The organism is Prochlorococcus marinus XMU1412, assembly GCF_017696315.1.
In the GTDB taxonomy this organism is placed as follows: Bacteria; Cyanobacteriota; Cyanobacteriia; order PCC-6307; family Cyanobiaceae; genus Prochlorococcus_A; species Prochlorococcus_A marinus_AF.
Map to the genome: position 1 here is coordinate 79,125 of NZ_JAAORJ010000004.1, position 57,671 is coordinate 136,795.

60 protein-coding genes, 1 tRNA gene and 1 pseudogene (1 of these 62 only partly in view) are annotated in these 57,671 nt (G+C 29.1%); 39 read left to right on the forward strand and 23 right to left on the reverse strand.

Annotated elements, in window-relative coordinates:
• The 4 genes from HA152_RS06905 to HA152_RS06920 form a co-directional block, all read right to left on the reverse strand.
• Positions 1 to 209: glycine--tRNA ligase subunit alpha (locus HA152_RS06905; RefSeq protein ID WP_209134904.1), on the reverse strand; the 209-nt coding region annotated here is incomplete at its 3' end.
• 152 nt (positions 210 to 361) lie between these two features.
• Entirely contained in the window at positions 362 to 748 is a 387-nt protein-coding gene (locus tag HA152_RS06910) for a DUF1824 family protein (protein ID WP_209134906.1), read from the reverse strand.
• A 21-nt stretch (positions 749 to 769) separates the two neighbouring features.
• Positions 770 to 1,102 (reverse strand): phenylpyruvate tautomerase MIF-related protein, encoded by a 333-nt coding sequence (locus HA152_RS06915; protein WP_209134908.1) that lies wholly within the window; start codon positions 1,100 to 1,102, stop codon positions 770 to 772.
• Positions 1,103 to 1,104: 2 nt separating this feature from the next.
• Positions 1,105 to 1,275: a hypothetical protein gene (locus HA152_RS06920; protein WP_209092066.1), complete on the reverse strand. Its 171-nt coding sequence runs from the start codon at positions 1,273 to 1,275 to the stop codon at positions 1,105 to 1,107.
• 152 nt (positions 1,276 to 1,427) lie between these two features.
• Here HA152_RS06920 and HA152_RS06925 point away from each other — a divergent pair, with 152 nt between their 5' ends.
• Both HA152_RS06925 and HA152_RS06930 read left to right on the forward strand, forming a co-directional pair.
• The gene (locus HA152_RS06925; protein ID WP_209134910.1) at positions 1,428 to 2,066 is read left to right on the forward strand and encodes a methyltransferase domain-containing protein; all 639 of its coding nucleotides are present in this window, start codon (positions 1,428 to 1,430) and stop codon (positions 2,064 to 2,066) included.
• 106 nt (positions 2,067 to 2,172) lie between these two features.
• Positions 2,173 to 2,418 carry a hypothetical protein gene (locus tag HA152_RS06930; RefSeq protein ID WP_002807817.1) on the forward strand — a complete coding sequence of 82 codons (246 nt, stop codon included), beginning with the start codon at positions 2,173 to 2,175 and terminating at the stop codon, positions 2,416 to 2,418.
• Positions 2,419 to 2,424: 6 nt separating this feature from the next.
• Here HA152_RS06930 and HA152_RS06935 read toward each other — a convergent pair whose 3' ends face one another.
• The 3 genes from HA152_RS06935 to fldA form a co-directional block, all read right to left on the reverse strand.
• Positions 2,425 to 3,078, reverse strand: a complete 654-nt coding sequence (locus HA152_RS06935) for a DUF3386 domain-containing protein (protein WP_209134912.1) — start codon at positions 3,076 to 3,078, stop codon at positions 2,425 to 2,427.
• 77 nt (positions 3,079 to 3,155) lie between these two features.
• Positions 3,156 to 4,214: a chlorophyll a/b binding light-harvesting protein gene (locus HA152_RS06940; protein ID WP_209134914.1), complete on the reverse strand. Its 1,059-nt coding sequence runs from the start codon at positions 4,212 to 4,214 to the stop codon at positions 3,156 to 3,158.
• A 143-nt stretch (positions 4,215 to 4,357) separates the two neighbouring features.
• On the reverse strand, positions 4,358 to 4,882 hold the full coding sequence (fldA, locus tag HA152_RS06945) for a flavodoxin FldA (protein ID WP_025891058.1): 525 nt from the start codon (positions 4,880 to 4,882) through the stop codon (positions 4,358 to 4,360).
• 140 nt (positions 4,883 to 5,022) lie between these two features.
• On the opposite strand from fldA, the gene HA152_RS06950 reads away from it, so the two are divergent.
• The 5 genes from HA152_RS06950 (at position 5,023) to HA152_RS06970 (ending at position 7,673) form a co-directional block, all read left to right on the forward strand.
• Positions 5,023 to 5,757 (forward strand): AhpC/TSA family protein, encoded by a 735-nt coding sequence (locus HA152_RS06950; RefSeq protein ID WP_209134916.1) that lies wholly within the window; start codon positions 5,023 to 5,025, stop codon positions 5,755 to 5,757.
• A gap of 15 nt (positions 5,758 to 5,772) precedes the next feature.
• Positions 5,773 to 6,030 (forward strand): SemiSWEET family sugar transporter, encoded by a 258-nt coding sequence (locus HA152_RS06955; RefSeq protein ID WP_209134924.1) that lies wholly within the window; start codon positions 5,773 to 5,775, stop codon positions 6,028 to 6,030.
• Positions 6,031 to 6,115: 85 nt separating this feature from the next.
• Positions 6,116 to 6,340, forward strand: coding sequence for a hypothetical protein (locus HA152_RS06960; RefSeq protein ID WP_209134926.1), 225 nt, complete (start codon positions 6,116 to 6,118; stop codon positions 6,338 to 6,340).
• A 205-nt stretch (positions 6,341 to 6,545) separates the two neighbouring features.
• Positions 6,546 to 7,331: an AEC family transporter gene (locus HA152_RS06965; protein WP_209134928.1), complete on the forward strand. Its 786-nt coding sequence runs from the start codon at positions 6,546 to 6,548 to the stop codon at positions 7,329 to 7,331.
• A 90-nt stretch (positions 7,332 to 7,421) separates the two neighbouring features.
• The gene (locus tag HA152_RS06970) at positions 7,422 to 7,673 is read left to right on the forward strand and encodes a CopG family transcriptional regulator (protein WP_209134930.1); all 252 of its coding nucleotides are present in this window, start codon (positions 7,422 to 7,424) and stop codon (positions 7,671 to 7,673) included.
• On the opposite strand, the gene HA152_RS06975 is transcribed toward HA152_RS06970, so the two are convergent.
• From HA152_RS06975 to HA152_RS06985, 3 genes are read right to left on the reverse strand one after another with little or no spacing between them, the layout of a single operon-like run.
• On the reverse strand, positions 7,670 to 9,475 hold the full coding sequence (locus HA152_RS06975) for an ArnT family glycosyltransferase (protein WP_209134932.1): 1,806 nt from the start codon (positions 9,473 to 9,475) through the stop codon (positions 7,670 to 7,672). The two genes, HA152_RS06970 and HA152_RS06975, sit on opposite strands and share 4 nt — an antisense overlap.
• A 6-nt stretch (positions 9,476 to 9,481) precedes the next feature.
• On the reverse strand, positions 9,482 to 10,558 hold the full coding sequence (locus tag HA152_RS06980) for a glycosyltransferase family 4 protein (RefSeq protein WP_209134934.1): 1,077 nt from the start codon (positions 10,556 to 10,558) through the stop codon (positions 9,482 to 9,484).
• A 28-nt stretch (positions 10,559 to 10,586) separates the two neighbouring features.
• Positions 10,587 to 11,528, reverse strand: a complete 942-nt coding sequence (locus HA152_RS06985; protein ID WP_209134936.1) for a DMT family transporter — start codon at positions 11,526 to 11,528, stop codon at positions 10,587 to 10,589.
• A 52-nt stretch (positions 11,529 to 11,580) separates the two neighbouring features.
• Here HA152_RS06985 and sppA point away from each other — a divergent pair, with 52 nt between their 5' ends.
• The 12 genes from sppA (at position 11,581) to HA152_RS07045 (ending at position 22,295) form a co-directional block, all read left to right on the forward strand.
• Complete coding sequence (gene sppA / locus HA152_RS06990; RefSeq protein WP_209134938.1) at positions 11,581 to 12,390, forward strand: signal peptide peptidase SppA; 810 nt, start codon at positions 11,581 to 11,583, stop codon at positions 12,388 to 12,390.
• A 6-nt stretch (positions 12,391 to 12,396) separates the two neighbouring features.
• Positions 12,397 to 12,780 carry a chorismate mutase gene (aroH, locus tag HA152_RS06995; RefSeq protein WP_209134940.1) on the forward strand — a complete coding sequence of 128 codons (384 nt, stop codon included), beginning with the start codon at positions 12,397 to 12,399 and terminating at the stop codon, positions 12,778 to 12,780.
• A gap of 70 nt (positions 12,781 to 12,850) precedes the next feature.
• A complete protein-coding gene (locus HA152_RS07000) occupies positions 12,851 to 13,429 on the forward strand; it encodes a DUF2808 domain-containing protein (protein ID WP_209134942.1) in 579 nt (192 codons plus the stop codon).
• Between the two features lie 30 nt (positions 13,430 to 13,459).
• Positions 13,460 to 13,597 carry a 50S ribosomal protein L34 gene (rpmH, locus tag HA152_RS07005; RefSeq protein ID WP_002808184.1) on the forward strand — a complete coding sequence of 46 codons (138 nt, stop codon included), beginning with the start codon at positions 13,460 to 13,462 and terminating at the stop codon, positions 13,595 to 13,597.
• A gap of 12 nt (positions 13,598 to 13,609) precedes the next feature.
• Positions 13,610 to 13,996, forward strand: coding sequence for a ribonuclease P protein component (gene rnpA / locus HA152_RS07010; RefSeq protein WP_209134944.1), 387 nt, complete (start codon positions 13,610 to 13,612; stop codon positions 13,994 to 13,996).
• Positions 13,993 to 14,406: a PH domain-containing protein gene (locus HA152_RS07015; protein WP_209134946.1), complete on the forward strand. Its 414-nt coding sequence runs from the start codon at positions 13,993 to 13,995 to the stop codon at positions 14,404 to 14,406. The genes rnpA and HA152_RS07015 overlap by 4 nt, the downstream gene beginning before the upstream one ends.
• A gap of 72 nt (positions 14,407 to 14,478) precedes the next feature.
• Positions 14,479 to 15,621 carry a membrane protein insertase YidC gene (gene yidC, locus HA152_RS07020; RefSeq protein WP_209134948.1) on the forward strand — a complete coding sequence of 381 codons (1,143 nt, stop codon included), beginning with the start codon at positions 14,479 to 14,481 and terminating at the stop codon, positions 15,619 to 15,621.
• A 15-nt stretch (positions 15,622 to 15,636) separates the two neighbouring features.
• Positions 15,637 to 17,103: an AAA family ATPase gene (locus HA152_RS07025; protein ID WP_209134950.1), complete on the forward strand. Its 1,467-nt coding sequence runs from the start codon at positions 15,637 to 15,639 to the stop codon at positions 17,101 to 17,103.
• 121 nt (positions 17,104 to 17,224) lie between these two features.
• Positions 17,225 to 18,502 carry a serine--tRNA ligase gene (serS, locus tag HA152_RS07030; protein ID WP_209134952.1) on the forward strand — a complete coding sequence of 426 codons (1,278 nt, stop codon included), beginning with the start codon at positions 17,225 to 17,227 and terminating at the stop codon, positions 18,500 to 18,502.
• Positions 18,503 to 18,511: 9 nt separating this feature from the next.
• The gene (gene rseP, locus HA152_RS07035; protein WP_209134960.1) at positions 18,512 to 19,591 is read left to right on the forward strand and encodes an RIP metalloprotease RseP; all 1,080 of its coding nucleotides are present in this window, start codon (positions 18,512 to 18,514) and stop codon (positions 19,589 to 19,591) included.
• Positions 19,592 to 19,653: 62 nt separating this feature from the next.
• On the forward strand, positions 19,654 to 19,956 hold the full coding sequence (rpsN, locus tag HA152_RS07040; protein WP_209134962.1) for a 30S ribosomal protein S14: 303 nt from the start codon (positions 19,654 to 19,656) through the stop codon (positions 19,954 to 19,956).
• Between the two features lie 173 nt (positions 19,957 to 20,129).
• Complete coding sequence (locus HA152_RS07045) at positions 20,130 to 22,295, forward strand: polyribonucleotide nucleotidyltransferase (RefSeq protein ID WP_209134971.1); 2,166 nt, start codon at positions 20,130 to 20,132, stop codon at positions 22,293 to 22,295.
• Between the two features lie 4 nt (positions 22,296 to 22,299).
• On the opposite strand, the gene HA152_RS07050 is transcribed toward HA152_RS07045, so the two are convergent.
• Positions 22,300 to 23,199, reverse strand: a complete 900-nt coding sequence (locus HA152_RS07050; protein WP_209134973.1) for a 3'(2'),5'-bisphosphate nucleotidase CysQ — start codon at positions 23,197 to 23,199, stop codon at positions 22,300 to 22,302.
• A 3-nt stretch (positions 23,200 to 23,202) separates the two neighbouring features.
• Between HA152_RS07050 and rsmI the strand changes: the two genes are divergently transcribed.
• Both rsmI and HA152_RS07060 read left to right on the forward strand, forming a co-directional pair.
• Positions 23,203 to 24,066, forward strand: coding sequence for a 16S rRNA (cytidine(1402)-2'-O)-methyltransferase (gene rsmI / locus HA152_RS07055; RefSeq protein ID WP_209134975.1), 864 nt, complete (start codon positions 23,203 to 23,205; stop codon positions 24,064 to 24,066).
• Positions 24,067 to 24,088: 22 nt separating this feature from the next.
• Positions 24,089 to 24,313, forward strand: a complete 225-nt coding sequence (locus HA152_RS07060; RefSeq protein ID WP_209134977.1) for a hypothetical protein — start codon at positions 24,089 to 24,091, stop codon at positions 24,311 to 24,313.
• Between the two features lies 1 nt (position 24,314).
• On the opposite strand, the gene HA152_RS07065 is transcribed toward HA152_RS07060, so the two are convergent.
• Positions 24,315 to 25,019 carry a hypothetical protein gene (locus HA152_RS07065; protein WP_245211230.1) on the reverse strand — a complete coding sequence of 235 codons (705 nt, stop codon included), beginning with the start codon at positions 25,017 to 25,019 and terminating at the stop codon, positions 24,315 to 24,317.
• Between the two features lie 224 nt (positions 25,020 to 25,243).
• Complete coding sequence (locus HA152_RS07070; RefSeq protein WP_209134979.1) at positions 25,244 to 26,770, reverse strand: hypothetical protein; 1,527 nt, start codon at positions 26,768 to 26,770, stop codon at positions 25,244 to 25,246.
• A gap of 243 nt (positions 26,771 to 27,013) precedes the next feature.
• Here HA152_RS07070 and HA152_RS07075 point away from each other — a divergent pair.
• The 16 genes and pseudogenes from HA152_RS07075 (at position 27,014) to HA152_RS07150 (ending at position 43,595) form a co-directional block, all read left to right on the forward strand.
• A tRNA-Arg gene (locus tag HA152_RS07075) sits at positions 27,014 to 27,087 on the forward strand.
• Positions 27,088 to 27,184: 97 nt separating this feature from the next.
• A complete protein-coding gene (locus HA152_RS07080) occupies positions 27,185 to 28,459 on the forward strand; it encodes an O-antigen ligase family protein (RefSeq protein WP_209134981.1) in 1,275 nt (424 codons plus the stop codon).
• Between the two features lie 108 nt (positions 28,460 to 28,567).
• A complete protein-coding gene (locus tag HA152_RS07085; protein WP_209134983.1) occupies positions 28,568 to 29,569 on the forward strand; it encodes a GDP-L-fucose synthase family protein in 1,002 nt (333 codons plus the stop codon).
• 9 nt (positions 29,570 to 29,578) lie between these two features.
• Positions 29,579 to 30,907: an exopolysaccharide biosynthesis polyprenyl glycosylphosphotransferase gene (locus HA152_RS07090; RefSeq protein WP_209134993.1), complete on the forward strand. Its 1,329-nt coding sequence runs from the start codon at positions 29,579 to 29,581 to the stop codon at positions 30,905 to 30,907.
• Between the two features lie 53 nt (positions 30,908 to 30,960).
• Positions 30,961 to 32,010: a GDP-mannose 4,6-dehydratase gene (gmd, locus tag HA152_RS07095; protein ID WP_209134995.1), complete on the forward strand. Its 1,050-nt coding sequence runs from the start codon at positions 30,961 to 30,963 to the stop codon at positions 32,008 to 32,010.
• A 78-nt stretch (positions 32,011 to 32,088) separates the two neighbouring features.
• Positions 32,089 to 33,006 (forward strand): GDP-L-fucose synthase family protein, encoded by a 918-nt coding sequence (locus tag HA152_RS07100; protein WP_209134997.1) that lies wholly within the window; start codon positions 32,089 to 32,091, stop codon positions 33,004 to 33,006.
• A gap of 2 nt (positions 33,007 to 33,008) precedes the next feature.
• Positions 33,009 to 34,187: a DegT/DnrJ/EryC1/StrS family aminotransferase gene (locus HA152_RS07105; protein WP_209134999.1), complete on the forward strand. Its 1,179-nt coding sequence runs from the start codon at positions 33,009 to 33,011 to the stop codon at positions 34,185 to 34,187.
• Complete coding sequence (locus HA152_RS07110) at positions 34,187 to 34,984, forward strand: glycosyltransferase (protein WP_209135001.1); 798 nt, start codon at positions 34,187 to 34,189, stop codon at positions 34,982 to 34,984. The genes HA152_RS07105 and HA152_RS07110 overlap by 1 nt, the downstream gene beginning before the upstream one ends.
• Positions 34,984 to 35,853 (forward strand): glycosyltransferase family 2 protein, encoded by an 870-nt coding sequence (locus HA152_RS07115; RefSeq protein ID WP_209135002.1) that lies wholly within the window; start codon positions 34,984 to 34,986, stop codon positions 35,851 to 35,853. Before HA152_RS07110 ends, HA152_RS07115 begins: the two co-directional genes overlap by 1 nt.
• Positions 35,850 to 37,517 carry an ATP-binding cassette domain-containing protein gene (locus HA152_RS07120; RefSeq protein WP_209135004.1) on the forward strand — a complete coding sequence of 556 codons (1,668 nt, stop codon included), beginning with the start codon at positions 35,850 to 35,852 and terminating at the stop codon, positions 37,515 to 37,517. Before HA152_RS07115 ends, HA152_RS07120 begins: the two co-directional genes overlap by 4 nt.
• Positions 37,518 to 37,524: 7 nt before the next feature.
• Positions 37,525 to 39,285 (forward strand): asparagine synthase (glutamine-hydrolyzing), encoded by a 1,761-nt coding sequence (asnB, locus tag HA152_RS07125; protein WP_209135006.1) that lies wholly within the window; start codon positions 37,525 to 37,527, stop codon positions 39,283 to 39,285.
• Positions 39,282 to 40,082 (forward strand): glycosyltransferase family 2 protein, encoded by an 801-nt coding sequence (locus HA152_RS07130; RefSeq protein ID WP_209135008.1) that lies wholly within the window; start codon positions 39,282 to 39,284, stop codon positions 40,080 to 40,082. Before asnB ends, HA152_RS07130 begins: the two co-directional genes overlap by 4 nt.
• Positions 40,072 to 40,872: a hypothetical protein gene (locus HA152_RS07135; protein ID WP_209135010.1), complete on the forward strand. Its 801-nt coding sequence runs from the start codon at positions 40,072 to 40,074 to the stop codon at positions 40,870 to 40,872. Before HA152_RS07130 ends, HA152_RS07135 begins: the two co-directional genes overlap by 11 nt.
• A 1-nt stretch (position 40,873) precedes the next feature.
• Complete coding sequence (locus HA152_RS07140) at positions 40,874 to 41,842, forward strand: hypothetical protein (RefSeq protein ID WP_209135012.1); 969 nt, start codon at positions 40,874 to 40,876, stop codon at positions 41,840 to 41,842.
• Positions 41,842 to 42,621, forward strand: a pseudogene (locus HA152_RS07145) (alpha-1,2-fucosyltransferase); the annotation flags it as partial. The gene HA152_RS07140 and the pseudogene HA152_RS07145, both read left to right, overlap by 1 nt.
• A gap of 119 nt (positions 42,622 to 42,740) precedes the next feature.
• The gene (locus tag HA152_RS07150; RefSeq protein ID WP_209135015.1) at positions 42,741 to 43,595 is read left to right on the forward strand and encodes a hypothetical protein; all 855 of its coding nucleotides are present in this window, start codon (positions 42,741 to 42,743) and stop codon (positions 43,593 to 43,595) included.
• A gap of 44 nt (positions 43,596 to 43,639) precedes the next feature.
• Here the strand turns inward: HA152_RS07150 and HA152_RS07155 are convergent, their stop codons facing one another.
• Both HA152_RS07155 and galE read right to left on the reverse strand, forming a co-directional pair.
• Positions 43,640 to 45,076, reverse strand: a complete 1,437-nt coding sequence (locus HA152_RS07155) for a mannose-1-phosphate guanylyltransferase/mannose-6-phosphate isomerase (RefSeq protein WP_209135016.1) — start codon at positions 45,074 to 45,076, stop codon at positions 43,640 to 43,642.
• Between the two features lie 111 nt (positions 45,077 to 45,187).
• A complete protein-coding gene (gene galE, locus HA152_RS07160) occupies positions 45,188 to 46,240 on the reverse strand; it encodes a UDP-glucose 4-epimerase GalE (protein WP_209135017.1) in 1,053 nt (350 codons plus the stop codon).
• A 142-nt stretch (positions 46,241 to 46,382) separates the two neighbouring features.
• Between galE and HA152_RS07165 the strand changes: the two genes are divergently transcribed.
• Both HA152_RS07165 and HA152_RS07170 read left to right on the forward strand, forming a co-directional pair.
• The gene (locus HA152_RS07165) at positions 46,383 to 47,306 is read left to right on the forward strand and encodes a UDP-glucuronic acid decarboxylase family protein (RefSeq protein WP_209135018.1); all 924 of its coding nucleotides are present in this window, start codon (positions 46,383 to 46,385) and stop codon (positions 47,304 to 47,306) included.
• A gap of 205 nt (positions 47,307 to 47,511) precedes the next feature.
• On the forward strand, positions 47,512 to 48,939 hold the full coding sequence (locus HA152_RS07170) for a nucleotide sugar dehydrogenase (RefSeq protein ID WP_209135020.1): 1,428 nt from the start codon (positions 47,512 to 47,514) through the stop codon (positions 48,937 to 48,939).
• Between the two features lie 15 nt (positions 48,940 to 48,954).
• Here the strand turns inward: HA152_RS07170 and HA152_RS07175 are convergent, their stop codons facing one another.
• The 8 genes from HA152_RS07175 to rfbF all read right to left on the reverse strand — a co-directional run.
• Positions 48,955 to 50,157: a DegT/DnrJ/EryC1/StrS family aminotransferase gene (locus HA152_RS07175; protein WP_209135022.1), complete on the reverse strand. Its 1,203-nt coding sequence runs from the start codon at positions 50,155 to 50,157 to the stop codon at positions 48,955 to 48,957.
• A 102-nt stretch (positions 50,158 to 50,259) separates the two neighbouring features.
• Positions 50,260 to 52,176: a polysaccharide biosynthesis protein gene (locus HA152_RS07180; protein ID WP_209135024.1), complete on the reverse strand. Its 1,917-nt coding sequence runs from the start codon at positions 52,174 to 52,176 to the stop codon at positions 50,260 to 50,262.
• Positions 52,177 to 52,271: 95 nt separating this feature from the next.
• Entirely contained in the window at positions 52,272 to 53,120 is an 849-nt protein-coding gene (locus HA152_RS07185) for a glycosyl transferase (RefSeq protein ID WP_209135025.1), read from the reverse strand.
• Between the two features lie 110 nt (positions 53,121 to 53,230).
• Positions 53,231 to 54,178, reverse strand: coding sequence for an NAD-dependent epimerase/dehydratase family protein (locus tag HA152_RS07190; protein ID WP_209135026.1), 948 nt, complete (start codon positions 54,176 to 54,178; stop codon positions 53,231 to 53,233).
• Between the two features lie 5 nt (positions 54,179 to 54,183).
• The gene (locus tag HA152_RS07195) at positions 54,184 to 55,305 is read right to left on the reverse strand and encodes a glycosyltransferase family 4 protein (RefSeq protein ID WP_209135027.1); all 1,122 of its coding nucleotides are present in this window, start codon (positions 55,303 to 55,305) and stop codon (positions 54,184 to 54,186) included.
• Between the two features lie 88 nt (positions 55,306 to 55,393).
• Positions 55,394 to 56,446, reverse strand: coding sequence for an SDR family NAD(P)-dependent oxidoreductase (locus tag HA152_RS07200; protein ID WP_209135028.1), 1,053 nt, complete (start codon positions 56,444 to 56,446; stop codon positions 55,394 to 55,396).
• Positions 56,447 to 56,455: 9 nt separating this feature from the next.
• Complete coding sequence (gene rfbG / locus HA152_RS07205) at positions 56,456 to 57,550, reverse strand: CDP-glucose 4,6-dehydratase (protein ID WP_245211231.1); 1,095 nt, start codon at positions 57,548 to 57,550, stop codon at positions 56,456 to 56,458.
• On the reverse strand, positions 57,550 to 57,671 hold the final stretch of the coding sequence (gene rfbF, locus HA152_RS07210) for a glucose-1-phosphate cytidylyltransferase (protein WP_209135029.1). The gene runs 649 nt beyond the window's last position; the window shows 122 of its 771 coding nt (coding positions 650–771); the start codon falls outside the window, past its right edge; it ends in the stop codon at positions 57,550 to 57,552. The genes rfbG and rfbF overlap by 1 nt, the downstream gene beginning before the upstream one ends.

Sequence of the window (57,671 nt, forward strand, 5' to 3'; positions counted from 1 at the left end):
CTATTTGGATTATCGCCAAAACGTCCATCTGTAGGTCTTCTACATGGCTCCGCGTATGCCACACTCCAAGGTTCTGGCCCAATAGCCCTTAAAAAAGTATGCGGATTCATTGTTCCAGCACCTTTTTCGGTATCATAAGGCTGCATAATTAAACAACCTTCTTCTGACCAAAAATTATTTAAGTTTTTAATTATATCCTGAAAAAACATTAAATTAAAATAGTGAAAAAACTTAGATCAATGCCAGTAGTCATAATAACAAAGCTTTAAAGTAAAGAATATTTTTAAATCTAAATTCTCAAAAATATCATCCGATAATAAGCTGTCATTGAATTAGATCCTTGAAAAAAATAAGGAATTAATTATGTAAACAAATCTAATGGCAATGGTCCAAAAGTATTAGATTCTTTGGTAATTTCGTCATACTGACATGTTATTAAAATTCCTTCTCCAAGACCATTTTCAGATCTAACAAAAACATTACCAGTTTTTTGATTAGCTTTTAAAAAAACACCTCCATCAGCATGAAGGGAACCTAGATTACCAAATTTAATTGAGGGATATTTCTCAGAAATTGACTGTAATGCTTCAATAGCTCTATTATCACTAAGAGCCATTATGCCTATCGTTATCCAATCGGCATTAAAAATATTTGCTTCTAGTTCCTCTAAAAGTTTTTTTTCTTGTCTATCACTTAATTGAGGGGCAGTTCTAAGATTATTTAAATCGACTAAACTATTTATTTCCATAAGCTTTATATCTAAAAATTCTTAACCAAATGTCCTTCCATTCCAAGCCCACAACGAGGCTGGTACATCCTCGAAAGAAATATAAATCCTATCTATTGGGATCCCCATTTTCTCATATACAAAATCTGATATTGGCTTTGCCATTTCTGAAGGATTTAGAGAACCTATTGATTTGATTTCTAAAAAGCAAGAAGGTGTTTCATCATCAAAATACATTTGACAATTATCATCTATTTTCGCCATAACAAAACTTCTTGATTTATTAGTTAAAGATGAAATAAGAATTGAAATTTCTTCGAGTAATTTAGCTTTTTCATTTACTTTTGCTGAAGTCGAAACATTAATATAAGGCATCTCTATGCAGCAAGATAATCTTTTTTAGAATCATTTTCTAGATAAACAGTTTTATTTTTTAAATTTCTTTTTGATGAAAGATATGCCATATCATATGAACTTATTCCGTTTTTATAAGGATTGAAAAGAGCATTTTTAGACCTGTTTTTTTTGCTCCTCTTGAACTCAATCATCATTATTAAATCATTAATTAATAATTTAACTTTTTTTGAAAAGATGTCTAGTTTTTTTGAGAATTTTTAATCTATTAATGAAAAAAAATTCCTAATACACAATTAGAATTTCTTTTTACTAGATTTGAAATGTTGATTCAAAATTAGTTGCTTTGGAAGTATTAAATAATTATCAAAGGGAAAAACTTGATGAGAGTAATGATGAAGAATTTTATTCTGATCCAAAATTTGTTTATCATCTAGATGCAAACTTCAGGCAAAATCTATCAGAATTATATGAAAGAGAAATTGACAATAATTCAACTGTCCTTGATTTAATGTCTAGTTGGGATAGTTATTTACCTAAAGGGAAAAGATATAAAAAAGTTATTGGACATGGTTTAAATAAACAAGAACTTGAACGAAATAAAATTTTTGATTCTTATTGGATACAAAATTTTAATTTAAGTCAACAAATTCCCCTAGATAAAGAAAGCGTTGATTATTGCTTGATGGTGGCCGCATGGCAATATTTACAATATCCAGAGAATTTAACGAAAGAAATTGCGAGAATATTGAACAGAAAGGGCAAGATTATTATTGCTTTTTCAAACAGAGCATTTTGGCATAAAGCTCCTAACATATGGACTTCATCTACTGAAGAAGAAAGGGTTAAATATGTAAGAAAAGTATTAATCTCAAACGGATTTAATGAGCCAAAAATTATCAAAAAGTTTACTGAACCAGCACTTAATATCTTTAATTTTTTAAATAAAGACCCATTTTATTGTTTAATCGCAACCAAAGAGTAAATTTTTAATCACATTGCATTAAACAATTCTATGATAAAGTCATCAACTATTTTTCATAGCCATATTTTTAAATTTTTACTAATATTGGGTAGTTAAAATTAATAATATGGGTTCTAAAAGAGAAAAATATCCTGAAAAATGTCCTTGGGATCTTGGCCCTAATCAACATTTAGCAAAAGAAGAGAACTGGACTTTAAGATTAGGAGAAGCAAATGTATGCTTTAGCAAAAATAAATTAGATAATAATTATTTTCATGTAATTAGTAATGAAAATGAGGAGCAAATTTTAGCTTTTAGAGCAAGACTCCTATATCAAAAACTACTTGATAAAGGGTTTAGATTGGTTGAATAAAAAAAACTAATTTAATAAGCATAGATCCTCAAAGACAAACTTTTGTGTTTCTTCTTCTTGATTTTGGTTTAAGTATTTTATTGTCCTCGAATTTAATATCCAATAATCGTTTTTACCCATATTTAGAAATTCATCCTCATATTCTAATTTTTGAGAATTTGTCTCAAGTGTATCTGGATCAATTTGTTGACTACTATATTTTTTACTAAGGGAACCTGTTCCTGTATCTAAAAATTCTTCTACAAAAATTTCTATTATAATTCCATGAATTTTTCTGTAGACCATATTAATACAGTTATTTTTAACTCTATATTTATCACCTTGATTCTTACCTGAAACACTCATTTCAATCCCACTTTCAGAATTTTTAAGTAAATTAAAATTATTGTCTGAGTGCACTGATTCAAATTCTCTCTTTACTCTATGTATACAAACTTCAAATAACTGAGAGGCAATACTTTTTACAACTTTCTCATCTTCTATTTTTTGAATATTTGGTTTAAAATCTTTATCTAACGCGAATTCACCTTTATAAATATTATTCTTATTCAAGAAAATACATTTACCTTGGTAACCATGAAAATCATTATTCCAGGTGTAACGATTTTCATAAGCCTTTTTAAAAATCTCCTTACAATTAATTTCTTTTAGATTATCCATTAATTTTTTGAAAACGTGAAATAATTCTACAAAAAAAAAACCTCCCTGTTAGAGGAGAGGTTTTTTATTAGATTAAATTAGTTTTGAGTAATTTTTGTATTTTCAATATTATCAAAAGCTTGACCAATTTTCTTAAAGTCAAATCCCATTGCTCTTAGTGCGTGCCAAAGATGACCTTGTAAGAAAAAGAAACCCAAATAAAAATGAGTATTAGCAAGCCAAGCTCTTGAGCTATATGCTCCTGAACCTAAATCTACTGTATCAGTAAAATAAGGGGCAAATTCAAATTGAAGCTTCAAAGGTTCTCCATATAGATCAACTGGATATATGGTCGTATTTGAAGCACACCAAAAAGCAGCAACAAAAGCCATGTAAGAGACGCCAACAACTGAGTATGACAAAATTGCCTCAGCACCAAGTAATCCTTTCCCTTTGAATTCTGTATATTCTCCAAATTGTTTAGTACAAATATGGAAAACACCTCCAATTATTTCTAGGAAAGCTAGGAAAGCATGTCCTCCCATAACGTCTTCCAGACTATCTATTTTTAAAAAATCAAATTGATGATTCCAGATAGCGGCAATATCTAAATTGTAAATAACTTGTCTTGTGGATCCTATTGCTGGATCGTAAATTCCATGAATACGAGCCCATTCAACGAACATAATTGCTCCAAGCCCAAGAAAGATTAAATGATGACCAAGAATAAAAGTTAGTTTATCTGGGTCATCCCATTCGAAATCAAATTTTTGTGGCTTACTATTTTGTGGGTAGTCTCCAAGATCACCTGCAAATTTATTGGAATGTAATAATCCCCCAGCACCCAATACTGCTGAAAAAATTAGATGTAATGTGCAAATTACAACAATTCCATATGGTTCTGTAATTACACCATTTTCAACGCCACCAATTCCAATACCAGCTAGGTGAGGCAAAACGATTGCTTTCTGTGCACCCATTGGAATACTGGCGTCGTAACGTGCCAATTCAAATAATCCAAAGGCTCCTGCCCAGAACATCATTAGGCCTGCATGGGCAGCATGGGCAGCTATGAATTTACCTGAACGGCCAACGACACCAGAATTCCCTGCGTACCAGTCATAGGTGACATCAGATTTTCCGTAAGTTTGTAACACTTGATTTAAGTAAACAGCAAATTGAGCATATTGCTTATCGCTATTTTTTTTACATGTTCTTTACAGATTTAATTACTTATGTAAAAAAAACATATTGTAAAAGAACAAATGTTACAAACTAGGGAAGTAATATCTGAGAAAGCTTACCCCAATGAAGGGATTTCACCCTTAAGCTGAGAAGCCCATGTTTCAAGACGGGAATCTGTCAAATCAGATTCACTATCCTCATCAAGAGGTAATCCACAAAAGCTTTCTCCAATAACACTTTTAGACTCATCAAATGTATAAGAAGATTTATCTACGTAACCGACCATCTCGGCGCCTGCTTTAGTGAAGTAGCTATGAAGTTCTTCCATTGCATCACAATAGTTTTCTGTATATGTAGAAGAATCTCCTAAACCAAAAATTGCAACTTTTTTTCCTGATAAACTTAGTTCACCAATATCCTCTAGGATTGAATCCCATGCAGTTCCAGATCTTTCCTCATCGGCACCAGTATTCCAAGTAGGTATCCCGCAGATAATTCCATCAAGACCTTCAAATTCCGAAAGATCATCCACATCAGATACATCTTTAGGTGCTTCTGCTGAAGAGATAAAGTTGTGAAGACGATCGGCTACGTCTTCAGTTTTTCCAGTTGTAGTTGCGTAATAAATTCCTACAGTCATAACTTCAAAATGTTTACATTAAAATAATAAAATCTAAAAACGTTAAATTAATTTCTTAAAAAACTATTTCATGTAAAATTTTATACTAATCAAGGTATGAAAATTTTTTTGAGAATAATTTATAAAACATTTAAACCATCGTGACTGACAAATTTCAAAATGATATTAAAAATCTTATTGAAGAATACAACTTTAATGGGCTTAAAAAATTTAAATTAATTGTTTTATTTGGTTTATTAGGAGATTTTGATAGCCTTGAATATGCAATAAATTTGAAAAATTTTATCGATAATAATCAAGATAAAAATTTAGATATTTTTGCAATTGCTATTGGCAACCAAAATGGGAAAGAGAAATTCTGTAACTTTACTGGCTTTCATAAAGAAAATTTAATAGTCGTTTCTAATAACCAAATTCATAAAAATCTCAAAGTCTCAAGAGGATTAGATATTGGATTAGGAGGTTGGATCAATATGCTTTTGATGTTATCAGGAATAAATTCTTTAAAAACAATCAAAGAAGTTATTAGGGGTTATCTCGGAGACCGGAAAGCAAAGCAAATCTATTCAGAATTTGACAAAATTGAAGTTTTAAAATTTATAAAATTTTCAGGTAATTCATTTAGACAGGTTTTCGGGGATGGTTATTTGAGACCATTCGAATTGGCAACATTTAGATTAAATAACATGAATGAAGTAATTCAAAACTGGAGTGATTATATTATTAAAGAAGAATACCTTCCTCAAAGAGGGGCTTCTCTTCTATTGAACAATAAAAATCAAATAATTTATAAATTTTTTTCAAATGATGTGCTTGGATATTCATCAAACATGAGGGATCCTTTAAAGTTTTTGACTGATTTAATTAAAGAGTAGTTTTAAAATATTTTTATGAATGTAGATATATTCGGATATTTTGCAGCGATTTTAACAACAGCGGCATTTCTACCTCAATTGATAAAAACTTTAAGAACAAAAAAGGCAGATGATGTTTCTTTGACAACATTAATAATGTTTATTATCGGTGTTTTGTCTTGGATTATTTACGGTTACAAAATTTCTTCTACACCAATATTGATAGCAAATTTGATTACCCTAATCTTAAATCTTTTGATATTAATCTCTAAAATATATTTTTCAAAATACTAAAATAGATAAAATAATTTTTTAAACGCAATTAACTTTATATTTATTACTTAATTCTTTATTAAAATAGAAGAAAATTTTTCTTATCTTGAAAACTTCAAAATGCTGGGTTTGGTTTAAAGGAAGCCTTAACAATGGTGGATATTGGAAAGAGGGTTTTACTTGTACTTTTGATGAGAAACCAGGAGTTTTAATAGAAAGTCCTGCTTACGTAACTTGTCGGGTTCCTACGTGGAGGATTTTGACTAAAGAACCAGAAAATATAAATAAATCTCCTCTAATACCTGATAAAGCAATCTGGAAAATAATTTAAATACCTAATTAATAATAAAAAACTTTTTGACTTTACTACGGCAAGTTAATATTGCTTTAATAAATATTTTTTTAATACTATCTACTCTCTTTTCATAAATATTATCCCTTTCTTAATCTTTGGTTTTCTTCTTGGGAAAAAAAATCCAAAGATTTCAAAATATATTGCGAGACCTCTAATAAGATTTGGAATTCCATTAAGTGTAATGGGTCTCCTATTGAAAGAAGGTATAGATATAAATCTAATTAAAAGTGCATCTTTAGCATTCTCCTTAATTGGATTTTTAATAATTGTGATAAACATAATCCCAATATTTAAAAAGAGGCTTCCAAATCACACATTGCAGCTGGCAGGCCTAATAGGTAATACATCATTTCTTGGAATACCCATTGCGATAGCTCTTCTACCTTCAACAACTATAAATTTCACTATAGGATTTGATTTAGGGACAACACTTTTCGCTTGGATATTTGGACCTTTTTTTCTTCAAGGAAAATCCAAAAATAATAATATTCCAAACATCAAAGGTTTATTTAATGCATTAATAAATAGTCCTGCATCAAGGGGGATTATTGGTGTACTTCTTGCCTATCTTTTCCAAATAAATGAAATTTTAGGCAATTACCTTTGGATTCCAGCAAGAATTGTTATTGCTTTAGCAATAATAATTGTGGGAACAAGACTTGGAATAATCACAACTCAAAACGAGAAGATTTTGGATCTAAATGAAGAAATTAAATTTTCAATTTTATTAAAGTTATTTATTCTTCCGTTTATTATTTTTTTAGTATGCAAATTCTTAAATTTTGACTTTTATCAATCATCTGCAGTAATTCTTCAGGCAGGAACTCCAACAGCAATATCCACAATATTAATGGCAGAGGCTTATGGTGTGAAACAAAAAATAGCTTCAAAAATTCTTTTTACCACAACTCTAATTTCAATAATTACAATTCCTCTATTAAAAATGTTCATGAATTTATTTATTTAAACAACCTTAATGGAAAAGCTAAAAAGCATGAATAATGAATAATGTAAAGATTATATCCTGATAACTAAATAATGTCTTAAGATTTAGGTTATGAAGTCAGCATCCCCTGAAAATGAATATATCCCTCTAGATCTAAGGATTTCTGTGAGGAGAGATACTCTAAGGCTTATCTCAGAAATGGCTCAAGATATGGGAATAAGCATTAATGAAGTTTTTAGTTTTTTAGCCGAAGATTCTGTCATCGATCTCGAATTAATGGAAGATTTGAATAGGATTAATATTCCAAGCAAGTGCAGCATCGATGATTTAAAAAATGCTCTTCTTAAAAAAAGACTTTGTTAAAATTTTTCAACTTTTCTATTTTCCCAGTTAGATTTATAACCACTATTCACTAAAAATCTAGAATACTTATTTAAATCACTTTTTCGAATTCGCCATAAATTATAAATCCCAAATTTGCCCAACTTTTGATGATTAATTTTTGACCATTGCTCTCGGCGGGTAGAGTATTCATCTATCACGACCAATAGAGATTTATATTCATAATCCGGTTGATCCTCATAATTCTCTCTTCTATCAGTTTTTAGTCTTTCTGACAGATTAATTAATCCCTCTTCAGTGTTTGCTTCATAAAAAACTATTTGTCTCGAATAATAATGTAATGAAGGTTTTCTTATCCCGATCATTGCTAAAGTTTCCCTTCCCTCACGAATATCTAAAATTAATTTTGAGATATTCCTTAAAGGTAATTGCCTTGAAGTATCTGCTAATTTTCTAATTGGCGACATCAAATAAGATTGCCCAATTAAAAGTAAAATTTGTAGATAAAGGAGGATATTTCTAGACTTTAAAGAAAATAAGATTATTGCAAGAAGGGTAAATGAAGAGAAGAACAATTTAGCTTTGAAAATAATCCCAGAGCTTATAAGTTCAGATGCAAGATTAGGCATTTCGGGATCATTAATAGAACTCAACCAAATATTTGAGAAAAAGAATGCTATTGAGAAGCCAAACAAAATTAAAATATTAAAGATCCAGAGAAATAAATAACTTTTATTTATTTTTTTTAAGCTTATAAAGCTATTACTTGTTAATAATGCTGCCGCAGGAATTGCTGGCAACCAATAGCTAGGTAGTTTCGTTGCAGAAAGGCTAAAGAATATTAAAACTGACGTTAACCAACATAGAGAATATTTATAAAGGGTTTCAGTGACATTGCAACTTTCTTTTGAACTTTTAAAGAAATCCTTAAAGGTTTTAAATATCCCATGATACAAAAAAGGAGTGAATGGTAATGAAGCCAATATCATTATGTAAAGAAAAAACCAGAATGGTTCTGAATGATTATTTACAACTGAGGTATATCTTTGAAAATTATGGTAACCAAAAAAATTATCCCAAAAAGGCTTTCCCTCTTTTAGAAGTTCTAAGACGTACCATGGAACACTAATTAGTATTGTTATTAATAAACCCTTCTTAGGGTTTATCTTACTAAGCAAAGTTTCCCAATCCTTTTGGGAAAACAAGAAAGTCGTAATAGTCAATAATGCCAAAACAAATGCAACAGGTCCTTTAACTAAAATTGCAAAACCTAAAAATAACCAAGCTGAAATACATTGATCATTATTTTCACTTGCCATTCTTCTCCAAAACAAAAGCAGGCTAATCCCTAAGGTTCCAGTTAAAAGGGCATCACTCACGGCGGTTCTACTCCAAATAATTATTAATGGAGAAAGAGCAAAGCCTAATGAGGCAACTATTGGAGTGAGGAAATGCCTATCACTCTTCTGTGGCCAACAAAACAACGTATCTCCAATCATCAACATTAAAAATAATGATGCCAAAGCTGAAGGGAGTCTTGCTGAGAGAGTCCCGAAACTATCCCAAATCTCATTATTCGGTAATGAGTAAAAAAAACCCATGAGCCAATATATTAGTGGAGGCTTATCAAAACGGAATATTCCATTGACTTTTGGAGTTAACCAATCACCTGATTCACTCATGGCACGCGCAGCAGCGGCAAATAAAGGGGGAGTTTCATCCACCAATCCTGTACTGCCTAAACCTAAGATAAATATAATGATCCCACAAACTAAAACTATCAATAAAGTTATAAGCCTTTTTTTTGAGTTAAAAAGAATCATTTAATATTATTTATATTCATGCATTACTTTATTAAGCCAGTTCACAACCTTGTTAGCAAATATATCTGCGGAGGCATTTTTTTCTACCCATTCTCTACATTTTTGACGCTTTATATTTTCAATAATCTCTACATAAGAAAGCATATTTTTTTTATCATCAGGATCAGCAAGATAACCTGTTTGGCCATGCTGAATAATTTCACTAGGTCCTCCTCTTTTATAAGCTACAACAGGTACCCCACAGGCTAAAGCTTCAACAATAACGTTCCCATATGCCTCATTCCATTTCGGAGTATTTAGCAACCCTCTGCATTTACCAAGTTCTTTTTGTAATTCATCGGTTGATAAAAACCCCATCCAATCTATAGCTCCTTGAGGGAATGATTTTTCTATCTTTGAGGCATACATCTCATCTTCTATAAATCCCCAAACTTTTAATTTTTCGCCAAGTTTATTTGCTACATAAACTGCATCCTCCAAACCTTTCTCCGGAGCGACTCTTCCAACCCATGCCAAGGGTCCCTTCACTGAATCTTGAAAAATATAATTATCCAAATTAAACCCATTCCCAATAATTGTTGGTTTTTTTATGAATGGATAATCATTAGCTTGCATTTTCGAATGAAAAGCAAAATTATTAGGATATTCAGTATATACCTTAGAGATTAAATTACTAATTACTGAACTTTCAGAACCCATACTAATAATATGTGCAATGGGTATCTCTAAATTTAAAGTCATCCATATAGGCAACCAATCATAGGACATGTTTAACAATACATCTGCATGTTTAGCAATATCTATTCCCTTTTCCAGCATTCCTGCTAAAAGAGAATTGTCTGGGATACTCACGGGAGAGTTATAATTTTGATGCTGCCAACTAATTTGTTCTTCACCTTCCACAAAATGTAATTTTGCTTTTACATTACTTTCATGTAACGTTGAATTTTTTGGAGCTACAACTTCAACAGAATGACCTAAAGAAATTAAACCTGAAACTAAAGAATTTAAAGTTAATTCAACTCCACCACCTTTACCACTCCCAATGAACCCTATTGGAGTACTAATCAAAACTATTCGCATTATTAGACTTTTTACAAAAAGAAACTAATTAAATAGTAGTATCAGAAAATTTATTTTCCCATAAACTCTTTCTCTGGCTTACAAAAAATACTGAGATAAGAACAAACACCACTCCTATCCACTGCACAGTAGTGAGTCTTTCATCTAACCAAACACCTCCACTGAGAAGAGCAAATACAGGTGTTAAAAATGCAAGAGTACTAAATCCAGTTATTTCTTTATTATTGGCAAAGTAGAAAAACAATCCATAAGCTATTGCTCCTCCAAAAATACTTGCAAATGTCATAAGTCCCCAATCAAATATTGACCAATCTGGAATTATTGTGAAATTTGATTTTAAGCAGTGCTTAATAATTAAGGGCAAGCTGCCTAAAACCATATGCCAACCTGTAACTGCCACTGGATCACTTTTAGTACAAGTGAATCTAATTAAAATTGTTCCTAATGCCATAGCGAGAGAAGCTGCAAGCATCCATAATTCTCCAAAGTTAAAAGCAACATCACTTATAGACTTATCAGACATCAGCCACCAATTCCCTAAAAATTCTTGTGGAACTCCTAAAAATACTATTCCTCCCAAGCCAAAAAGTAATCCTAACCATCCTATTGGATTAATTAAATTCCCAAAGATTGCCCTCGCTAAAATAGCTACCAAAAGCGGTTGAGAATCAATTAATACAGAACCTAAACCTGCTCCAGTTTTTTCAATACCATAAGTTAAAAACAACTGAAAAAAAGTGGCATCAACAATCGTAAAAACAAAAAACCATTTCAAATCGCATCTATAAATTTTTAAATCTCTTTTAAACAAATATGTTGTTATTAGAACAAGAATCCCTGCAGGAAGTAATCTTAAAGAAGCCACAAACTCTGGCCCAGCACTTGATACTAGAGGAGTCATTGCCGCCATTGAAGTACCCCAAAGTGCAAAAGGGAGTATCATTAAAAACCAATTTAGGATTGAATTCATTAGGTCTGCTGATAGTCTTTTTAAAGTAGTTTTATGTATTTACCTTAAAAGAATGATTTGGCCTTTTAGACGAAAGTCAAAAAAAAGAATAGCTCGTATAGTAATTGATGAGGCTATTACAAGTTCAACAAGAGTTTCAGTCCTTAAAGCTCTTCAACAAATTGAGGATAGAGAATTTCCTGCTTTAATCGTGAGAATTGATTCTCCAGGGGGTACAGTTGGGGATAGCCAAGAAATATACTCTGCTATTAAAAGGCTTAAAGATAAAGGTTGTAAAGTCATTGCTAGTTTTGGGAACATCTCAGCATCAGGAGGCGTTTACATTGGTGTTGCATCTGACAAAATAGTTGCTAATCCAGGCACAATTACAGGATCTATTGGTGTGATTATAAGAGGAAATAATTTATCTAAATTATTAGATAAAATCGGCATTAAATTTGAGACAGTTAAAAGCGGTGTATTTAAAGACATACTTTCTCCAGATAAACCTCTAAGTGAGGAAGGTAGAGGTCTACTCCAAGGGCTTATAGATGAAAGTTATAAACAATTTACTGAAGCTGTCGCTGAAGGAAGGAATTTACCTGTTGAGGAAGTAAGAAAATTTGCTGATGGAAGAATATTCACTGGAACACAAGCACTCGAACTTGGTCTTGTTGATAAGGTTGGAGATGAATTTGTTGCAAGGGAGCTAGCTGCTGAGATGGTTAATATTGATCCAAAAATTCAGCCCCTAACATTTGGGAAGAAGAAGAAAAAAATACTTGGACTAATTCCTGGGAGTAGAGTGATTGAAAAAATTATCAATAATATCTCTTTTGAGTTTGACTCATCTAATAAAGTACTTTGGTTATATAAGCCTTAAATCGATATGTATGAAAAAATGAAAGATGATTATAAAATTACATTTATCCGTGGAGCTACAACAGCATCCGGGAATTCTATTAGGGAAATAGAAGTTGCCGTAGTGGAACTAATTGATGAATTAATTTCACGAAACAATCTAATTAAGAAGAACATACTATCCATTACATTCACAGCTACAAAAGACTTGAATGCATGTTTCCCCGCTTCAATTGCGAGGAAATTTAATGGGCTTGATTCAGTTGCCTTTTTAGACTGCCAACAAATGCACGTATCAAATGATGTTGATTTTTGTATAAGAATAATGGCTCAAGTTTTATTGCCGCCAAATTATGCAATAAGGCACCCTTATTTAAAAGGCGCTGCAAAATTAAGGGCCGATAGATGTTAACCTTAGTGAAATTATATCTCTGTTCTAAACTTTAATAGCACTAACTAAACCTTTAGATTCGCTTCCTTTAATGTTAAAAATCACAAAGAAACATACTTTAAATCTTAAAATTTTAAGATTTTTTATTATCCCCACAATTTTAGTTTTAACTCCTTTTTTTAATAACATCCAAGATGCTAAAGCGGGGCTGGAATTCCAGTGGGATCAAGACGATAGTTATAGAAGATTAAAGTGGTTTCAAAAAGAAAAAAGAAGGAGATTTAGAAATACAATTTATTTTTTCTTGAGGCCATCTGATAGAAGAACTGATCTCTTAAAAATTAATCTAGCTATTCCTAAGACCTTTAAATCCACTCTAAATAATGAAAAAATTAGTTTTTGCAAAGTAAAAATAGGTGGTTATGAGAGTAGAACTAAATGTTTAGAGGACATTCCAGCTGATTTCGAAATCAAGACTGATGAATCAGGCTTACGTTCATTAGATATTTACCCCTATAGCCCAATTCCCTCTAACAAAGAAAGTTATGCAATTGTCTTTAAAATCTTTAATCCAAAGAAATCAGGTTTATTTCAATTTCATTCATTTGGGCAACCTAAAGGGAAATCATTTTCAAGTTATTTAGGAAGCTGGACTATAGTGATCGATTAAATGATAAATTAAATAGGGATAATTAAACAAATGACTAAAAGAACTTTTGGCGGAACTTCAAGAAAAAGAAAACGTGTATCTGGTTTTAGAGTAAGAATGCGTTCTCATACAGGTAGAAGAGTTATTAAAAGCAGAAGACAAAAAGGTAGAGAAAGGATAGCTGTATAAATTTTAATTTAAATGGCCTTACCTAAGGATATGCGTTTAAAAGGTCACAGGACTTTTAATTATATTCACAAAAATTCCATAACATATCATGGAAAATTAATGACATTTAAAGTTGCAAGATCAAATCCAGCAATACTCTTAACCCATAAATTTAAAGATACTTCAAACAGTTTTAGGGTTGCAATTGCTATTAGCAAAAAAGTTTCTAAAAAAGCTGTAGAAAGAAATAAATTAAGAAGAATTCTGCAAGAGTGGTTATTAACAAACATTCAAAAAATTAATAACCACAAACCTTATTGGTTACTTGTTAACCTTAAATTTGGGGATTTCTGCAATGATAAAAGTACACTTTTGGAGGAATTTCAAAACTTAATGTTCAAATCTCGTCTAATCAAATGATTAACATGAATGAAGAAACCTTTTATGAAGGTGGTCCTGCTAAAAGTGATTTAATAATAAATCTACTAGCAGGAATCACTATACTTGGTTTGCCATTTACCTTTGCCGCAATAGTTAGAGCATTGTGGTTAAGATATAAAATTACAAATAAAAGAATTACAATAGATGGTGGGTGGTTTGGTAAAAACAAAACACAAGTCTCATTAAGTAACATTGAAGAAATCAGATCTATACCAAGGGGATTTGGTTCATATGGTGATATGGTTCTTATCCTTAACGATGGATCAAAGGTTGAAATGAAATCATTACCTTTATTCCGAGAAAAGCAAAAATTTATTGAAGAAATTATAAATAAAAGATCACAAATCCCAAATCTTAACGAGGTAGAGGGTTTTGCTACTAAATCCTAAATAAATTAATTACAAAAATCTTTTTTTCCTGTAAAATAAAATGTCTAGTAAAATTACACTCTTTTTAATATCGTGATAGGGTTCATTTCTGAAAAATTACTTATCCCTATTCTAGACTTTTTCTACGGTTTAGTCCCTAGTTATGGCCTAGCAATCGTTGCATTAACAGTTGTCATTAGAATTGCACTTTTCCCTCTAAGCGCTGGTTCCATTAGAAGCGCAAGGAGGATGAAGATTGCCCAACCAGTAATGCAAAAAAGGCAAGCAGAAATAAAATCTAGGTTTTCGGGTGATCCAAAAAAACAGCAAGAAGAACTTGGGAAATTAATGAATGAGTTTGGCAGTCCCCTCGCAGGTTGCCTTCCCCTAATCGTCCAAATGCCTGTCCTATTCGCATTGTTTGCAACCCTAAGAGGCTCTCCATTCGCTGATGTTCCTTACAGCATAAATCTCAAGGTCGTCCCACAAGATCAAGTAGCAGCAATTGATCCAAAACCTTACAAATCCCCACGCCATTCTATATTTATTACAGAAAAATCACATTTTCCTGTAATAGCAACTATCCCTAGTGGAACAAAATTAGGAACTGAAGAATCTATAAAAGTAAATTTGCAAACAACAAATGGTAATAGCTATTCGGATGTTTTATCTAAATATGACAACGGTTCTAAATTCCTCCCCACTTGGAAGGTTTCTAAAGGATCCGAAAATCTTAAGGTTTCCCAAGACGGTACAGTAACAGCAATTAAACCGGGTGATGCAACAATAGAGGCGAAAATCCCTGGTCTTGCGGCAAAAAGTGGTTTTTTATTTATTAAAGCTCTTGGCCAAGTTGGTTTTTATGTAGATGGAGCAATTAATTGGGATATTGCTGCATTAGTTGGTGCCTTTGGGTTAACCTTACTTCTCTCTCAAGTTTTATCAAGTCAGGGGATGCCTGCGAATCCACAGCAATCCACAGCAAATAAAATTACACCAGTTATGATTACTGGAATGTTCTTGTTTTTCCCACTACCAGCTGGGGTTTTACTATACATGGTTGTTGCTAATATTTTCCAGGCATTTCAGACTTTTTTGCTTAATAAAGAAGCTCTTCCTGAGAATTTACAGAAAATTTTGGATCAACAATTATTAGCAAAAAATGAAGTAATTACCACTTCTGCTTCAACTATCTCAGATAAGAGATTACCTTTCGAACCTAATAGTAAAAAATAGTCTTGATCTTAAATAATGAATTCTTGGTGTAGAAATTTAGAATTACTCATAAAATCAAGAAACTCATTAATTTGGATTAGGACTAAAGAAGAGGAAAGATTAGAAAAATTAGTTAATTTATCTTGTGAAAGAATAAATATAAAAAGATTCGTTTCCTGGGATTGTGTTAGCGGTATAAAAGGATTAATAAATGAAGAAGGTAAATTTTCTAACAATCCGTTAGGAGTACTTAATTGGCTTAAAGAACTAAATTCTGAAGTTTCAACAGTTTTATTAGTCAAAGATTTTCATAAATTTTATGATGATCCATCTATCAATAGAACTATTAAAGAACTATCCTCAGCGCTTAAAAAAACTAGTCATAATTTAATTATTAGTTCTCATTTATTTCCATCATCAGAAGAGTTGGATGAATTAATGGCAATTGTAAGTTTACCTTTACCTGACCAAAGAGAATTGAGAAATCTAATAAAACAAATTGCTATCAACACCAATTCAAATCTAGAGGAACAAGACTTAAACGAACTTTCTATAGCTTCAAGTGGACTTACCGAAATAAAAGTAAAGCAAGTCACTGCAAAGGCCCTTGCCCAAAGAGGAAAAATAAGTAAAGAAGATATTAAAGATATTCTTGAAGAGAAAAAACAAGTTATCGCTAGAAGCGAAATTTTAGAATTTTTCGAAGCCAAGTCAAGTCAAGATGATATTGGTGGTTTAAATGTTTTAAAAGTTTGGCTTAATCAAAGATACAGGGCCTTTTCTAAAGAAGCTAGGGACTATGGATTGCCTATTCCCAAGGGAGTCTTACTCATTGGAGCTCAAGGAACAGGGAAATCGTTAACAGCAAAATCAATTTCTAAGAGTTGGTCGATGCCGCTCCTTAGGCTAGATGTTGGAAGACTATTTTCTAGCCTTGTTGGTTCAAGCGAAGCAAGAACAAGAGAAGCAATATTAAGAGCTGAGGCAATGTCTCCTTGTATCCTTTGGATCGATGAAATTGACAAGGGCTTTGGTGGCGATGCCAGAAGTGATGGAGGAACAAGTCAAAGGGTTTTGGCAAGTTTGCTAACTTGGATGGCTGAAAAAGAATCCGCCGTATTTGTCATAGCTACCGCTAATGCTATAGATAAGCTTCCTGCTGAATTATTAAGAAAAGGTAGATTTGATGAGATATTTTTTCTTGATTTACCAGATTCTGAAGAAAGATTAAGTATTCTGGATCTGCACTTAAAAAAAAGAAGACGAAATTACAGTTTTCCTCTTTCCACTATTATAGATAGAACAGATGGATTCTCAGGTGCAGAACTTGAACAAGCAGTGATTGAGGGGATGCATATTTCATTCTCTGAAAATAGAGAACTTATGGAGAAAGATTTAATAAAGGCAGTCTCTGAATTAGTTCCCTTATCTAGAACAGCTAAGGAGCAAATTAATTTACTAAAAGAATGGTCAACTACTGGGCGGGCTAGATCTGCATCATAGTTAAAAAATCCCATCTAAAATACTCCGTAAGTTAGAAATCACTAATTTAGTTAATTTTTAGTCAAAAATCCCTAATATTGAATTTAGATTAACTATTTTAATGAAGGTATAAAAAAAAATAGTGTTAGATCAAAAATTAATAAGAGAAAATCCAACTTCAGTTGAAGAAAGTTTATCCCTAAGAGGAAAAGTTTTTAATATTTCCCAAATACAAAAATTAACTCTTCAAAAGAAAGAAATTGATATAGAAATATCCAGTCTTCAATCTGAGAGTAAAAAGTTAAGTAAATTGATTGGTCAAGAAATCAGCAAATCTAAAAGCGACAAGTCTCCAGAAGTAAATAATTTAAAGAAGAAAGGAAATGAATACAGAACCAAAATTTCAGAATTTGAAGAGAAAAAAAGAACCTTAGATAAAAATATACATAATGAAATTTGTAATTTGCCAAATATACCTAGCAAAGATGCACCTATCGGAAAAGATGAAAGTGATAATGTACAAATAAAAACTTGGGGGGACCCTTTTAGAAAAGAAAATATAAAATCACATTGGGAAATAGGAGAAAGTCTTAATATTTTTGATTCTACAAAATCAACAAAAATATCAAAAAGTCGTTTTATTACGCTTATAGGCAATGGGGCCAGATTAGAGAGGGCATTAATAAATTTCATGCTCGATGTGCATACACAAAATGGTTATTTAGAGTTAATGCCTCCAGCTTTAGTAAATTCAGAAAGTCTTACGGGATCTGGACAATTACCTAAATTTTCAAATGAAAGTTTTAAGTGTTCTAATGACGACCTATGGCTTTCTCCAACAGCTGAAGTTCCACTTACTGCTTTTCATAGAAATGAGATTATTAATCCCAAGTACTTACCTCTTAAGTATGTTGCATATAGCCCATGTTTCAGGAGAGAAGCTGGAAGTTATGGAAGGGATACTAAAGGTTTAATAAGACTGCATCAATTTAATAAGGTTGAACTATATTGGTTTTGTGATCCAAGTAAATCAATAGAAGCTCATAAAAAGATCACTTCAGATGCAGAAAGCATTTTAAGAAAGCTCAATCTACCTTACAGATTAGTTGATATTTGCACTGGAGACTTAGGTTTTTCCTCAAGTAGAACTTTTGATCTTGAAGTCTGGCTACCCAGTAGTAAATCTTATAGGGAAATTTCAAGTTGTAGTAATTGCTTAGACTTTCAATCCCGCAGATCATCAATAAGAACTAAAATTGATAAAAAAAATACATATTTACACACCTTAAATGGTAGTGGTCTTGCTATAGGAAGAACGATGGCCGCGATTCTAGAAAACGGCCAACAATCAGATGGGAGCGTTAGAATCCCAGATGCTCTAGTTCCATATTTTGGATCGAATTTTTTAAAAACTACTTAGTATAAATATATGAATGTTTTAACCTCAATAACAGTTCTGGGATTTCTCATTTTTTTTCATGAGATGGGACATTTTCTTGCAGCAATTTTACAAGGCATCTATGTTGATGGATTCTCAATTGGTTTTGGGCCATCAATAATTCAGAAAAAATACAAAGATATCACATATTCATTTAGAGCCTTCCCTTTAGGAGGATTTGTTTCTTTCCCTGATGAGGAAATAAATAATATTGACCCTAAAGATCCAAATCTTTTAAAAAATAGGCCAATTTTCCAAAGAGTTATTGTTATATCTGCTGGGGTATTTGCTAACTTAATTCTTGCCTACACTATCTTAATAGTAAATGTAACTACTATTGGTATTCCATTTGATCCGGAGCCAGGCATCTTAGTTTTAGCTACTCAGCCTGAGAAAGCTGCTTCTCTTGCTGGATTAGAATCAGGAGATAAAATCCTAAAAATTGGAGGCCTTACTTTAGGGCTAGGTGATCAAGCAGTTTCAGCTTTAGTAAAAGAAATTCAACTTTCATCAAATAAACAAATTTCAATAACAATTGAGAGAGGGGGGAACCTTAAAGATTTAACTTTGGTACCCAAAAATGTTGATGGTAAAGGCACGATAGGAGCTCAATTACAACCTAATATTAGAAAAGAAACTAAAAAGACAAAAAACATATTTGAACTTTTTAAATACACTAATAATGAGTTTTCATCACTTTTAGTAAAAACAATTCAAGGTTATAAAGGATTAATAACAAATTTCTCCTCAACAGCTCAACAATTGAGTGGGCCTGTCAAAATCGTTGAAATAGGAGCTCAACTATCACAACAAGGAGGTACAGGGATATTATTATTTGCTGCATTAATTTCTATTAATCTAGCAGTACTTAATTCATTGCCATTACCTTTATTAGATGGAGGACAGCTTGTATTTACTTTAATTGAAGGCTTAAGGGGAAAACCTGTCCCAGTCAAAATACAAATGGTTGTTACTCAGTCCAGTTTTTTTCTTTTAGTTGGATTAAGTGTTCTGCTTATTATTAGAGATACAAGTCAACTTTTAATCGTACAAAGATTACTAAACCAATGAATTAATTTTTAAAATTGTTAGCCAAGCTGTTAATATGTTAAATAGTTTAAAAATTATTATAAATGGCCAAAAAGTCCATGATTGCAAGAGAGGTCAAACGCAAAAAGCTTGTAATTAAATATGCTGCAAAAAGGAAATCATTATTAGATGAATTCAATGCGGCAAAAGATCCAATGGAAAGGTTAGAGATACATAGAAAGATTCAGGCTCTACCTAGAAACTCTGCTCCCAATAGAGTTAGGAATAGATGTTGGGCGACAGGTAAACCTAGAGGGGTTTACAGAGATTTTGGTCTTTGCAGGAATCAATTGAGACAAAGAGCTCATAACGGTGAACTTCCTGGCGTTGTTAAATCAAGTTGGTAGTATACGTTTCTTAATTTAATTATTATATTTTCTTCAAAAAAAAATGTTAATTGAATAAATTCATGAACATTTAAGGACATTTTTAAAAATTTTTACAGCTTATCTAAATAAATTACTCAATATGTCCCTATAAAATGTAAGAATAAATTATGTATAGATTTATAATTTAAAAAGTGGAAGGACAAAATAAGTCGATCACGTTTGACGGACGAGAGATACGACTAACTACAGGGCTATATGCTCCCCAAGCAAACGGATCAGTAATGATTGAGTGTGGTGACACATCGTTATTAGTTACAGCAACAAAAACCGCAAAAAAAGAAACTTCAGACTTTCTACCTCTAATATGCGACTATGAAGAAAAACTTTATGCTGCCGGAAGAATTCCTGGTGGTTTTATGAGGAGAGAAGGTCGCCCGCCAGAAAGAGCGACTTTAATTGCAAGGTTGATTGATAGACCAATGAGACCGCTTTTCCCTTCATGGATGCGAGATGAAATACAAATAGTTGCCTCTTGCCTTTCATTAGATGAAAGGGTTCCAGCAGATGTATTAGCAGTTACTGGGGCTTCAATTGCAACTTTGCTTGGAGAGATTCCATTTTATGGGCCAATGGCCGCAGTTAGAGTTGGTCTCATTGGAGATGATTTCATCTTGAATCCAAGCTACAGAGAAATAGAGAAGGGTGATTTAGACATTGTTGTTGCAGGATCACCTGACGGTATTGTCATGATTGAGGCAGGTGCTAACCAATTATCAGAGCAAGATACTATCGAAGCTATAGATTTTGGTTATGAGGCAGTAACTGAACTAATTAAATCTCAAGAAGATTTACTAAAAGATCTAGGCATAAAACACGTTAAACCATCGGACCCTGAAGAAGATAAAACATTGCCCTCTTATTTAGAGAAAAATTGCACAAAAGGGATTGAATTAATCTTAAAGAAATTTGATCTGTCAAAAGAAGAGAGAGATCTTGAACTTGAAGAAATAAAAGTTGAGACTCAAGGTAAAATTGAATCTTTAAAGGATGATAACCAGTTAAAAATTCTTTTAACAGAAAACGATAAGTTATTAAGTTCCGACTTTAAAAAACTTACAAAAAAATTAATGAGGTCACAAATTATTAATGATGGCAAAAGAGTTGATGGTAGAGATCTAGACGAAGTAAGAAAAATATCAGCTTCTGCAGGAATCCTCCCAAAAAGAGTACATGGTTCTGCATTATTTCAAAGAGGTTTAACCCAGGTTTTATCAACGACAACTTTGGGAACTCCTAGTGACGCTCAGGAAATGGATGACCTTAATCCAAGTACTGAAAAAACTTATCTGCATCACTATAATTTTCCACCCTATTCTGTGGGAGAAACTAGACCAATGAGAACTCCTGGGAGGAGAGAAATTGGCCATGGAGCATTAGCTGAGAGAGCAATAATCCCCGTACTTCCTGGGAAAGAGACATTTCCTTATGTGTTAAGAGTAGTTAGTGAAGTTTTAAGTTCCAACGGATCAACTTCGATGGGATCTGTATGTGGCAGTACACTTTCATTATTAGATGCAGGTGTTCCTTTAAAAGCTCCTGTAAGTGGTACTGCTATGGGCTTAATAAAAGAGGGAAAGGAAGTACGAATTCTTACAGATATTCAAGGAATTGAAGACTTTCTTGGAGACATGGATTTTAAAGTTGCTGGTACTGATAAGGGAATAACTGCATTACAAATGGATATGAAAATTACAGGTTTATCAGTCTCTATTATTTCTGATGCAATTAAAAAAGCTCGTCCTGCCAGATTACATATATTAGAAAAAATGCAGGAGGCAATAGATAAACCTCAGGAATCCCTTTCTCCGCACGCTCCCCGACTTTTAAGCTTTAGGATTGATCCTGAGCTTATAGGAACAGTCATTGGACCTGGAGGCAGAACAATCAAAGGTATTACTGAAAGAACCAACACAAAAATAGATATAGAGGATGGTGGAATTGTAACTATTGCATCTCACGATGGAGCTGCTGCTGAAGAAGCTCAAAAGATAATAGAAGGCTTAACACGCAAAGTTCATGAGGGTGAGATCTTCTCCGGTGTCGTAACAAGAATAATACCCATCGGTGCTTTTGTAGAAATATTACCGGGCAAAGAAGGGATGGTTCACATCTCTCAATTATCTGAAGCTAGAGTTGAGCGAGTTGAAGACGTAGTAAGACAAGGAGATGAAGTGACAGTTAGAGTAAGAGAGATTGATAGCAGAGGAAGAATTAATCTTACTTTGAGAGGTGTAGGACAAAATAGTGGGATGTCCTATCCTGAGCCAACACCTACTCCAGTAGCTCCATTAAATTAGAAAACTAAGGGTAGATATCATATTTTTGGATAATTTCAGATATTTGCGTGCAAATTTTTTTATGATTTTGTTCGCTATTTGACGCGATTATTATACCTGGATGCTCCAAAGTAGTTGTACCATAAACCAAATCTTCGTTATTAATATTCGTTATTGCTCCCCCAGCAGCTTTTAAAATTGCTTCTGGTGCAGCAAAATCCCAGTCTTTTGGAGCGCTTTTGCCGGGCAAACTTAATGAAATGTAGATATCACTTTCTCCTCTAAGAATTGAAGCAACTTTACATCCAATACTTCCCATTACAATTATTTTCTTAAATTTAATATTATCAATCAAATTTTTCAATTTCTCATTTCCATGGTTTTTACTAGTTACTACTGTCATCTTTTGGAGAATATTTGTTTCGGAAAAATTTTGTTTTTGAATACTTCCATTTCTTTTCTCAAGCCAAATTGTATTTGCATAAGAAATCCATAATTCATCTTTTTCGGGGATGAGAACTATTCCAATATGTGGCCTTCTTTTATAGTTCAAAGCTAAGTGCATGGCAAAATTTCCGGTCCCTTGAATAAAATCCTTAGTTCCATCTAAAGGATCAAGAACCCAAAGCCAATCTGTATTTCGATCGTAATAATTAGTTTTGATTTTAAAGTTTTCTTCGCTCAAAATTCCCCAATTAACATTAGGGTATTTTTGATTTATTCTCTTAATAATTAACTCATTAACTTCCAAATCAGCCAGAGTTACGGGGTCATTAATATTTTTATTTTTAAGAATTTCGGATTTTTTTTCTGATTTTTTAATAATATCAGAATAAGTTAACAAAATATCTGCCACTTCCCAGCTTAAATTTTTCAGGTCATCTATAAGATTATTGACATTCACTCCATTAGGTAATTTAATCATTCAATGACAAATAATTTCTTATTATCTCATAGACAAGAGGAACCGGAAAAGGGAATTTTATATCTTGTTGGAACACCAATTGGCAACTTATCAGATATATCCTCTAGAGCAATTAATATTCTTGCCAATGTTTCTTTAGTTGCTTGCGAAGACACAAGACAAACAAAAAAAATAATGAATAGATTTAATATATCTAATAATTTAATAAGTTTTAATAAAGAAAATTCTTTAAACAAAATTTCAAAGTTAATTGCGGAGTTAAAAACAGGGAAATCAATCGCGCTCGTAAGTGATGCTGGGATGCCAGGTATTTGTGATCCCGGAGAGGATTTAGTGAGTGAAGTCAAATCGGCAGGATTAAGTGTTATTTGCATACCTGGAGCATGCGCTGCAATTACGGCACTAGTATCGAGTGGAATTCCATCCTCAAAATTTATATTTGAAGGTTTTCTTCCAAAAAAAAATATTGATAGAGAGAAAATTCTTTTTGAAATTAGTAAGAATGAAAAAACAACTATAATATATGAATCGCCTTATCGCCTAAAGAAATTATTAAAGGAATTATTGGAGTTTTGTGGAGGAGATAGAGAAATTATAGTAGCTAGGGAATTAACTAAAAAGTTTGAACAACACGTGGGGAATAACATAAACGATGTCTTGACGTACTTCAAAGATAAAGAAGTGATAGGTGAAATAACTTTAATTATTAAAGGGATAAAAAAAGAGAATAATCAAGGAATTAATAAAGCAGATTTAAAAAAGGATCTCCATGAATTAATTAAAGCAGGACTAAGTATTTCAGCAGCTTCAAAGTATTTGGCAAAAAAAAATGGCATAAAAAAAAGCATTATTTATAATTTAAATTAGGTTTTTATATTAATGTAAATAAATGTCTCTTATATTTAAAAGAATAATTTTTGCAGTTACTTTCAATTCTTCTTTATTCCTTTTATTAATGATCGGTATACAAAATAGTAGCAATAAAAGTAGGATTAACTTATTAATAAATGAGACTGTGAAATTACCAATAAGTTTTATTATTGGTACAAGTTTTATCAGCGGTTCTGTAATAGGAAGTTTACTTACTACAGAATATTCAAAGAAAAAAGATTAAATTACAGTGCTATCAGTTTCTCAGAATAAACAATCCTTGATATTCCTCTTGAAATTAAAATAGGAGAAACAATTCTAAAAACATCAGTATTAGGAACTTTAATAACTTTTTGTTCTTTACTACAAATTCTTTTGGCAGTTTTTAAATCATTATATATTTCTATAGTTTTTCTATTTAAGTCTTCAGTTGGGAGGAATTCCCAGCTTGGATAATCCTTGAGTAATTTTATCTCTAATTCAATATTTTTATTTACAATCATATAAACGATTCTAGGAAAATCAATATCCTTTATTGGAACAGAAGATAATTCCTTTCTAGAAGTATTATCAATTTCGTAATCCAAAGGAGCAATTTCCAAAAAAGATTCAATCGGGAAAAATTCTGTTTTACTTTTGTTTTCATTAAAGTTCTCTAAACCTTCCGATTCTTTATAAGAAGCTTTTTTATTTATCCCATTATCTTTAAGTATATTTTTAATATTATTATTTTTACGACTATTTACAGGAGTTATATTTTTATCTCTTTTAACTAATTCTTTGTATTTTAATTCTCCGAGTATTTTTTTTAGATTTCTTATTATCGTTAATTGTGAGCAATTAAATTTAATTGATAAAGACTCTACATTATTTCCAGCAGTAAAATCTTTAATTATAAATTCTTTTTGTTTTTCTGAAAGTCTCTTTGCCAAAATCGCTTGAGTTAACATATATATCTTAGGGAAGTTCTATTTAAAAATGTTTTTTTAAAGAAAAAACTTAGCAAAAAATAATTTAGAAAATTACTTTGATTTACTTAAAAATTTATTTTAAGAAATAATTAAAACATTTATATTAACCCGATAATTAGCAAAAATTTTCTCCAGGATAGGAGCATTTTTCTATTTGGCCTAGGTACATAAGATTTTTACTTTATAAAGGTTATTTTTGCTTTTTAATAATCTTTTAGCTTAAAAAAAATAAGCCTTAATATATTTTTTAATATTTGTATAGAAGGGATAAGGTAAATAAAGCCAAATGCAATAGCCGAACCAGAAGATATAACTGAATTAATTAAGAAGTAAATAGAACCGATAAGGGGAACGAAATTATCATCTATAAATTTAAAAGTTCTATAATTCTTGAATATTCTTTTATTAGTTAAATATTGCAATAAATACATTATGAAATATGCAAGGAAGATGCCAGAAAATAATAATATTAACGGAATTGTTAATATTGATGATTTTATTATGAATAAAATATCTTTTACTAATGATTCATGCCCAAGAATATTTTGGGTATATAAATTGTATCTGTTATTAAAACTGCTACTAGCAAACTCACTAAAGTAAAGAATATTCTTATATGAATATTTTTCACAGGTTTTATAAGGTTTAATTTCATTATTATTTCCTAATGATATAACTTTTCTAATTTCATGCGTTATCGGAATTGTTGAATTTGTTAATACGGTATTATGTTTAAATTCTTCTCTGCAACTTAAAGGAAAAAAAAGATTATATGGTACAACACAAATTACGAATATGAAAAAAGAACTAATAGCTATATTTCTTATATCCCAATTTTTGTGCTCTTTTTTTTGATTAGAGATTTTTGTAATATCAAATTTATAATTCTTGCGGAAGAAATATCTGAATTTAGCTAAAAAAGTTATTGTTAGTAAATATCCCAAAATAATACCTAATCTACTTCCTGAGCAAAGAAGATAAATAATTCCAAGCCAACTAGTTATTGAATAATATAGTTTATTATCATCAATTAGTGAATTAATTTTTTCATTACTTTTATCAAATTTAAAACGCCTATGATATTCAACACTTTCTTTAAAATATTTATAAGCAATATAAATAAAAATAATTGGAATGAGTAAAGCATGATTCCTTGATACAGAATTAATAGACAAACTTAAATAACTTATGCTTGTGAAATCAATATTTTCATAAATATATCCATTCGCATCATTACCTGGTAGGAAATTAATTATATATTTTTCACTAAAAAAAATTACTTTAGTGATATAAGGCAAAATTAAAAGTATAAGCGCACAAAAAATAGTATTGATTTTCTGCAAACTCAATAATTTATTTTGAACCCATATAAAATCAGAACTATTTTTTGAATCTAAATTTTGCAATTTATCTTTAAAGAGATTTGTATATTCAAATCCTGCAACTATATAGAAGTAATAATTTAAGATACTTATTAAGTGGTCTTCTATCTGTTCAGCATTATATAACCCTAGGTAAGGATAGATATAAATTAAAAACCCTATAATTCCGCAAGTAACTAATATGATTAATTTCTTTTTTAATACATTTATATTTGTATTTGTATTTTGCCAAATTAATATAAATGAAATTATTAACCAACTTACTATTTTAAATTTAGCGTTGAATGCACCTAGAGGAATAAATCCATTAATAAATATTAGAAATATATAAATGTAAATTGCACGCATTAAAAATTAATAAAATTAATATAGATTAGCTGAATTATTATATGTTACCAGTTGAATAATCACCGATTAAGAATAATTTTTTTATTTATTTAGAGTATTTCTTTTTGGTAATTTACTTGTTCAGTTTGCAGAGCTGTTTTAAGATAGGTAAGTTATTTGGGTTGTTAATCCAGAGAACAGTCAAAATAAGGTGATGTTTCTTCTTTGCGACCTAATCTGTGACTTACAAGCTAAAAAACCTCAGCTTCCTTAGCTCAGCTGGATAGAGCAACTGCCTTCTAAGCAGTGGGCCGCAGGTTCGAATCCTGCAGGAAGCGTAAAAAACTATTTCCTAAGATTTATTGAATTAAAGTATTTTTAAAATCAAATCTAACTTTTTCGCATCAAAAATTTTATTTAAATATTTATAAAAAAATGTATAAAACGCTTAGATTCTCAGACTTTATACAAGCCGAAAATTTATTTAGGATTGGGATAATAACTCTAGCTTCAGCCCCTTTTTTATCATCAATATTTTTCCTAATTGCAATTCTTTCAGTAAAGAATTCAGAAGTAAACTTTTTTGAAGACAAATGGAACATACCTTTAATTATTTCCTCTTTCTGGATGATTATTGGCTTAGTTTATTTAAACACTAACGTAAATTCGTCAATTCTAAAAAATCAATGGGATTCAAATTTATCTTTGGTAGGCCTTTTCAATTGGATACCTTTTTTCTGGTTTTTTTGGAAATGTCAGAACTTTGTTAAATCAGCAGAGCAAAGACGCAAATGTGCAATATTTTTTATTGTCGGCACTTTCCCAGTTTTAATTAGCGGATTCGGACAGTTTTATTTCGGATGGGAAGGCCCTTTAGAACTTTTTAATGGATTTATAATTTGGTATCAAAGACCCCTAAATGGAATTTCAGGTATGACAGGTATGTTTAATAATCCAAACTATACAGGTGCTTGGTTAAGTTTTATAATTCCTTTCACCCTCGCATCATTTCAAGAAGATAGGAAATCCATTCTCATAAGAGCGTCATCTTTTTTAAATTTTTCAATGGTATTTTTAGGGTTAATTATTACTTACTCAAGAAGTGCTTGGATCTGTTCATTAGTTGCTTTTTTATTCCAAAATCTAGACAAAAAATTCTTAAAATTTATAAAAATATTTCTTATTCTTTTATTATTTATTATTCCTATCTTTTTTGTTTTTAAAGAAAATATTTTATTTATAATAAATAAAATCATTCCAAGCATTTTTCTATCAGAATTTAATCAAGAAAGTTTTAAGAATCTTGATCTTATGAGAATTGAAATTTGGGGATTTGCCTTTAAATTCATATTCCAAAGACCTATTTTTGGTTGGGGATCAGGCTATTTCCCACTAGCATTAGAAAACGAAATAGGAATTTGGAAGGGACATCCTCATAATTTAATTTTAGAGGTATATTTCAATTTTGGTATTATAGTTGGTAGCATTTTATTTATTTTTGTCTTTACTTTAATAGCCAGATCTTTTAAAAATATTTTTATTAGAAAATTTTCAACTATATATGATCGTGCATGGTTTACTTCTGCATTAACTTTGCTAACATCTCAGCTTGTTGACCAACAATATTTAGATATAAGAATTAGTTTATCAATATGGATTTTGCTTGCTGGTCTGAGAAATATTATTCGAGAGCAACAAAACCTTAAATAATAACTAATTAACCATGAGATATAATTAATATTCAAGACACTTTATCTACCCTATCATCATTTCAAAAGGAAAGCTTAATTTAAGTTTTTAATAGATAAATGATATTTTATGGAAAAACTTTTAAGAAAAAATGATAGAATATTGATAGCTGGTGCTAGTGGTTTAGCAGGTAATGCAATATTAAGATCATTTCAAAAAGCAGGCTATGGGAAAAAAGAACTTGGGGGCGAGATCTTTACACCTAGTAGAAAAGAATTAAATTATTTAGATTCAGATAATGTAAAACAGTGGCTAAAAATTAATGCCCCAGATATTGTTGTAGTTGCTGCTGGAAAAGTAGGCGGAATTTATGCAAATATGACTTATCCATCAGAATTTCTTTTAGAAAATTTAAAAATTGAACTAAATCTGATTGAAAACTCTTGGAAATACGGTGTTAGAAGATTATTATTTCTTGGTAGTAGTTGTATTTACCCAAAAAACTCTTCATGCCCAATAAAAGAAGAATTATTGATGGAAGGAAAATTAGAGCCTACCAATGAATACTATGCATTAGCAAAAATTGCTGGTTTAAAATTGTGCGAATCACTAAGAAAACAATATGGATTTGATGCTTTAACACTTATGCCAACCAATCTTTATGGACCTGGAGACAATTATGATAATGAGAGAAGTCATGTATTAGCAGCATTAATTAAAAGGTTTATAGATGCAAAAGAATTAAATAAAAAGGAAGTTTTTTGTTGGGGAACTGGCAACCCAAAAAGAGAATTCTTACATTCTAATGACCTTGGCGATGCTTGCGTTTTTGTCCTAGAGAACTGGGACCCTACGAAAGAATCTGCACCTAAAAACAAAGATGGGGAATTATTAAATATGCTTAATGTTGGAACAGGATTGGAGATAAGTATAAAAGAATTAAGTAAAAAAATTGCAGATATTGTAAATTTCAAAGGAGAAATAATTTGGGACCCCTCGAAACCGGATGGAGTCTCTAGAAAAGTACTTGATGTAACTAGATTGAATTCTCTGGGATGGGAGGCAAAAATTAGCTTATCAAAAGGGCTAGAAAAAGAAATTAAAAACTATAAGAGAAAAAATGAAAATTAAAGTCTTAAAATGATTAAAACAAATTTCTGGTTTAAAAATAGGCATCATCTAATTATAAATGCATTAGCTGACTCAATAATTTTCTTTATTTTATTTTTGTACTCAAAAAGCTTTGTATTTAAATTTCCTATAACATTCTTTTTATTGTTATTTGTTTGGATATTTAACAGTTACGTCCTAGGAAGATACTCAACAAACTTTTTTAAAAAGAATTCATATACCTTTAAGAATTTCCTGTCTACTTTAGGTGCTTTTTTTTTAGGGATATTTTTTTATTTATTATTTGATTGGATTTCAAATTCTTTTATTTTTGACAATATTTATAAATTAAATTTAATAATCTATTCTGTAGTTTTCATAACTATTAGTGATTTAATTTTAATTTTATTAAAGTTAGTAATTTTCAAAAATAAAGTAGAAAAAAAATGGATACTTTTAGAAATAAATCAAGAGGAAAATAATGTATTCAAGAACGAAATCATAACAAACAGTAAATTCAAGATAGATTGCGCAAATATTGAAGAATTAAAAACCATGAAATTGGTTAATTTTGAAGGAATAATTATAAATAACGCAGATTATGTTCCTAAAGAATTACTCAATGAGCTAAAAAAAATAAAGAGTTCCGGAATTATGATTATTAATTTATTTACCTTCTATGAAAGATATTTTGAAAGAATCCCTCCAAACTTAATAAGCGATAAAGATATTATTTCTAGAGAGTTTTTTATACCAAGAAATTCCAATACAGTAAGACTTAAAAGAATTGGTGACATATTTTTAGCATCTTTTCTTTTTTTAATAACTTCACCCCTTATTTTATTAGCCGCTATTCTTATAAAAATCGAAGATAATGGGCCTGTTTTTTATTCTCAAGAAAGAAATGGCTTGCTTGATATCCCTTACAAAATTTGGAAGTTAAGAACAATGAAGGTTAACTCAGAAAGTAAGGGTCCCCAATGGGCTTCAAAAAAAGACCCAAGAATTACATCAGTTGGGAAATATCTAAGAAAATCGAGATTAGACGAGTTACCTCAATTATTATCAGTTATTAAGGGGGAAATGAGCTTAATTGGGCCTAGACCCGAAAGACCTGCTTTTGACAGTAAATTAGGATTAGAGATACCTCACTATAATGTTAGAAAATGGATAAAACCCGGTCTAAGCGGCTGGGCTCAAGTTAATTATCCATATACTTCATCTATTGAAGATTCTGAAAAAAAATTAAGTTATGACCTTTTTTATCTAAGAAATTTTTCTTTTTGGTTAGATTTATTAATTATGCTTAAAACCATCAAAATGGTTTTGCGCATAAAGGGATCAAGTCCTAGAAAATAATTCAATAACCTTATCTGTACTATAGTAATCATTAAGCAATATCTATATTAAGAATGTCAAAGACTGCATTGATCACAGGAATTACAGGGCAGGACGGGAGTTATCTAGCAGAGTTTCTTTTGAAAAAAAACTATATAGTTCATGGGTTAAAAAGAAGATCAAGCAATTTTAATACTCAAAGAATTGATCATATTTTTCAGGATCCTCATGAAAATGGAAATAATTTTTTTCTGCATTATGGAGATTTAACAGATAGTACTAATTTAATAAGATTGATTAATGAAATAAAACCTGATGAAATTTATAATTTAGCTGCCCAGAGTCATGTTGCCGTTAGTTTTGAGACTCCGGAGTATACTGCTAATTGCGATGCATTGGGAACGTTAAGAATATTAGAAGCAGTAAGAATTTTAAACTTAGTTGAAACTACAAAAATATATCAAGCAAGTACATCAGAATTATATGGCCTAATTCAAGAGTCTCCTCAAAGCGAATCAACCCCCTTTTATCCAAGAAGTCCTTATGCAGTAGCAAAGTTATATGCCTATTGGATAACTGTTAATTATAGAGAGGCATACAAAATGTTTGCATGCAATGGTATTTTATTTAACCATGAATCACCTAGAAGGGGTGAAACTTTTGTCACTAGAAAAATAACTAGAGGCTTAGCTAGAATAGATGCGGGTTTAGATAATTTAATTTTTGTAGGGAACTTAGACTCTTTAAGAGACTGGGGTCATGCTAAAGATTTCGTAGAAATGCAGTGGCTTATGCTTCAGCAAGATGAACCAGAAGATTATGTAATCGCAACTGGCAAACAAATCTCAGTAAGACAATTTATAAGCATCGCTAGCGAAGCAATTGGTTGGGGAGGGATACTCTGGGAAGGTAAGGGTTTAGATGAAATAGGTAGAAGAAAAGATAATGGGAAAGTTGTTATCAAAGTTGACTCGAGATATTTTAGGCCAACAGAAGTAGATAATCTATTAGGAAATTCAGACAAAGCAAAGAAAAAATTAGGCTGGGAACCAAAAACCGACATAAAGCAGTTAATTTATGAAATGATACAAAATGATGTGAATGAAACTAAAACTATTGTTTGAATTAATATCCCTTGATAATTGAGAAACTTTTGAGAATATCTTTGTGAAGTATAATTTACATATTATTTATTAAGAACTTTGAATATCCTTATTACAGGTTCAACTGGAATGGTTGGGAAAAACTTAATAAACCATAATAATGCAAAAGAATATAGTATTTCAGGCCCTAGTAGCAAAGAAATAAATCTTTTAGATAAATCTAAAATCTTGGATTGGCTAGCTAAAAATCCCACTGATCTAATAATCCATTGTGCTGGCTTAGTTGGTGGTATTCAAGCAAATATCAATAATCAAAGTGGATTCCTATTTAATAATTTACAAATGGGAATTAACCTAATTGATGCTGCTTATAAATCAGGGATCAGAAATTTCATAAATCTTGGTAGTTCTTGCATTTACCCGAAAAATATTTCAAATGAGATTGATGAATCAATGCTACTTTCAGGAAAACTAGAGGAAACAAATGAGGGATATGCTATCGCAAAAATTTCAGTAGCAAAATATTGCCAATTCTTATCAGAAAAAGGATTTAATTATAAAACAATTATTCCATGCAATATCTACGGTAAGTATGATGATTTCAGTGAAACAGGATCTCATATGATCCCAGGGGTAATAGCTAGAATGCATAAAGCTAAAATCAATAATGATAATTACATCGAAATATGGGGAGATGGGAAAGCGAGAAGAGAATTCATGTATGCAGAGGATCTAGCGGATGCTATTTGGTTCTGTGTCAAAAATATTAAGCAAATACCTAAATTTATAAATGTTGGGATTGGTGAGGATTTCTCAATAAAGGATTACTACCAAACTATTTCCGAAATAGTAGGATTTAAAGGTGAATTTAAGTTTAACAGAACAAAACCTGTAGGAATGAAAAGAAAATTAATTTGCTCAAAAATAATTAACCAATTAGGATGGATGCCAAAATTTTCCCTTAATAAAGGAATTTCATACACTTATAATTACTACACTAAGGAGATTCAAAATTGATTATGTCTGCAGGCTTAAAATTAGCATCAAGTTCATGGGATGAAGAAGAAATAAAAGCAATGCAAGAAGTCATTAAATCTGGAGATTTTTCAATGGGGAAGAAGGTCTTAGAATTTGAAAGGGAATTTGCTTCATATGTTAAATCAAAGTATTCAATAATGATAAATTCTGGTTCATCAGCGAATCTCTTAATGATTGCTGCATTATTTTTTAAAAAAGATAATCCTCTTAAACCTGGCGATGAAGTAATAGTGCCTGCTGTTTCTTGGAGTACAACATATTATCCTCTAAGCCAATATGGATTAAAATTAAAATTTGTTGATATAGATAAAGAAACTCTTAATTATGACTTAAAAAAGCTGTCTGAAGCAATATCAGAAAACACAAGGTTGTTAATGATAGTAAATATTCTTGGCAACCCCAATAATTTTTCAACTATAAATGAAATTTTAAAAGACAGAAAAATAATAATAGTGGAAGATAATTGCGAATCACTTGGAGCAAAGTTCAAAAATAAATTTACAGGTACTTTTGGAATTATGGGTTCATACAGCTCATTTTTTTCTCATCATATATCCACTATGGAGGGAGGATTAATAACTACTGATGATATTGAGCTTTACCATATATTATTATCAATAAGATCCCACGGCTGGACGAGAAATTTACCAAAAGAGAATAAAATAAGCGCTTTAAAAAGTGATAATGAATTTGAAGAATCATTTAAATTTATCTTGCCAGGTTATAATCTAAGACCATTAGAAATCTCCGCTGCTGTTGGTTTAAAACAATTAATAAAATTACCAAATTTAATAAAAGAGAGAAGAAAAAATGCTGAATTCATGAAAGAAATAATTTCTTCAAGTAGAATCTTTTCAATGCAAAAAGAAATAGGAGAAAGTAGTTGGTTTGGTTTTGCAATAATATTAAAAAATAACAAAGATATTTCTAGAGAAAAAGTTTTTAAATATTTAGATCTAATGAAAATAGAATATAGACCAGTAGTTACTGGTAATTTCCTGAATCAGCCTGTTTGTAAATATATTGATATTATCGACAATGGGATAATGATAAATGCCAACTATATTGATAAAAATGCTTTTTATATAGGTAATCACCATTACGACATATCAAATTCATTAAAAGAATTAAAATTTATAGAAAAAGAAATTTTAGAATAATGAAAAATAATTTTCATTGCCTTAAAGAGGTTGATGTATTATTACCAATTCACTATTCAAATGAAGAATTTTTAATAGAGTCTATAAATTCTCTTTTAAATCAAACATTAAAGCCAAATATTATATGTTTATTAAATGGGATGGATAGAAATTCTAATATTTATTATGAAAATATACTTACCAATCTTTCTGTAAATAAAATAATAATATGCCCTGTTAAAGGCATCCCAAATGCTTTAAATTATGGGATAAACTACTGTGAAGGTAAATATATCGCAAGACAGGACGATGACGATTTTTCAAATCCAGAAAGACTATTAAAGCAGAAGATTTTCTTAGAAAACAATAATGTTGATATTGTTGGAACTAATATAAATTTGATTGATAAATATGGAAATATAATAGGTTTTAGGGAATATCCAACCTCTAATAAAAAGTGTAAGGAAACTCTAGCTTATAAAAGCTGCTTTTGCCATCCCTCAATTATGGTTAAAAAAAGTTTTTTTCTAAAAAATAAATACCCATTAATTAGTGGCGAAGATTACGCATTATGGCTTAAATCATATAGAAATTCAAGTTATAGTAATTATCCCGAATTTTTATACAATTATAGAATTCATCCAGGGCAAGTTTCAAAAACTAATATTAATTATTTATTTTTAAAAGAATCAAAAAAGATTATAAATAAAACATCCGATAAGAAAGAAAAAATTAGATTAATAATTTACTTAATTTTAACTATTTTAAAGTGCTTAATAAAAAGAAGAAAAATTAATTTCAATACCGAATTAAGTTAATGAAATTCAAAAAAAATTTAGCAAGTATTATTATGCCAAGTTGTCATAAATTAACCAGCAAAAACAAAATTTGTTATGAAAATAGTATTAAGCAAAATTATGGGAATGTAGAGTTCTTAATTTTTGTAAATGGAATTGATAAAAAAAAATATTATAAATTATTAGACTTTCTAGAAAATAAAAATATCTATAATCATAAAATAAAATCGCTTTATTCAAAATCAAGAGTCGCCATAGGTAAAGCTAGGAGAGAATTACTCAAAATATCTAATGGTGAATATATTATTTTCTTGGATTCCGATGATATACCTAGTAAAAGTATAATTAAAGATAAAGTATTAATCTCAAAATTAAATAATTCAAATATTATTTTTTCTAATGCTAAGTTGCATAAAAATAGTCCATCAAAAAAAAGAAAAATTAATAACAGAAATTATTTTAGATATTTGATTAGGTTTAAAAAAATATTTAACCATCAGATATTTGAGGGTATTAATCTTTTTCCTAATTCTGGAACTCTAATAAAAAAAACTAGAGAAATTTCAAAATTATTGGAATTTTATCCTATTTGCAATCATGAAGACTTTATTTTTTATAAAAAATTAATCGCTATAAATAAAGAATTTACCATATCTAATAAATATCTTATTTCTTACAATGTAGGCAATAGTTCAACTAGTAATAAACTTAAATCAAGAATCTGGCATTTTAATTGTCTAATAAAAGAATTGAATAGAAATTTCATTCAGGCGATAATATCCATTTTTATAGGTTCTTTAATAATCATAATTTTAAGAATTCTATATATTTTTTTTAATCCTAATAATATAAAAAAAGATATTCATAAAAAAATAATTTTAAAAAAATGAACAATACACTTAAATTGATAAAGAAGATTATATTTATATCTAATATGGATAAAGAATCTATAGGTTTTAAAAACATTTTGATTTATGGATTTTTATCGGGATTTGCTGAGCTACTTATTTTTGCAAGTAGTATTTATATAATTAGTATTATTTCAAATGAAAGGGAACTAATATATAATCCATTCATTATTTTATTATTTATAATCCTTGGTTCACTCCTTAGAATATACTCTAGCAAAAAAATAATAAATTACTCTCATTCTATTGGAGCAAAAATAGGCAAATTTATTTTAAAAGATAGATTAAACAATCACAAACTTTATAATTATTCTGAAAATGTCGATGATAATATTGTTGTATCAATTGTGAATTATACTCAAATATTTGTATCCTCATTACAAAATATATCCTTAGCTATTGCTGCATTACTAGGAATTATTTCTATTATTATTATTTTATCAATATCTTATTATGTAAATTCTTTGATAATAATTATTTCTATTGCAGCCTTATATATATTAATCAATAAATATAATTCTATAAAGTTAGCAAAAATATCAAGAATAATTGCCAAAAATCAAAGAACAGTTCTCACTAAAACAAGAGAACCATTAGAAATGGATGAGGAAATTTTTATAACTAATTCCTCAGATTTTTATGAAAATAAATTATATATGCACCAATTAGATTTAATGAATAATCTAGGAATTTCATCTTTTATTTCATCTCTGCCAAAACTGGTAATTGAATTTTTTATACTTTCATTTATTGCAATTTTAATGATAATTAATGGAAACTCGCCAAATAATATTTCATATATAAATAATATAATGATAATTTTGATAAGTTGCTTGAGGATTTTACCTTATGCACAATCAATATATGCTGCACAAACAAGTCTTAAAATTTTTAATGATTCAATTTTAGTATTGTACAAATATTTAACAAATGATTTTGGTAATCCTAATAATAATAATTCAAAATCAAATCAAGCTCATCTTAATTACGATATTAAAATTTTAGATAAATTTAAAAATTTTGGTAAATTAATTATTACTTACAAAATAAAAAATAAAAACAATATAATTCCTATTAATATTAGATCTAATCAAATATTAGGAATTCGTGGGGTTTCTGGATGTGGGAAATCAACTCTAATAAGATCTATGATAGGTTTAAGAAATATTTATAAATTAGAAGCAGTTATTAAGAAAGATTTTTTTAAAAATAAAGAAATCTATAAAATTAAAGATTATATTAAATGTGGATTTATTCCTCAAAAATCATATATAACAACTGGAACAATTAGAGAAAATATAAATCAGAATCAGAACTTTTTTGATTCTGATATTATTGAGTTATTAGTGAGATTCAATTTATCTAAAAATAAAGAAGAGGGCTTAAAATTTTTAAACAAGCATATTGGAGAAGATTCAAAAATGAATCTCAGTGGAGGAGAAATACAGAGAATATCATTCATAAGAGCATTATTAAGAAGACCGAAACTATTATTTATCGATGAAGCTACATCTGCATTAGATGAGAAAAATGCAAAAATTATTATTGAATCATTACTTGAATATACTGAAAGTGTTATTATGATTTTCCATTCAAGTTATTTAGAATCATACTGCAATCAAATTTTAGATTTCCAAAAAAAATAAACTTTTTATGTGTGGATATATTTTTCTAAAATCAAATATTAAAAAAGATCATAATTCTATAAAAAAAAGCATTCCTAAAATTGAGAATAGGGGACCAGATCAAACAAATATTATTCATTTACAAAATAAAACATTAATTCATACTCGACTTTCAATAGTCGATATAAACAATGGATCACAACCAATGCAAGCTTCAAAAGATGATATTAATTATTGGATACTTTTCAATGGAGAAATATATAATCATATTGAATTAAAAAATAAACTAAAGAGAAAATATAAATTCAAAACTAATTCAGATACTGAGGTTCTTTTAGCTTCATATATAGTATGGGGTGAAAAATGTTTAGAGAAAATAATTGGCATGTATAGCTTTGTTATTGTTAGTAATGATGAAGAGATATTCTGCGCAAGAGATTTAACTGGGCAAAAACCTCTATTCTACTCTTTGAATGAAGATAAAATTGTAATAAGTTCAATTCCTATAAGATTTGATCAACAAAAAGATATTTCTGAAGAATCAATAGCAGATTTCCTTATAAATGGATACTTAACATCAAATAGAACAATCCTTAAAGAAGTATTTAGTCTGGAACCTGGTTTTTCATTAAAAATAAAAAACAATCAAATAAAAAAATTTCAATTTTGGAAATTAGAAGATTATGTTAAGAATAAAAATAATAATTCTCAAGATGAATTACTAAGAAAAACAGATCATCTCCTCAATAAAATAGTAAAGAACTATAAAAACCAAGCGGATGTCCCAATAGCACTATTATTAAGCGGCGGGATAGATTCATCTCTTTTATTAAGATATTTCCAAAAAAATAATATCCTCCCTGATTGCTATACATTGGATACTGAAGATTCAAAAAGTGAATTAGAAGAATCTAAAAAATATATAAATCCTATTAAACATAAGATAATAAAATCTAAGAAAATTAATGCGGAATTTTTTGAATATGTTTATGGCAATATTTTTAGTCAACCATTTTCTGATAGCTCAGCATTAAATACATCAATACTTATTAAAGAATTATCCAAAAAATATAAATGTGCAATAGGTGGAGATGGAGCTGATGAAATATTTGCTGGTTATCATGATCGTATAATTCATTTAGGTGGTAATATGATTTTCAATATAAGTTTTTACAGAAGAATAATAAGTCAAATAATTTCAAGAATTAAAAATAAACATTTGATAAAAAAAATATTTTTTTCAGGATATAGATATCCAATATTTAATTTAAATATAATTAATGATTTACTTTCAACAAATTTTAAAAGTAAAGACTTATTTAGTTACGAGTCTGAAAATTTTAAATTTAATTCTAAAGAAAAAATTCTAATTGAAGATTTCTTAACCTATTTACCGAATAATATAAATATTAAACTAGATGAGATTTCTATGCATTATGGTGTCGAATTAAGATCGCCCTTTCAAGATAGAAGGATAATAGAATATGCATTAAGTATTCCAGCCAAAAATAAATTTAATAAAAAATTATCTAAAATATTATTGAGAAAAATTCATTCAAATTATCTAGAAGATAATTCATACAATTCAAAAAAAGGTTTTGGATTAAATTATGAAAACTTCCTTAAAAGAAAGGATATGCAAAATCTTTATAAAAAGTATGTAGAAAAAAACTCAAAAATATCTAAGTTTATAAATAATAAAAATATAGATAAAATATTGAATAAAAATTATTCCGCTAAAAGATGGAATTATCTTTGTCTTGCAATATGGATTGAAAAAAATACATGATAAGTATACTATTGCCAATCTTCAACAATGAAGAAACAATAAAAATAGTTTTAAATTCAATAATTAAAAACGTCAATAAGAATGATGAAATAATAATAATTGATGATTGCTCCACTGATAATTCATATTCAATTATTAGATCTATTATTGAAAAATATAAATTACTTAAGATTATTATTATGAAAAATAAAAAGCAAATGGGTATCTCCTATAGTCTTAACAAGGGCATAAAATCAGCTTCGAAAAAGTATATTGCCAGAATTGATGGCGACGATATTAATTTCAAAAATAGATTTAAATTTCAATTAAGAGTTCTCAAAGAAAACCCCAGAATTGATCTTTTGTCATGCGCTAAAAAAGATTATAAAAACCTGAAAAGTTTAGATCTTAGTGAATTGAAAATAAATCTTAAAAATAAATATAATTTAAAAAAATTATCAATTAAAGATTTAGCTTATCAAAATTTGATTATACATCCATCAATAATCTGTAAGACTGATATTTTAAAGAATTTCACATATGATATGAGTTTTGTTAAATCTCAAGATTATAACCTTTGGTTAGATATGGTTTTCGAGGGAGTCAATATTTATTTATGTAATACAGCTGTTATCTGCTACTTAAATAAAAGAGATAATCTCTCAAAAATAAAAACTCAATTATTAAATTCTATAAAAGCGAGAATTAAACATATGAAATTAAATAAACCCATAGTTAATTTTGTATTGTTAATGGGATCGATTAAGGATACACTTAGTATTGCAAAAATACTAATCTCAAATCGTAATGGAATATGATATTTGGTATATTTTTTGTTACTCAGAAGATCAATACATAAGTGCCTTAAAAAGGCTAAAGATTTCTATTGGGAGTATTAACAGTAATTCAAAAATAAAAATATTAACATGGCATAAAAATTTAAATAAAGATATTATTGATCTAAAGAAAATTAGAAAAATTGACTTATTTGAAACCAAAAAAATAGAATTTTCTAGAGCATTTTGTATTAATCTAATTTCTAAGTTAATAGATGTAGAAGATAAATATTTCTACTTAGCCGATACTGATTTATTTTTCCATCCCGAATATTTTAATTGGTTAGATTTTATATGCAAAAAAATGAACTACAAAAAAAATGATCTTAGAGTGATAACTAATAATTTTAATCTAAGGCCTAATAAAAAATATAAATTTATTCCAAACAAATTATTTAATTTATTATCAGGTATTTTCCCAAATTTATACAATTGGGAAACTCCAAATACATTAAATGAAATTCTTAATATTAATTATATGAATTCTGGATTCGCCCACGGATGTGGTCTCATTCCAATTGATCCATTAAAAAAAATTGGAGGATATAACGAAGAAATTATTGGGTACGGACCTGAAGATGATCTTTTTAATAAACGTTTATCTTTTTTTTCAAGAGTTTATTATCATATAGGAAGTTTAAGAAGCTCAACTTTTCATATTTATCATCCTAAGCTGAATTATCAAAACAAAAAGAAGAATTGGAATTATTGGAATTTTATAATAAAAGATATTAATAAAAATCGCATTCATTCAGATTATATTATTCGATAAAATGAACGTATTTATTTGGACAGAATGTCTTGGGTGCCCCTTAATTGGTAAAGTCTCAATTAATTCGTTCTTAAAATTTCATGATTCACATAAATTAAATGTATTCGTTTTCAAAGAAGATATTAAATCTTTACCTAAGAACAAGAGAATTATTTATCATATAATTAAGAAAAATTCTTTTTTCAAATCATTAAAATATAGATTTTTATATAACTTTAAAAAAAAATATACGTTAGATGCAAATAATCTCAAAACATATTTCAAAAAAGGGCATAAAGGAACTGCTGAATTATGGGCTTATATTTTGAAAAAATTTAGCTCTTATGATGCAATGATTCATTTTGATAGTGATGTAATTTTCTGTAATTCAGCTATAGATCTATTAATAAAAGAATCAAATAATTATGATCTAATTGGACAATGTAGACCATATAAAAATAATTCAAATAATGATTATGTTAGAGACTTACCAGATCTTGTTGCAACATGCTGCTTTTTATTTAAACCATCATTAGCTCCTTCTATTAAAAGAATAAAACAAAAAGATTTAAGGTTAGCTATACAAGGAAGAAGAAGATTAACTGGTAAAAAACTTCTTGATTTTTTCGACCAAATATCACATGAAATATTATTGAATAATGGGAAAATAAAATTTATTTCTGTAGACAAATTTGGAGGTACTTCCAAGGAAGGCTCAAGAAAAAGTAACTTTAGCAATTTAAATGACATGAATACAAAGTATAAAATGGATATTGGAAGTATGCTAGTCCATTTCTCTGCAGTTGGATCAGGCTATAATATATGGAAAAATAAAGCTCGATCGGGCTCAAGAACTTATGACACTTATGCTTTGGATAGATTCTATTTATTTATGAAATGCTTTTACCCAAAAGAGGAACTTAATACAAAAATAAGAAGTGAATATAAACCATTAATAGATTATTTCCATAAGACTTTCATCAATTTATAATGAGTAAAATTTACATTTCTCTTACTGGAGGTTTGGGTAATCAACTTTATATTGCTGCTACTGGAATTGCAATATCTAAAATAATAAATCGAGAAATAATTTTTGATATCAGTACCTACAAAAGATATAAACTCCATAAATTACTTATACATAACATAATAAGTTCATTAAGTTTAGAAAAAAATAATTTCATATATAGAGGATATCCATTTTTAAGTAAAGATAGAAAATTTTTAGTCAATTTAAAAGAAAGATCTCCTAGCTATGATTCAAGTATCTTAAAAAGAATTAAAAATAGATTACCTTTCTTTGATTATTTCTTAAGTGGATATTTTCAAAGTCTAAGTTATTTTTCTCATATTATTCCCGAATTAAGAAGTGAAATAATAAAAAACCTTTTAAATATTGATGATGAACTTAATAATTCAAAAATAATTGGTATTCTTGAAAACACCTTAACCATTCATATAAGAAGAAAAGATAAGATGTTAACTATAAATAAATCTATTTATGGAGTAGTTAATGAAGAAGGTTTCAATCAAATAATTTCCTCTGTAATCAATAAAAATGATTATAAATTTTTACTGATAGTTGGAGATGATCCAAAATTCAATAATTATTTTAAAAATCAAATAAAATTAAAAATAAATGTTATTACAAGTGATTTTTTAAGCAAAAGAATTTCTGCTTTTAATGATTTTTTCTATATGATCAATAGCAAAGGATTGATTCTTAATAATTCTAGTTTTTCTCTTTGGGCAGGTTATCTTTCTAATTCAAATAATATTTATTATCCTGATTTGTTATTTCCAATGCCCAAACATTATTCAATAAAGGATTTTTCAATAGAGGATTTGATTATGCCACATTGGGAAAGCTATCCAAACCAATATTTATAATGAAATATTTTTTATCTACAGATAATTTTAATCTTAATAAAGAACTAATAAGGTTTAATAAAAGCAAATTCATAACTAAAGAAGAATTGAAAAAATATAATCTAGGTGAAGTAGTTTTAATAAGCATTGACAAACCAAGATTTAAAGATTTATTCCTTCCATTTAATAAAAAAATATTTTTTAGACTTGAATATTTACCTGTAAGAAAATTTCCTTTTGACATTTACTTTTATAGATTATTTTTTGATTTTATATTTGAATGGGATTCTTATTTTATTAAAAAATCATACTCATTTTTACCTTTTTTCCCTCCAAGGATTGGGATGATTCATGAAAGTGAGATTGTAAAGGAGAAAATAAATTTAAATTATTTTTTTCTAAACCAATTTGAAAAATCACATTTAATAAGCACCATTGTAAGTAACAAACGAAAGCTATTATGGCAAAAAAAAAGAATTGAACTAATTGAATTTCTTACAAATGATATAAAGCAAATAGAACGATATGGGAGAGGGTTTAAAAAAGTTCTTGACAAATCAGAAGTATTAATACCTTTTAAGTATCATATTGCAATTGAAAATTGCGTAAATGGACCTAGTGAAAAATTATGGGACCCATTACTTTGCAATTGTATAGTTTTCTATGGTGGAAATATAGATTTAGTTTATCCAAAAATAAGAAAAGCAATAATTCAAATTCCAATTTTTGATAAATATAAATCAAAGGAAATAATATCTACTGAATTAAAATCCTCAAGTGTTTTTAATTCAGTAACCAAAGAAGATTGGATTGAAATCAAGACATCTATAAAAAGGTTGTATACCTTTGAAAGTCAACATATTTTTAAAGAATAGATTTTATTAATAAAAAATCTAAATTTTAATAAAAAATACATAACTTACTTTCTACCATAATTATCTTCAAATCTGATAATGTCATCCTCTCCAAGATAATTTCCGCTTTGCACTTCTATAATTACTAAAACTTTATCCGTTTTATTAGAGAGTCTATGTTTTGAGCCTAAAGGAATAAAAGTACTTTGATTTTCTGTTAAGGTTTGTACTTTATCATCAATCTCAACAAATGCTTCACCAGATACTACTATCCAATGTTCAGCTCTATAATTATGTTTCTGCAAAGATAAAGAACATTTAGGATTGACTTGTATTTTTTTAACTTGCCAATTACTTCCTTTTTCTATTGATTGATAATTTCCCCATGGTCTAAAACCTTTATTATGAAAATTAGCCTCTTGGATATTTTGTTTTTTTAAATTAGAAACAATTTTTTTTACATCTTGATCACTTTCTCTATTACCAACAAATAGCGCATCATTTGTTTCAACTACAACTAAATCTTTTATCCCCAAAGCCACAATTAAACGGTTACTACTTAATAAAAAACAATTTTCTGTTTTGTCTAAAATTACCTTACCAAATTTAGAATTTCCATTTTTATCTTTTTTTGATTCCTTCCATAATGAATTCCAACTGCCAACATCACTCCAGCCCACTTCCATAGGGAAAACCATACCTAATTTTGTTTTTTCCATAACTGCTATATCAAAAGATATATTTGGACAATTTAAAAAAGGTTCTATATCTATTCTCGAAAAATTCATATCTTTTTGACATCCTTTGAATGAATTGATGCAGGCTTTATATACATCTGGTCTAAATTTTTTAATCTCTTTTATTATTACGCTTGCTTTAGATAAAAAAATCCCACTATTCCATAAAAATCTACCAGTAGAAATCATTTCTCTTGCTTTATCCTCATCAGGTTTTTCTACGAATCTTAAAATTGGGATCCCACTATTCGGTAAAGCTTCAAATTGATCTTCTGTTTCAATATAGCCATATCCAATCTCAGGGGAAAATGGTGGGACTCCAAAAGTAACAATCGATCCATTTTCACTATATTGAATAGCTTTCTCAATAATTTCTCTAAACTTTTCATTATTTTTGATAAAGTGATCCGCTGAAAGGATCAATAGATTAGGATCTTGCCCATCTTGTAATGCTCTAAGTGCTGCTATTGTTATGGCAGGGGCTGTATTTCTCCCAAAAGGTTCTAAAAAAATAGATAAAGGTTCTATATTTTTCTCTCTCATTTGTTCGGCGACTATAAATCTATGCTCTTCATTGCAAATTATTAATGGTTTAATTAAGTTCTTTAGGCCATTTAATCTTTCATAAGTTTCTTGAATAAATGTATTCTTAGAATTTTCATTAAGAGCTAGAAACTGTTTCGGATAACTTGACCTTGATAATGGCCATAATCTCGTTCCGCTTCCTCCACATAAAATCACAGGTAATATTTTATTTGTATTCATTAATTTATTTTCTTAAAATTCTTCTAATAAATTTTAATATATTGTGAGTAATTTATTTTTTTAAAATTCAGCTTACTTTAAAAAGAATTCCAACAAATTTAATAAAAATTTCTAATACCCTTTTTGATTTAATTTCATCCATTTCCAACCATCTCGACACATATCCTCGAGATTTTTTTCTGGTTTCCATTTTAGAATATTCTTTACTAATGAATTATCTGCTACAACTATGGCGGCATCACCCTTTCTTCTTTTACTAAATTGAAAAGGGACATTTATTTTATTTACTATTTCAAAAGTTTTTATTAAGTCTAAAACGCTTGTACCAATTCCTGTACCTAAATTAAGATTTAAAATTTTTGGAGGATTATTTATCAAATACTCCAAACCATAAAAATGACCATTGGCTAAATCCATTACATGAATATAATCTCTAACTCCTGTTCCATCTCTAGTTGGCCAGTTTTTTCCAAATATTTTAAAATATTCTATTTCCCCTAAGGCAACTTGCATAATTAATGGGAAAATATTATTTGGTATCCCATTAGGTACTTCTCCAAGCAATCCAGATGGATGCGCCCCAATAGGATTAAAATAACGTAGATTGATTATTTTCCATTTGTCCGGAGAACTTTCATATAAATTAGCTAAAAGATGCTCAATTGTTAATTTTGTTAATCCATAAGGATTAATTGGATCTAATTTTTGATCCTCATTAATTAGATCGATTTTTGATGATCCATATACTGATGCACTACTACTAAATACTATGGTCCTACATTCAAATAAATTCATAACCTTTAAGAGATTTATTGTGCTGACTAAATTAAAATCCCAATACTTTAGAGGTTCATTGATTGATTGATTGATTGACTTTAAACCCGCAAAATGAATAACAGCTGTTATTGGCTTACCAATTTTATTTTGTTTAAGAAAAATTCCTCTTATAAAACTTTCGTCCCTTAAATCGCCTTTGAAGAAACTAAGTTTATTTTTCATTCGTGGATATTTGATATTAATAATTTCATTTATTCTTTCTAAAGCCTTAATAGAACTATTAATAAGAGAGTCAACTATTAAAATCTCATAACCTTTTTCGATTAATAATAAACTAGTATGACTTCCTATAAAACCTAGGCCGCCAGTAACTAAAATTCTTTGCATTTATATATTTAGAGATTCATTCTTATTTAAGAATAAATCACAACTAATAAAATTAAATAGTTTTTAATATCTTACAGATTTGAAACTATTCTTAATTTGTATATTCTAATTTAGTATATTTAAATAATTAAGATTTGATATCTTGAGAAATTTAGTTACTGGAGGCGCAGGTTTCCTAGGTTCACATTTAATAGATAAATTACTTAACGTTTCTGAAGAAGTTATCTGTCTTGACAATTATTTCACTGGTAGAAAAACAAATATAGCAAAATGGTTGGGTAACAAAAATTTTGAATTAATCAGACATGATGTGATTAATCCTATACAACTTGAAGTTGACAGAATATGGCACCTTGCTTGCCCAGCTTCTCCTGTTCACTATCAAAGCAATCCAATCAAAACATCGAAGACTAGCTTTCTTGGAACTTATAACATGCTTGGTTTAGCTAGGAGAGTTAATGCAAGGATATTATTTGCAAGCACTAGTGAAGTTTATGGCGATCCAGAAATCCATCCTCAACCTGAGGAGTATAAAGGGTCTGTTAATCCTATAGGGATCAGAAGTTGTTACGACGAAGGTAAAAGAATTGCTGAATCATTATGTTTTGATTATCAAAGGATGCATCAAACTGAAATAAGGGTTGCTAGGATTTTTAATACATATGGACCGAGAATGATACCAAATGATGGGAGAGTAGTAAGTAATTTTATTGTACAAGCATTAACTAACCAACCAATAACTATTTATGGCGATGGATCACAAACCAGATCATTCTGTTATGTAGATGATCTAGTAAATGGACTTATTTCTCTAATGAATTCTTCCGAAATTGGTCCAATGAATATAGGCAATCCTAGTGAATTCACAATAAAAGAGCTTGCTGAAATTATATTAAAAAAAATTAATTCAAATTCTAAAATAATATATTTACCACTGCCGCAAGATGATCCACTTCAACGAAAACCTATTATTGATAAAGCCAAAGATAAATTAGACTGGTTCCCTAAAGTCAATTTAGAAGTGGGTTTAGAAAATACCATTAATTACTTTAAAAAGGTTCTCTAAAGACAGATTCTTAAAAAGCATTAACTGACATAATTTATTTTCAAATTAGAATCTCAAGGGAGAATCATTGAATAAAATACTTAATTATTTATTCAATTAGAAAACCTACATTATGTTAAATTTAAAATATATCTACATTTTACAGAACTTATTTCATTAAGAATTTTTTAATTTAAAATAAATGGATATCTAATTAAATAATTTAATGCAGGTTAAAAATATATGTTGCATTGGAGCTGGTTATGTTGGTGGGCCCACAATGGCCGTTATCGCAAACAAATGCCCGCACATCGAAGTTAATGTTGTAGACGTAAATAGAGAAAGAATTGAAAAATGGAACAGTGATAATTTAAATGAATTACCAGTTTTTGAGCCAGGTCTCTCTAACTTAGTAAAGAAATGTAGAGGTGTAAATTTAAATTTTTCATATTCTGTTGGTGAAAAGATAAGTAATGCCGACATGATTTTTATTTCGGTTAATACACCTACAAAAAAGAAGGGTATTGGAGCTGGCAAAGCGAGTGATTTAAAGTGGGTGGAAGCATGCGCAAGAGAGGTGGCGACTTATTCAAAGGGTCATACAATAGTCGTTGAAAAAAGTACACTCCCAGTAAGAACTGCAGAAGTTATAAAATCTATTCTTAGTGAAGCGACAATATCAGATTTAAAAAATAATGCTACAAAAACATTCGATGTTTTATCTAATCCTGAATTCCTTGCAGAAGGCACAGCAATTAATGACCTAATTAATCCAGATAGAGTTTTAATTGGGGGAGATAATGGTATTGCAATCGATTCTCTATCTGAAATATACAAAAACTGGGTTCCTAACCATAAGATAATTACCACTAATTTGTGGAGTAGTGAGTTAGCTAAACTTACAGCGAACGCTTTCTTAGCTCAAAGAATAAGTTCTATAAATTCAGTAAGTGCTATTTGTGAGGCAACTGGTGCTGATATTAGAGAAGTTTCTAAAGCGATTGGATTAGATAGTAGAATTGGTCCAAAATTCCTCAATGCTGGGCCTGGATTTGGTGGCAGTTGTTTTAAAAAAGATATTTTAAATTTAGTTTACCTTTCAGATTTTTTTGGTTTAAAAGAAGTTTCTTCCTTTTGGGAAAGTGTTGTCAGCCTCAATAATTGGCAACAACACAGAATATCAAAATTAATAGTTAAAAAACTTTTTGGAACTTTAACTAATAAAAAAATTGTAGTGCTTGGATTTGCCTTTAAAGCTAATACAAATGATACAAGAGAATCACCTGCAATTAATATTTGTAAAGAACTTTTAGAAGAGGGGGCTTTTCTAGTTATTCATGATCCAAAGGTTTCCATTAAGCAAATAAATATCGATCTGAATTTAAAACCATTAGAAATTTCCAATAGGCTTGAAAGCAATACCCAAACCTTAGAAGGTAAATGGAGCAAAGCCTTTGATCTTGAAAAATCTTTTATTGATGCCGATGCTGTTTTAATATTGACTGAATGGGATAATTACAAACATCTAGACTGGAAGAAGATCTCAAAGTTGATGCGAAAACCTTCATGGTTGTTTGATACAAGATCCATGATCGACCCTGAAGAATTTAGTAATACTAAAATAAATTTTTGGCGCGTTGGTGATGGAACTTAGATTTTATAAAAGATATCAACCATATTTTTTTATGAAATCTTCTATACAGAAATGCAATCTTTCAAACATAGTTTTTGTCATGCCATGATGTAATGGTAAAAGTATCCCATTTTCCATAATTAAATCAGCATTTTTTAGACCTTTTGGAGTTACTCTCTTCTCAATATTTTTACACATAGGTTGACGAAGTATATTTCCTGTAAAAACAACTCTTGTTTGTATATTTCTTTCCTCAAGGTAAATTTGCAATTGTTTTCTAGAAAAAGGTATATCTTTTTTTAGCAGTATTGGAAAGGCTAACCATGCAGTAGAAACATCTTTATAGACTTTTGGAATTTGAAAATATTCTTTATATTGATCAAAAAATTCACATTGTAATTGAAAATTTTCCTGTCTTTTAACTATATTATCTTTTAATTTTTGTAGCTGTGCCAAACCAAATGCGGCTCCAATTTCACTGCCTTCAAGGTTGTAGCCTACTTCTTCAAAAACGAACTTTGCATCATACTCTATTCCATCTAAATTAATATTAAATCTATTTTCAATATCTTCACTTCTTTGATCAAATAATGATGAACTTCTTCCCCAAGACCTTAACAACTTTGCTTTTTGATAAATTTGTTTATCATTCAAAGTTAGAGCGCCTCCATTCCCAGCACAGTTAATAATATGTGATCCATAAAAACTAGTAATCGACATATCTGTATACTTTCCACTAGATATGTTTTCTCCGATTGTTGCTCCCAATGTATCTGCAGAGTCCTCAATTACTATAAGATTGTTTTTATCGGCAATATTACGAATTTTTGGCCAGTCACATAAATTACCTAATAAGTTAGGAGCAAGTATTGCTACAGTCTTTTCTGTAATTAAATCCTCTATTTGATCAGAATCTATGCAATATGTCAGGTGTTCTACATCTGTAAAGACTGGTTTCAAATTATTCTTTAATAGGCACCCCACAGTAGTAGAAAAAGTTAGAGCAGGAGTTATAACTTCTGAACCTTCTTCAAATTGAAATGATTCGATTCCAAGATATAGTGCTGAAGAGCCTGAATTTACATAAAGACAATATTCTTTAGAAAAAAGATTTGCAATTTTTTCTTCAAACAATCTTGAGTATTTGCCCATTTGGGTTGACTCTTCGAGACACTTTACCACGGCATTAATTTCATCTTTTCCATAAACAGTTTTTGCGTAAGAAATTTTTTCTGACATTAATTTAATCTTTATTTAAATTTTACAGTTAAATTTTTATTTTTAATCTAATTTGATAATTGATTTATAAAAATTACATTTTTTTTCAAAAATTTTTCTTAACTAATATTTTTCACTAAATTTATCCCACTCTGGAACTAACTCTTTTAAAACTTTTAGAGCTTCAAAAGTATCATTATCATTTAAAACTTTGATGAAATTTTTAATGCTTAAAAATAATTTTTGATGATTTATTGATTTTTCATGAGCTCTAAAAATTAGAGGATGTTCTGTAGTTGATGACTCTGAATCAATTAATAATTCCTCAAATAGTTTTTCTCCAGGTCTTAATCCAATTAACTTAATTTCTATATCACCTTCAGGATTTTCTTTATTCTTTAAGGACTTTCCATTCAAAATTATCATTTGCTCAGCTAGTTTTTTTATAGGAACTGGTTCTCCCATATCTAATAAAAAGAGATCCCCTCCCTTTGCCAAAGATAATGATTGCAAAACCAACTGAGATGCTTCAGATATAGTCATGAAATATCTAATTATTTTTGGATGAGTAAGAGTTATTGGCCCTCCATTTTTAATCTGATTTCTAAATAAAGGGACTACAGATCCTGAAGAATCGAGAACGTTACCAAATCTGACCATAGAAAAAATAGTGCTTTTCAGATCATATTTTTCATTTTTTGAACATTTCTCAGAAAAAGCTTGAATTATAAGCTCGGATAATCTCTTTGATGCGCCCATAATATTTGTTGGACGAACTGCCTTATCAGACGAAATGAAAACAACATTTTCAACAGAAGTATTCTCTGCGGCAAAGCAAATATTAAATGTTGAGATAATATTGTTTTTTAAACCCTCTACTGGATTTATCTCTACTAAAGGAACATGTTTGTAAGCAGCAGCATGAAAAACGACATCAACTTCATTTTCTTCAAATATCTTTTGTATCAAATCAAAATTACATGCATTACCTAAAATCGCTTTTATTTCAAATTTACTTTGAAGATTAGATAATTTTTTATTTATTGAATATAAATTATTTTCATTCATTTCAAACATAATTAGTTTTTTGGGATTTAGATTATGAATCTGAATACATAATTCACTTCCAATTGAACCTCCAGCGCCGGTTATTAAAACAATTTTATTCTTAATGCCCGTTTCAAGTAATTTCTTATCAGCCTTAACAACTTCTCTTCCTAATAAATCATCAATAGAAATAGGTTGAAGATTATCTATAGTTAATTCTCCTGAAATAAGTTGAGTAACAGATGGAATAGATAGCAAAGGTATCTTATATTTTTGTAAATAGTCTATGATTTCTCTTCTTCTTTCTCTTTTCATTTTAGGAACCGCAAGAAGTATTTGATTTACTTTACCTTTTAAAAAATCAATCTCATTTGGAGATTTAATTAAAATACCTAATATCGATCGGCCCCATAGTTTTTTATCATCATCAATGAAGCAAATAATTTTATATGAATTAAGTCTCATTAAGTTTTTTGCTAACTGGGCACCATTCTCACCTGCTCCATAAATAATTACGTTCTTGATTTTTTTGTTAGGTAAATTCAAAGAATAGTTTACAAAGTCCCTAATTGTAAGTCTCAAAAATATTTGTAATGTGCTGGATATTAGCCACAATAAAATGAAAGATGGTTGGTTATTAAATTCATCGAAATAATAAATTCCTGCCAGATAAATTAAAAAAAATAAAAAGCCATTCCTAGCCAATATTTGATAAAAAGCAGAGACATCTGAATATCTACTAAGAGCTTTATATTGAAATGTAATTAAATTTATTATGGGACTTAAAATTAGTCCCAAAAAATAAATCCAGAAAAAATCCTTACTACTAGAAAATATAGACCCGGGATAAATATAATTTTTAAATTTTGAAAAAAATAAAACTAAAGTTATTGATAAAATAACTATTAATAAATCAATGATTACAAGAATCCATTTTCTAGTTATTGGATTTGCATTCCATAAAATTCTAAATAATGAAGGAAATTTAATCATCAGTTTATTGATGAGATATATTACCGTATTTACTAAAGGTATCCTACATTACAATTTATGTAAAAAAATATATATGTCTTTTTAGCAATACAAATTTATTTTGATTTAGACTTTAATAACTCCAATTCAAAAGGAGAAGCAAATTCAACTTCCAGAAAAAAGGCATAAGAATAGATTAGAAAAAAACATAGAATTTTCAAAAAAACTATATTCAAAAGACAAGAAATAATTAATAATAAAATAGAAATTAAATAATTTATAGATACTTTTGAATGAGACCAGCCTGCCTTACATAATCTTTGATATAGATGAAGAGAATGAGGTTTAAAAATATTTTCACCAGCTAAATATCTTCTCAAGATACAAATAATTGCATCAAAGAATAAAGGGGAAGCACAAAATAATAGATCAAAAGATGTTCCAAAATTATCAGTATTAAAGACAGCGCCTGCAAAAACAGCTCCAACGAACGTACTACCAGTATCACCCATAAATATTTTAGAAGGATGCCAGTTCCAACAAAGAAAACCTATTAATCCTCCAATAATTATTAAAAATGATAAGTCAACTTTAATGGCTGCAAAACCAAATAATATGATTAAACATGATGTAATTAATCCGTCTATTCCATCCATAAAGTTTATAAAATTTATAATAGCTGTTATTAATACAGATAAACAAATAATTCCTATTAAAAATAGGAATTGATTGAAATTTTCAAAATAATTTAATACAAATTTACTTTGCAAAATTATAAAAATTGAAGTTAATATTTGAACAATATATCTGTAAATATTTTTCAATGAAAAAAAATCATCTAGAAGGCCTACAAGCGCTAGTGGAAGACAAATTATAAATAATAAATTATCTACAAATAAACTAAAAAAAGCTGTTGATAAAACAAAGCTAATACCTCCCCCTGTAATAGTAGGTTTTTGATGCATACTTCTAGAATTTGGTTTGTCTAAAAAAAAATTATTTGATGCATTTACTAAAAAATATGTAAAATAATAGTTTATTAAAATTAATATAAAAAAATAATTTATTATCATGACTACTTTTTCTTTTTAACTTTTTCTCTTTTAAACCAATTTACAGTAATGTTTACACCTTGCTGGGTTGAATAAGGTGGTACCCAATTTATACAATTGAAAGTTTCTCTAGGATCAACCTCAAGACTCTCAATCAGTCTGTTAATTTTCTGCTTGTTATTTGTAATTAGTCCAAATAATTTTAGAATCCTTAGAGGTAATTTAAAAATTACTATATTTTTATTTAATCCTTTCGCAATAAGTCGCGCTAAATCTTTTGTGGAAACTGGATTATAATCAGATACTACAAATGTTTTATTTAGTGCCTTCTTACTAGCTATACATTTACGAATAAAATCCGCTAAATTTCCAACAAATATTATTGAACGTTTATTTTGTATTTTTCCAAATGGTAAAGGAATATTTAAATTAACTAATTTAATAAAGTTGAGAAAATTAGCTCCTACCAAAGGACCATAAACCAAAGGGATTCTAATAATAACAATTTTTAAACCATATTTTTTCGACACATCTCTTAAAACATCCTCTGCTCGACATTTTGATTTAGAGTATAAATCTTTTGGACTAAATTTTGTTTTATTATTAAAGGGATGATTTGGTAATGTTTTTTCTCCATACACTTTAACTGTACTTAAGAATATTAATTTTTTTATATTTAATTTAGCTGCCTCTTTAGCAATTCTCTCGGTTGCCAATACGTTAATTGATTCATAATTATTAATAGCTTCTTTTGAATTTTGAAAAGAATGTACTTTTGAAGCACAATGAATAACTACATCAACTCCAGAAAGTATGCTTTTCCAATCATTATTATTTTCTAAGTTATTTATCAAAAAAACATTTTTTCCTTTTTCTCTCTGTATCCTTCTAATTTTATATCCAAAATTTGTCAGATATTTACATAAATAATCCCCTATAAATCCATTAGATCCAGTTATCGCAACTAGCATATTGATTAGCTCTCTATTAAGTCTGAGTAGATTTCTAAATGTTTTTTTATGACGTTTTGAATATCAAAATCTGATATGGCGAGCTTTCTTCCTTCTTTGCCCATTTGTTCGCATAATTTTGGGGAATTTATAAGTTTTTTTATTGCTCTAGTTAAAGCGCTGCTGTCTTTGATTGGCACAAGTATACCAGTTTTACCTGGGATAATTGCATCTCGACAACCTTGATGATCTGTTGTCACTACTGGCTTACCGCAAGCAGCAGCCTCAATCAATATCTTAGGTAAACCTTCACCATAGTAAGAAGGTAAGACAACTATAGATGAATCGCATATAAGATCTTTCATATTTTTAATATATCCAAAAAATTTAATTAATCCTAGAGATTCCCAATCATTGATTTGTTCTTGGGAAACAAAGTCTGGATTATCCTTATCTAAAATTCCTGCTACTAAAAATTTGACTTTTTTTGAATTTAATTCTTTAGCAGTTTCAATAAACTCAAATAAGCCTTTTGATTTTAAAAGTCTTGATGCAAATAGAATCTTTTGAAAATTTAAGTTCTTCTTTTTAGGCTTATAAAAATTCAAATCAACTCCAGATCCTCTTATCAAAAGGAATTTACTTTTTTGTATGTTGCAAATTTCTTGAATAACGTTTAAATCATCTGAATTCTGGAAAATAACTTTTAATTTTTCTTTTGAAAATACAAATTTATAAACCAACTTAACTAAGAATTTTGTTAGTAAAGCTTTTAAATCGGAAGATATAAAAACATAGCCCAAACCTGATATAGAGGAAACAAATCCAACATTCCTGAAAAACTTAGATGCAACTCCTGCAAAAATTATTGGTTTAATTGTAATTGCATGAATAATTTGAGGTTTTATAGTTCTTATTAGAAAAACTATTTGAAAGAAAGACTTTATAGTTTTTATTAAATTAAAATTTCTATCAATTTCTATAGGATGAATTTTAAAACCATATGAAATCAACTCATCTTCTGCTCCAGTAAATTTTGTTGATAAATGGACTTCATAACCCTCATCAATAGCCGCTAATCCTATAGGTAATCTATGAGATATAAAAAACCAATCTACATTGCAAAAATATAAAATCTTTTTTTTCATTTTAATTATGAGCTGAACTTAAATTTAAAAATATTTTCTTAGTCAGGATAGCTTCATAAATTTTTTTTTTAAAGAAAGATTCATATATTTATGAATTATGCATATTTTTTGTCCATTCAAGCATCTTCTTAATCCCTTGACGATGTGACATTTTAGGTTCCCATTTTAGAATTTCTTTAGCTTTGCCAATATTTGCTATAAAACAATCTTGATCAGAATTTCTCCTCGCAATTTTTTTAAAATTTAATTCTTTTAAAGATAATTCATCTTTAAGAATATCTATTAGCTCTAAAATGCTAAGGGAATTTTCCTTACCACCGCCAATATTAAAAATTTCACCTTTTAAAATATCTTTTTTTTCAAATGCACATTGATACAAAGAAACTAAATCATCAGAATGTAATACATCTCTCACTTGTTTCCCTGTCCCAGAAATTGTAAAGGGTTTTATCTGAATATTTTTAAGAGCAGATTTCTGTTCAAGTGCTTTTAAACAAAACCAACCAATCCAACCTTGATCAATGGATGCAAACTGTCTACCTCCATAAATTGAAGAATGTCTAAAAATAACTGTTCTTAGATCAAATAATCTAGCCCAGTCTTTTACGTATTGATCGGCAGAACCTTTTGAGCATCCATATGGAGTAGAGAAGTCTAGAGGAATATTTTCATCCAAACCAAGTGGAAAATCATTCAATACATATCTTTTTTCGTTTTCTATAACTTTAATCCAATTAAGATCTCCATATACTTTATTTGTACTACTGTAGGCTAACAAAGCATTTGGACTATACTTTCTCATTGCCTCAAGAACATTAAAAGTTCCAATTACATTTGTTTCCAAATCTTTCCTTGGATTTTCTATTGAAAGAGTCATAGCAACTTGTCCAGCTACATGACATATAAATTCAAATGGAGCAAATTTTTCAAAAAATTTATTTAATTCCTCTTTTTTAGAAATATCATACTTTGCAAAGGTTAATTGATTTTTCAAAGATTTAGATTTTAACCACTCTAAATTATTGATAGATCCTTTTCGTTCAAGAGAATCAATAATAAAAACTTCATAATCCTTTTTCAAGAAAGAAAATGCCAAATTACTTCCTAGAAATCCGCATCCTCCAGTAATTAATACTTTCATTTAATTTATTTATGTACCATTAATAAAAGAATCTATATCACGCGCACATAAATCATATGCCGAACAAGATTTTTGATTGAAATTATAATACCAATCTACAGTTCTTTTCACAGCATTTTCAAAATTCCATTTTGATTTCCATCCTAACAAGTGAAATGATTTATCTACTTGAAGATGTAATTTATTGGCTTCATGAAGTTTTTGAGATGAGCCTTTTATAGATATCAAGCCATTCCAATGCTTATTTATTTCATGAACTAGTTCTTCAACTGTTTTATTTGAATCTATTGCCGGTCCAAAATTAAAAGGACCAGCATATATATTTTCAGAACTATCTTTAAAGATTTTTCTTGATTTATATAATTTCTCAGCTAAAACCAAATATCCCGCTAGTGGATCTAGAACATGTTGCCAAGGCCTAGTAGATTTTGGATTACGGATAATAATTTTTTGATTGTTCTGAAGAGATCTTATTACATCAGGAAAAATTCTATCTTTAGCCCAATCTCCACCTCCAATTACATTTCCAGACCTTGCAGAGGCGATCATTAAATTGCAGCCTTCTTTATCCCCAAGACAAAAACTATCTCTCCATGATGAAATAGCAATTTCACATGCAGCTTTGCTCGCACTATAGGGATCATAACCACCAAGCTCATCATTCTCTCTGTAACCATGAATCCATTCTTTATTTTTATAAACCTTATCGGTAGTTATCATTACAACTGAACAATTTTTATTCATTTTCATAAGTGAATCCAATAAATTAAGAGATCCCATTAAATTTGTAGACCAAGTATTAATTGGATTTTTATAACTTTCTCTTACCAATGGTTGAGCTGCCAAATGAAAAACAATTTCAGGCATGATATCTGAAATACATTTTTTAAGATTATCTCTATTATTTATATCTTCAAAAAAACTTTCGCATGAAAAATTCGAACTATTGATTTCATCAAATAAAGAAGGGTTAGGAAGGACATCCAAAGACAACCCATAAACTTTTGCCCCAAGAAGTTTTAACAATATCAACAACCAAGAGCCTTTAAAACCAGTATGTCCAGTGATAAGAACCTTTTTATTAAGCCAAAATTCCTTATTCATTATCTCCAAGTTTTCCATGGAGCATTTTCTTCTTCCCATCTCTTTTGTAATGTTTTGTGGTCTCTTTGAGTATCCATTGGCTGCCAGTATCCATAATGCTTATAAGCATTGAGTTGATTGA

Excerpts from the sequence above, each read along its gene's own strand:
- HA152_RS06910 (WP_209134906.1), bottom strand. The coding sequence starts at position 748 with ATGGAAATAAATAGTTTAGTCGATTTAAATAATCTTAGAACTGCCCCT.
- HA152_RS06915 (WP_209134908.1), bottom strand. The coding sequence starts at position 1,102 with ATGCCTTATATTAATGTTTCGACTTCAGCAAAAGTAAATGAAAAAGCT.
- HA152_RS06920 (WP_209092066.1), bottom strand. The coding sequence starts at position 1,275 with ATGATTGAGTTCAAGAGGAGCAAAAAAAACAGGTCTAAAAATGCTCTT.
- HA152_RS06930 (WP_002807817.1), top strand. The coding sequence starts at position 2,173 with ATGGGTTCTAAAAGAGAAAAATATCCTGAAAAATGTCCTTGGGATCTT.
- HA152_RS06935 (WP_209134912.1), bottom strand. The coding sequence starts at position 3,078 with ATGGATAATCTAAAAGAAATTAATTGTAAGGAGATTTTTAAAAAGGCT.
- fldA (WP_025891058.1), bottom strand. The coding sequence starts at position 4,882 with ATGACTGTAGGAATTTATTACGCAACTACAACTGGAAAAACTGAAGAC.
- HA152_RS06955 (WP_209134924.1), top strand. The coding sequence starts at position 5,773 with ATGAATGTAGATATATTCGGATATTTTGCAGCGATTTTAACAACAGCG.
- HA152_RS06965 (WP_209134928.1), top strand. The coding sequence starts at position 6,546 with ATGGGTCTCCTATTGAAAGAAGGTATAGATATAAATCTAATTAAAAGT.
- HA152_RS06970 (WP_209134930.1), top strand. The coding sequence starts at position 7,422 with ATGAAGTCAGCATCCCCTGAAAATGAATATATCCCTCTAGATCTAAGG.
- HA152_RS06975 (WP_209134932.1), bottom strand. The coding sequence starts at position 9,475 with ATGATTCTTTTTAACTCAAAAAAAAGGCTTATAACTTTATTGATAGTT.
- HA152_RS06980 (WP_209134934.1), bottom strand. The coding sequence starts at position 10,558 with ATGCGAATAGTTTTGATTAGTACTCCAATAGGGTTCATTGGGAGTGGT.
- HA152_RS06985 (WP_209134936.1), bottom strand. The coding sequence starts at position 11,528 with ATGAATTCAATCCTAAATTGGTTTTTAATGATACTCCCTTTTGCACTT.
- sppA (WP_209134938.1), top strand. The coding sequence starts at position 11,581 with ATGATTTGGCCTTTTAGACGAAAGTCAAAAAAAAGAATAGCTCGTATA.
- aroH (WP_209134940.1), top strand. The coding sequence starts at position 12,397 with ATGTATGAAAAAATGAAAGATGATTATAAAATTACATTTATCCGTGGA.
- HA152_RS07000 (WP_209134942.1), top strand. The coding sequence starts at position 12,851 with ATGTTAAAAATCACAAAGAAACATACTTTAAATCTTAAAATTTTAAGA.
- rpmH (WP_002808184.1), top strand. The coding sequence starts at position 13,460 with ATGACTAAAAGAACTTTTGGCGGAACTTCAAGAAAAAGAAAACGTGTA.
- rnpA (WP_209134944.1), top strand. The coding sequence starts at position 13,610 with ATGGCCTTACCTAAGGATATGCGTTTAAAAGGTCACAGGACTTTTAAT.
- HA152_RS07015 (WP_209134946.1), top strand. The coding sequence starts at position 13,993 with ATGATTAACATGAATGAAGAAACCTTTTATGAAGGTGGTCCTGCTAAA.
- HA152_RS07025 (WP_209134950.1), top strand. The coding sequence starts at position 15,637 with ATGAATTCTTGGTGTAGAAATTTAGAATTACTCATAAAATCAAGAAAC.
- rseP (WP_209134960.1), top strand. The coding sequence starts at position 18,512 with ATGAATGTTTTAACCTCAATAACAGTTCTGGGATTTCTCATTTTTTTT.
- rpsN (WP_209134962.1), top strand. The coding sequence starts at position 19,654 with ATGGCCAAAAAGTCCATGATTGCAAGAGAGGTCAAACGCAAAAAGCTT.
- HA152_RS07050 (WP_209134973.1), bottom strand. The coding sequence starts at position 23,199 with ATGATTAAATTACCTAATGGAGTGAATGTCAATAATCTTATAGATGAC.
- rsmI (WP_209134975.1), top strand. The coding sequence starts at position 23,203 with ATGACAAATAATTTCTTATTATCTCATAGACAAGAGGAACCGGAAAAG.
- HA152_RS07060 (WP_209134977.1), top strand. The coding sequence starts at position 24,089 with ATGTCTCTTATATTTAAAAGAATAATTTTTGCAGTTACTTTCAATTCT.
- HA152_RS07065 (WP_245211230.1), bottom strand. The coding sequence starts at position 25,019 with ATGTTAACTCAAGCGATTTTGGCAAAGAGACTTTCAGAAAAACAAAAA.
- HA152_RS07070 (WP_209134979.1), bottom strand. The coding sequence starts at position 26,770 with ATGCGTGCAATTTACATTTATATATTTCTAATATTTATTAATGGATTT.
- HA152_RS07080 (WP_209134981.1), top strand. The coding sequence starts at position 27,185 with ATGTATAAAACGCTTAGATTCTCAGACTTTATACAAGCCGAAAATTTA.
- HA152_RS07085 (WP_209134983.1), top strand. The coding sequence starts at position 28,568 with ATGGAAAAACTTTTAAGAAAAAATGATAGAATATTGATAGCTGGTGCT.
- HA152_RS07090 (WP_209134993.1), top strand. The coding sequence starts at position 29,579 with ATGATTAAAACAAATTTCTGGTTTAAAAATAGGCATCATCTAATTATA.
- gmd (WP_209134995.1), top strand. The coding sequence starts at position 30,961 with ATGTCAAAGACTGCATTGATCACAGGAATTACAGGGCAGGACGGGAGT.
- HA152_RS07105 (WP_209134999.1), top strand. The coding sequence starts at position 33,009 with ATGTCTGCAGGCTTAAAATTAGCATCAAGTTCATGGGATGAAGAAGAA.
- HA152_RS07110 (WP_209135001.1), top strand. The coding sequence starts at position 34,187 with ATGAAAAATAATTTTCATTGCCTTAAAGAGGTTGATGTATTATTACCA.
- HA152_RS07115 (WP_209135002.1), top strand. The coding sequence starts at position 34,984 with ATGAAATTCAAAAAAAATTTAGCAAGTATTATTATGCCAAGTTGTCAT.
- HA152_RS07120 (WP_209135004.1), top strand. The coding sequence starts at position 35,850 with ATGAACAATACACTTAAATTGATAAAGAAGATTATATTTATATCTAAT.
- asnB (WP_209135006.1), top strand. The coding sequence starts at position 37,525 with ATGTGTGGATATATTTTTCTAAAATCAAATATTAAAAAAGATCATAAT.
- HA152_RS07130 (WP_209135008.1), top strand. The coding sequence starts at position 39,282 with ATGATAAGTATACTATTGCCAATCTTCAACAATGAAGAAACAATAAAA.
- HA152_RS07135 (WP_209135010.1), top strand. The coding sequence starts at position 40,072 with ATGGAATATGATATTTGGTATATTTTTTGTTACTCAGAAGATCAATAC.
- HA152_RS07140 (WP_209135012.1), top strand. The coding sequence starts at position 40,874 with ATGAACGTATTTATTTGGACAGAATGTCTTGGGTGCCCCTTAATTGGT.
- HA152_RS07150 (WP_209135015.1), top strand. The coding sequence starts at position 42,741 with ATGAAATATTTTTTATCTACAGATAATTTTAATCTTAATAAAGAACTA.
- HA152_RS07155 (WP_209135016.1), bottom strand. The coding sequence starts at position 45,076 with ATGAATACAAATAAAATATTACCTGTGATTTTATGTGGAGGAAGCGGA.
- galE (WP_209135017.1), bottom strand. The coding sequence starts at position 46,240 with ATGCAAAGAATTTTAGTTACTGGCGGCCTAGGTTTTATAGGAAGTCAT.
- HA152_RS07170 (WP_209135020.1), top strand. The coding sequence starts at position 47,512 with ATGCAGGTTAAAAATATATGTTGCATTGGAGCTGGTTATGTTGGTGGG.
- HA152_RS07175 (WP_209135022.1), bottom strand. The coding sequence starts at position 50,157 with ATGTCAGAAAAAATTTCTTACGCAAAAACTGTTTATGGAAAAGATGAA.
- HA152_RS07180 (WP_209135024.1), bottom strand. The coding sequence starts at position 52,176 with ATGATTAAATTTCCTTCATTATTTAGAATTTTATGGAATGCAAATCCA.
- HA152_RS07185 (WP_209135025.1), bottom strand. The coding sequence starts at position 53,120 with ATGCATCAAAAACCTACTATTACAGGGGGAGGTATTAGCTTTGTTTTA.
- HA152_RS07190 (WP_209135026.1), bottom strand. The coding sequence starts at position 54,178 with ATGCTAGTTGCGATAACTGGATCTAATGGATTTATAGGGGATTATTTA.
- HA152_RS07195 (WP_209135027.1), bottom strand. The coding sequence starts at position 55,305 with ATGAAAAAAAAGATTTTATATTTTTGCAATGTAGATTGGTTTTTTATA.
- HA152_RS07200 (WP_209135028.1), bottom strand. The coding sequence starts at position 56,446 with ATGAAAGTATTAATTACTGGAGGATGCGGATTTCTAGGAAGTAATTTG.
- rfbG (WP_245211231.1), bottom strand. The coding sequence starts at position 57,550 with ATGAATAAGGAATTTTGGCTTAATAAAAAGGTTCTTATCACTGGACAT.